This window comes from Bradyrhizobium sp. WYCCWR15520 (assembly GCF_056174665.1).
Window position 1 is genome coordinate 1 of the sequence record NZ_JBWBWM010000042.1, and the last position, 56893, is coordinate 56893.

Here is a 56893-nt window from a genome sequence, read left to right on the forward strand (position 1 = left end):
CGCCGTCGCCGCTCCGCCGCCGGTTGTCGCCCCGCCGCCGGTCGCCGTGGTCGCCGCCGCGCCGCCGGCGCTGCCGGTACCGGCTCAGCCGCAGGCAGAGGTAGTGCGCAGCCTCGATCCGAGGGAAGTCGCCGCATTGATCAGGCGTGGGCAGGATTTGCTCGCCAGCGGCGACGTGCAGTCGGCGCGGCTGTTCCTGATGCGCGGCGCGGAAGCACAGAATGCGCGCGCTGCGCTGCTCGTCGGCAACACCTACGATCCGGCGCCGCTCAGGCAACTCGGCGCCAGCGGCCTCGCCGACGTCGCGCAGGCCCGCATGTGGTATCAGCGGGCCAAGGAATGGGGCGAACCCGACGCGCAGCGACAGCTCGACGGACTCGCGTTCGCGCGCTGATTGGAGCGGGCGCGCCACGCGCGCCCGTCAATCGACCTTGCTGCTCACGCGACTGCGGCCGTTCTGATGGGCCGTTGTGCTCCGCCGCACGAGGCCGCGTTGTCACCGCCCACCGTCCATCTGCGAGACCATGAACTCGGTGAAGGCCTTCACGCGTGGCGTCCGGTGACGGCCGGACACCGTGACGACGTGAACCGGAAACGGCTCGCTCAGATGGGTATCCATCAATAGCGGCACCAGCGCGCCCTCCTGTAACGCGCGCGCGACCACGAAATCCGCCAGCCTTGCAACGCCGAGCCCCGCCACCGCCGCATCGAGCAGCAGATCGGCATTGTCGCTTGTAAGGGTGCCGGAGATGGCAAGCCGGTTGATACCTTCGCTGGTGTGGAACGGCCATTGGTTGAACTGCCCAAAGCCGGTCAGCGTCAGGCAATTGTGCTGCAACAGATCGGCGGGCACGCGCGGCGAGCCGTATTTCCTGAGATAATGCGGGCTGGCGCAGATCAGACGTCTGACGTCGTGAAGCTTGCGCGCCACGAGGGTCGAGTCGCCGAGCCATCCGGAGCGGATGGCGATATCCACCTGTTCGGCAACGAGATCGATTTGCCGGTCCGAAACCAGCAGCTCGACGGTGATATCAGGATAGCGGGCGAGGAAGAGCGGCAGCGCGGGACCGAGGATCTGCTTGGCGTAGGTCGTTCCGACGCTGATCCGCAAATGACCGCGCGGCGCCTGGCTTGCCGCCGTGACCTCGGCTTCTGCGGCTTCGATCGATGCGAGGATCTCGCGGCTGCGGGCGACGAACAGCTCCCCCTCGGCGGTCAAAACCAGACGGCGCGTGGTGCGCGTCAGCAGGCGGACCCCGAGCCGGCCCTCAATCCGGGTCACCATCTTGGACAGCGCAGAAGGCGTGATTCCGAGATCGCCGGCCGCCGCGGCGAAGCTGCCGCGTTCGATCACCCTCACAAAGGCATTCATTTCATCGGAGGTGCTATTCATGAATGAATTTCACGAATGAAGTGAAACTGTAAAATATTATCAACTTCATGGAAAGGAATAAATTTGAGCGATCGGATCATGGAGATCGGACAAATGTCAGCACAAGAGATTTGGAGCGGCGGCTCAAGGTGGCCCGGCAGCGGCGATGCCGTGCTGCGCCATCCCAACGGCAGCATCGATATCCGGGCCTATGCTGCGATCGCGCATCGCCAGCGCGCTGCGGCGCTGACGTCTTCGCTCTTGTCCGCCGTTCGGCCAATACGCGATGTCTGGGCTACCATCACGGTGCGCCGTGTGCATCGACGAGCCGCCACCGGGAAACTCCGTGGCTGATGTCGGGAGACGGGCGGCGCGGGCGCCGTTGCGTGAAGCTACCGAAAATTCCGAACGTTCAGACCGATATGCCGGCGTGCGATCTCACGCCGGCAGCTTGTCCGAGTCCTTCCCGGCACGGGAGGAAATTTGCTTCACGCCGCCGCGTTCGGGAAGCGGTAGCTCTTGAACTGCTCGCGCAGCGCCGTCTTCAAGATCTTGCCGGTCGCGGTGTGCGGAATGCCTTCGACGAAAGCGACGTCATCGGGCATCCACCATTTGGCGATCTTGCCATCCATGAATTTCAGGATGTCCTCGCGGCTCGCCTGCTGGCCTTGCTTGAGCTGGACGATCAGGAGCGGACGCTCGTCCCATTTGGGATGATAGACGCCGATCACGGCGGCTTCTGCGACCGCCGGATGGCCGACCGCCAGGTTTTCCAGGTCGATCGATGAGATCCATTCGCCGCCGGACTTGATGACGTCCTTGGAGCGGTCGGTGATCCGCATATAGCCGTGCTCGTCGATGGTCGCGACGTCGCCGGTGTCGAAGAAGCCTTCCTCGTCGAGGATGTCGGTGTCGATCTTGAAATAGGCCTTGGCGACCGCGGGGCCGGCGACCTTGAGGCGGCCGAAAGTCTTGCCGTCCCACGGCAGTTCCTTGCCGGCATCGTCGGTGATCTTCATCTCGACGCCGAACGGCGGATAGCCTTGCGTCTGCAGGATGTCGAGCCGCTCCTCGCCGCTGAGTTCGGCGAACGGCGGCTTGAGCGCGGCAACCGTGCCGATCGGGCTCATCTCGGTCATGCCCCAGGCGTGGCGAACGCGAACGCCCATGTCGACGAACGACTTGATCATCGAGCGCGGCATCGCCGAGCCGCCGCACACCACGCTCTTGAGGTGCGGCAGTTTCAGATTGCCGGCGGCCATATGATTGAGCAGCATCAGCCACACCGTCGGCACGCCGGCGGTGTGCGTGACCTTCTCGGTGTCGAGAAGCTCATAGACCGAAGCGCCGTCCAGCTTGGGGCCCGGCATCACGAGCTTGGTGCCCATCGACGGTGCGGAGAATGCGATGCCCCAGCTATTGGCATGGAACAACGGCACCACCGGCAGCATTGTCTCGGCGGCGCTTGTGCCGAGGGCATCGACATTGTTGGCCATCAGCCCGTGCAATACGTTCGACCGGTGCGAATACAACACGCCCTTCGGATCGCCCGTGGTGCCCGAGGTGTAGCACATCGCGGCCGCGGTATTTTCGTCAAAGTCCTTCCAGGCGAACTTGCCGTCGACCGCGCCGATCCAGTCCTCGTAGGCGACTGCGTTCTTCAGTGTGGTCTGCGGCATGTGCGCCTTGTCGGTCAGCACGACGTAGCGCTCGACGCTCGGCAGGTTGTCGGCGAGCTTTTCCAGGATCGGCACGAAGGTGATGTCGGTCATCACCACGCGGTCCTGCGCGTGGTTGATGATCCAGGCGATCTGGTCGGGAAACAGCCGCGGATTGACGGTGTGGCAGATCGCGCCGATTCCCATGATGCCGTACCAGCATTCGAGATGGCGCCAGGTATTCCAGGCGATGGTGGCGACGCGGTCACCGAGTTTGATGCCGTCGCGGTCGAGCCGTTGCGATACTTTCAGCGCGCGTGCATGAATTTCGGCGTAATTGGTGCGATGAATGGGACCTTCGACCGACCGCGTGACGACCTCTTGCGTACCGTGATACTTCGCCGCGTGTTCGATAATCCGGTGGCAAAGCAAAGGCCAGTCTTGCATCAATCCGAGCATACGCACGTCCCTCCGATGGTATTGTTTGTTGCCGCACGATCCGCCGATGATACGGCCAGATCGGTGGGTGGGTTCATGGAATTGACATGAACTTTACCGCGCGTAAAGCAAGCCGAAAATGGGCTATTGGCGCCTTTGGCCGCAGTGGAGCGGTAATGGTTACCGTTGCCGCGGCGGCGCTCCTGCTTGGCATGCCAAGCGAACCGGCGCAGGCCAGGAGAGCATCCCGTACGGTGTGGGACGACCTGTTCAGGGTGCCCCCGTCAAAACCGCGGGCGACGGCGCACCGCGGGGCAGCCGTGCCCTTGCCGAAGCCGCGTCCGGCCGATGCGCCGTCGGCCGAGCGCGACAAGCCGGACAAGGAGCAGCAGGCGTCTCCCCCGAACGGCAAGCCCGGCGAGCAGGCCGCGCCCGCGCCACAGCCGTCCGCGTGCCGGTTGGCGCTGACTGAGGCCGTCGCGATTGCTCCCAGCATCCCCGACATTCGGGGCGCCGGCGGCTGCGGGGGCGAGGATCTGGTGCGGCTGGAGGCGATCGTGCTGCCGGACAGCCGGCGGGTCTCGGTGAAGCCGGCGGCGATCCTGCGCTGTACCATGGCCTCCGCACTGGTCGACTGGATCCGCAAAGACATCGCGCCGCTGACGGAGCGTCTGGGTAGCGCGATCTCCGATATCGATAATTTCGATTCGTTCGAGTGCCGCGGCCGCAACCGCATTGTCGGCGCCAAACTCTCCGAACATGGCCGCGCCAACGCGCTCGACGTGCGTGGCTTCAAGCTCGCCGATGGCACCTTCATATCGCTGACCGACCGCACCGTGCCGCGGGGATTGCGCGAGACCGTGCTGCACTCCGCCTGCACGCGATTCTCGACCGTGCTCGGCCCGGGCTCGGACTGGTACCATGAGGACCATATCCATCTCGATCTGATGGAACGGCGCGGCAATTACCGGATCTGCCAATGGGACGTCTGGGAGCCGCTGCCGCAGAAAGCGCCGCTATTGCCGGCCGAGCGGCCCGAGGAAGCGCCGCCGCGCGAGGTCGCCGAAGACGCCAAACCGCATGCTGGCAAATCCGATGCCGGCAAATCCGATGCTGAAAAATCAGACGCTGAGAAGCCGGATGAGGCCGCGCCGCCACACAAGGAGAAGCCTGCAACGAAAAAGCGCCGGCAAAACCGGCGCTCTTGATCCGCGACTGCTGACGATGCCGGCTTATTGCGGCATCGGGCCGCTGGTGCCGCCACCCTGCAGCGCCATCTTGGAATTGTATGGCGAGTCACCCTGCTTGGGGTCGAGCACGACAACCACCGTACCGGTCTTCACACGGCTGTAGAGGTCGATGACGTCCTCGTTGGTCATGCGGATGCAGCCCGAGGAAATCGAGGCGCCGATATATTCCGGCTGGTTGGTGCCGTGGATGCGGAACAGCGTGTCGCGGTTGCCCTGGTAAAGGTAGAGCGCGCGGGCGCCGAGCGGATTGTCGACGCCGCCGGGCACCGAGGCAGGCAGGCCTTCGATGCGCTTGTGAATGTCGGCGGTCGGTGTCCATTTCGGCCATTCGGCCATGTTGCCGACCTTGGCGATGCCGGAGAACGCGAGCGCTTCCTCACCGACGGTGACGCCGTAGCGGATCGCCTTACCGCCGTCCTGGACCAGATAGAGGTAGTGGTTATCGGAATCCACGACGATGGTGCCGGGAAGTTCCTTGCGGTGATAATCCACAATGGCGCGGCGGAACGGCTCGGGCGGCGCCACGGCGGCATAGCGTGCCTTGGCAAGTTGCGCCTTGTCATTCGGCTTGAGGGTGGCTTCGGGGGCGGCTTGATAGGTGGTTGCCGGCATGCAACCAGACAACGCAAGGCCGGCGGCAAGCAGCCCCAGGATTACTTTCAGCGACGACATGGCACACTTCCAATCGAAAGTCTGGTGTTCGCGACGCCAATCCTGCGCCCCAAACGCGACGATTCCATTAATCCCATTATCCGCAATAAGCGGCAGATAAGCCAGCATTTGCACGCCCGTTCGGCGCTGCGGAAGGCCGGCTGTGGCTTTTGTGCCGCAAATTTTGCTAGTTCCGTCTGAATCCCGGGCAGGGGTGTTGCCGGCGGCGGATCACCGCCGCGTCAACGCCATCTGGACGCCATAAGCGCCACTCCGCTGCCATAAATATGGACCGGGCGGTCACTGCGCCGGTCATGAAGCGCTTGCCAGAATCGGGTTTAGTGGCGCTGGGTAGCCATGGCGGAGCGAAACGGGTACCCGGTTCGCGTCAGAAAGCGTCAAAACCACAGGCTGCCGCCCCCGTTCCGGAGTTGCTGATGTTTTCGGTGTTTGTTCCCTCGGGATCCAGCCTGAAGAAACACCCCGCGACCGACCCGGTGGCGTTACCGGACAATGCGGTCTGGATCGATCTGGTCAAGCCGACGATGGAGGAGGACCGCGCGGTCGAGCGGCTGGCCGGGATCGCGGTGCCGACCCGGGAGGACATGCAGGAGATCGAGATTTCCAGCCGGCTCTATATCGAGAACGGCGCCCGCTACATGACGGCGACGCTGATGTGCCAGTCCGACACCGATGCGCCGAAGACCACAGCGGTGACCTTCATCCTGGCCGGTCACCGCCTGGTCACCGTGCGCTACGATGAGCCGAAGCCGTTTGCCCTGGTCGAGCACAAGCTGGCGCGCTCATGCATGCCGGGGATATCGGGCGAGATGGTGCTGATGGAACTGCTCGACGCGGTGATCGACCGCTGCGCCGACATTCTGGAGCGCGCCGGCGCCGAGGTCGACCAGGTCTCGCACGACATCTTCGAGCCAGAAAGCGCGCGCCATGGCCAGGCAAAGCGGTACTCGCAGATCCTGATCGCGATCGGGCGCAAGGGGGACCTGGTCTCGAAGATCCGGGAGAGCCTGGTCTCGATCGGCCGCGTCGTCACCTTCCTGTCGGCGGTGGTCGAAGGCGTCAAATGGTCCAAGGACATGCGCGAGCAGCTCAAGACCATGCAGCGCGACGTCGTTTCCCTGACCGACCACGCCTCCTATCTCTCCAACAAGATCACCTTCACGCTCGATGCCATGCTCGGCGTCGTCAATCTCGAGCAGAACAACATCATCAAGCTGTTCTCGGTGATGGCGGTGGTGCTGATGCCGCCGACCTTGATCGCCTCGATCTACGGCATGAATTTCAAGGCGATGCCGGAACTCGAATGGCCGCACGGCTATCCGATGGCGGTGCTCATGATGCTCATGGCAGCAGTGCTGCCGTACTTGTTCTTCAGATGGAAGAAGTGGCTGTGACGCAGCGGTTCCCTGCGGTTCCACACGTGCGAAGATCGGCTCAATCTCACCGCTAAAATTTGAGCGGTGGACTGAACGAATGGTCGAAACTTGTCTGCGATAAAGCGTCTCTCAAGCCGCGAGGATCCCATGGTTGAGAAACTCATAATGTCGCCACGCAACGTCATCGATCTGGCGCGCTATCAGCAAGGCCGGAGCGTTGGCAAGGCGCAGACGTTCTCGACGCGGCTTTGCCGGCACTGCGGCGCGGCGCTGGCGGACGGCGAGAACGAAGACGAATGTTCGAGCACGTTCAATCTTGCAGCGGCTGCTCCACGCGCGGCGCAGCGCAAGTTTTACGCGGAGTGAGCGTTGCTTCAGCAATCACCGACCTCGTCCTGAGGCGTGCGACGTTGCGCGCGTTTCGAAGGATGAACGGCACGATCGTGTAGTAGAATCGTAGGGTGGGGGAGGGCGCACTTGCGCCGTGCCCACCATTTCAATCCGCTGACAGAAATGGTGGGCACGCTGCGCTTTGCCCACCCTACGAGATCTTGGATCACGTCACGGACTAAACGTGCTGGCCGCCGTTGATGTGAATCTCGGCGCCGTTCACATACGAACTGGTTTCCGTGCATAGCACATAGATGATCTTCGCCACTTCGTCCGGCGTGCCGAGCCGATGCATCGGAATCTGCTGCTCGACGATCTTCTCGGTGCCCGGTGACAGGATCGAGGTGTCGATCTCGCCCGGCGCGATCGAGTTGACGCGGACGCCGACGCGGCCAAAGTCGGAGGCCATTTCCCGTGTGAGTGAAGCAAGTGCCGCCTTCGAGGTCGCATATGCAACGCCTGCGAACGGGTGCACGCGCGAGCCCGCGATCGAGGTGACGTTCACCACCGCGCCTTTGGCATGCTTCAATTCCTCGATCAGGCCGCGCGCCATCATGATCGGCGCAAAGAAGTTGACGCGAAAAACATGGCTCCAGGTTTCGATATCGGTGTCCATGGTGCCGAGCCGCCCGCCGTCCGGCGCCTTGGGCGAGATCGCGGCGTTGTTGACCAGCGCATGCAGCTCGTCGTTCTCCAGCCGCCTTCGGATCTCGGAGATCGCGCGCGTGGTGTCGGCGTGGTCGGCAAGGTCGACCTCGATGTGATCTTCCGGGCCTGCGCCCCACGGGCAGACTTCCGGAAAGGCGTGCCGCGAGCAGGTGATGACGCGCCAGCCGGCCGAGGAGAAGCGGATCGCGGTGGCGTGGCCGATGCCGCGGCTGGCACCGGTCAGAAGCAGCGTGCGCCGTGGCGCATTGGATGAAGCAGGCATACAGGTCTTTCAACTTTGAACGTCGTCGCGTGCGTTGGCGTCAGGGATAGAGCCGCACCTTGCTCCAGGCTTGTGACGGCGCATCGCGGCGGAATTCGATGCGGTCGTGCAGGCGGAACGGGCGGTCGTGCCAGAATTCGAAGCGGGAAGGCGTAATGCGCCAGCCGCTCCAGCCCGGCGGGCGCGGCACGTCGCCGATCATGTATTTGGCGGCAACCAGCGCGATCGCCTGCTCGAAGGCAAAGCGGCTCTCCAGTGGCTGCGACTGCTTGCTGGCCCAAGCGCCGAGTTGCGCCTGTTTCGGCCGTGTGGCGAAATAGGCATCGGCCTCCTCATCCGTTACCGGCGACACGTTGCCGCGGATGCGCACCTGACGGCGCAGCGACTTCCAGTGAAATAGTAAAGCAGCCTTAGGATTTGCGGCGAGTTCGCGGCCTTTCTGACTGGCGATGTGGCTGTAGAACACGAAACCATCGGCATCATAGCCCTTCATCAGTACCATCCGGACATCGGGCAGCCCGTCCGCATCGACGGTCGCCAGCGCCATCGCGTTGGGATCGTTCGGCTCGGACTTCACGGCTTCCGCAAACCATTCGGCGAACAGCGCAAACGGTTCCTCGGCTGCGGTAAAATCACCCGATGTTAACGGTGTCGGGTGTTTGATGGAGGTCGTGTCCGTCATGTCAGGAGTCCCAGTTGCGTACCCTCGCGTCTCAGAGCGCGTTGCAGCCCCGATACGGGCTCGCCCTATATAGGGCATGGGGACGCGTTGGCCTATCGGCGATCGGGCCGCGAGGCGCTGTGATGACGTTGATTTTGATCGGCCTCGGCTCCGGCGGCTGCAGCCTGTCACGCCCCGATTCCTACGCCAAGATGAATGCCGCCGACGTCACGGGCTCGCTCGGCAAGCAAGCGGCCACGGCGCCGACCGAGAGCGATCTCGCCTTTGCCCGCACCGCCGCTTCCGACGTGCTGACCAAAGGCGACAAGGATTCCAGCCAGTCCTGGGAAAATCCGGAGACCGGTGCGCGCGGCTCGGTGACGCCGCTGTCGCAAGCCTATTCGGCGGAAGACGGGCGCACCTGCCGGGATTTCCTGGCAAGTTACGTCAACGGCCGCGCGGAGAGCTGGCTGCAGGGAGCCGCCTGCAAGGCTGGTCAGGGCCGGTGGGAAATCCATACGATCAAGCCCTGGACGAGGGGATAGCGCTTCAGGTGTTTTTGAGCGACGCTATTGAGTGATCTGATTGAGTGGCTTGGGGTAGTTGCAAAAATGCAACTGGCTCCCCAGATGAAGCCAAGGCGGGCGAATTGCCCTAAGCTTTGAAAATCGAATTCCCGAGAAGGAGACGTGACGGATGCGCGACCCCTATGAGGTCTTGGGGGTGCCGCGGGGCGCCAGCGCTGCGGCGATCAAGAGTGCCTATCGCAAGCTCGCCAAGAAGCATCACCCCGACAACAACAAGAACGATCCGAAGGCGGCTGCGCGCTTCTCCGAGATCAACTCCGCCAACGAGATCATCGGCGACGAGGACAAGCGCAAGCAGTTCGATCGCGGCGAAATCGACGCTGAGGGCAAGCCGCGCTTTCAGGGCTTTCCCGGCGGCGGAGCAGGCGGCCGCGCGAGGGGACCGGGCGGCTTCGAATCCTACAGCTTCCGCACCGGTGGAGGTCCCGGCGGCGGGGGTGGCGCGGGTTTCGAGGACATCCTCAACAGCATGTTCGGCGGCGCGGCCAGGGGCGGACGTCCGGGCGGTGGCCGCGCCTTTGAATTCGACACCGGCGGGATCGGCCTCGATCTCGATCTGAACGTCGCCATGACAGTGTCGCTGGAAGAGTCGGTCAAGGGCGGGGAAAAGCGCGTCCGCCTGCCGACCGGCAAGGAGCTCAACGTCAGGATTCCCGCAGGCGTCACCGCCGGCCAGCAGATCCGGCTCAAGGGGCAGGGCGAGACCGCGCCGGGCCATCCGCCGGGCGATCTCCTGATCACGGTCAGCATCGCGCCGCACGCCTATTTCAAGGTCGACGGCAGTGACCTGCGCCTCGATTTGCCCATCACGCTCTATGAGGCGGTGCTCGGTGGCAAGGTTCGCGTGCCCACGCTCGGCAGCGCGGTGGAACTGTCGATCCCGAAAAACACCTCCAGCGGTCGCATCTTCCGCCTCAAGGGCAAAGGCCTGCCCAAGCCGGGGGGACCTGGGGACCTGTTCGTCACCACCCGAATTATTCTGCCCGACGGGAACGATAGCGAGCTTGAGGCATTGATGGAGAAGTGGCGCGATGGCCACCCCTACAACCCGCGCAGCGATTTCGGCTGATTCGGCCGGGTTCGCGGCGTCGATGGTGTGTGGAACAAAGCAGCGGGGCCCGAGCAGGCTTCCTGAAAAAGCGCGCTTATTTCCTGAAAACAAAAGGTTTTCCGGAAAAAGGGGCGGCCTCGAAAGGGGGACCAGCGCGGTACCAAACCCCGATCGAGGCCGCTTGCGCCGATCGGCGGATCGAGCGCCACTCATTTTCGCGTGATCACCCGGTGCATTAATGAGACCGGCCGGTGTTTTGATTCCAGATTTTCGATGTCAGAATTGGGACAAGGGGCCCGGTGTTGCCTATCCGCCGCTTTTCTTACCGGTAGCCCGGATGAAGCGAAGCGCAATCCGGGAACACCACATCCGGTCGCACTGATCCCCGGTTTCGCTGCGCTTCACCCGGGCTACGGGTTAGCTCTTCTTTTCCATCTGATCGTAGACCGCTTGGGCCACCTGGCTCAGCCGTCCCCGGTCGGCGCCGGTAGACACCACCGCATAAACGACGCCGTCATCGGCCCAGAACAGCGTGCTTTCCTTGCCTTCCGCCGCGAATCGCATCTGCGTCGCCTCGGCGGCAGATTTGGCGGTGTAGATCGTAAAACGTTCGCCCGAGGCGCTCTCGTACATCATGAAGGACGCCGGGCCGCCGGAACCTGGCAATAGCCGTCCGCCGACGAGCTTCAATCCAGCCCCCGTCAGTTCGGGCGCGCGCACGACCCAGCCGCAGCGCTTGGTCAGCCACTGCTGCAGATGACTGCGCTCGCTGCCCGGCACCTCGACGGGATGCCGCACTTCCACGACGTAAAGCCGGTGCGCTTCGATCGCATGCACCGTAAAATTCTGCAGAGACGACGGTGCGGCCGTCGCGCCGCGCGCGAGCCAGCCAACGCCGCCGCCGACGATGAATGCCGCCAGCGTCGCCGCGACCGCGCCGTACACCCATTTGCGCGGCTGTCGCACCAGCCGCTCGATCTCGAGCCGCTTCGGCACCGCCTCGTCGATGACGGAATCGTATCTGGAATGCAGTGCTTCCGCCATCGCGCGCCACGACTGCACCCGCGCGGCATCGTCGGGATGCGAAGCGAGCCACGCCTCGACGTCGCCGCGGCGTTCCGCCGGCAGCTCGTTGTCGACGTAAGCATGCAGCTCGTCTTCGGTGACGGGAATGTTGCGATCGGTCATTGTCGTCGTCTCTGCCTGATCCTGCTCTGTCTATCCATCGTGCGTTTCATGCGTCTTCACTTCACCCGCCGCAGCGCCGTGCGCTCGCCCTCCAGCGAAGCTTTGACATGGGCGCGGGCGCGGGCAAGCCGGGACATTACGGTGCCGATCGGCACGCCCTGGATGTCGGCGACCTCGCGGTAGCTCAGTCCTTCCAGCATCACCAGCAGCAGGACCGAGCGCTGCTCTTCCACAAGCGTCGACAGTGCGCGCGCGATGTCGCGGCCTTCCGCCTCGGTGCCGCTGGCGTCGGGGTTGTTGTCCAGCAGCGGCATGAACTGCGGCCGCCGCGCCAGCGACCGTCGCCGGTTCTTGTTCAGGTTGGTCAGGATCGTATAGAGCCAGCTTCTGACGTCGCCGCCAAGAAACAGCCGTTCCGAACGCAACGCACGCACCAGCGTATCCTGCACCAGATCGTCGGCGATGTCGGCGTCGCGCGCCAGCGCTCGCGCATAACGGCGGAGCGCCGGAATCATGGCCTCGACACTTTGACGAAACGCGCTCATCGGCACCAGATTGCAAAAGTCATGAGGCGCGAACGCCTTACCCAACATAACACCCGATTGACGTATCTATTCCAGCCCTTGAGGCGCGTGGCAAACAGCCTTAACCCGGGAGGCGATTTGGGCTCGACCGCGCCGGAGTGCTGATGTACCCCCAAAGCTCGTCGCCGGCATGAAGCGCCCCGACGCGCCCGACCTCTCGCTCTCCAGTTCGCCAGCGAAGAATAGCCTGATAGTCCGATGCCTGCGCCCGTGATCTACTACATCCGCCATGGCGAGACGTCGTGGAACGCTGAAGGCAGGCTGCAGGGCACGCAGGACATTGCGCTGAACGAACTCGGCCGCAGGCAGGCGGAGCATGCCGGGAATGTGCTGGCCGATCTGTTCGCGCGCGAGGGCCGCGACAAGTCCGCGCTGCCGTTCGTTGCAAGCCCGCTTGGCCGGGCGCGGGCGACGATGGAATTGGTGCGCAGCGCGCTGAAGCTTCCCAGGGACGGATATGCGCTCGACGATCGCCTGCGCGAGATCGGCTACGGCGTCTGGGAGGGCTCGACGCTCGCCGAGATGCAGGCGTCCGATCCCGTGCTGTATGCCAAGCGGCTGACGGCGAAATGGACGATGGCGCTGGAAGGCGGCGAGACCTATGCCGACGTGCAGCTTCGGATGCGCGACTGGTACGATTCCTTGCGCGCCGACACCGTCGCCGTGGCCCATGGCGGCACCGCGCGGGCGCTGATGGTGGCGCTCGGCATCGAGACGCCACAGAGCGCAGCCGACCTCCTGATCGAGCAGGGCGCCGTGTACGTGTTCCGAGACGGGGGACTTAAGAAGTATAGTTAACTCCTTCTCCGTCATGCCCGGGCTTGTCCCGGGCATCCACGTCTTCCTTCGAATACGCGGCCAAGCAAGACGTGGATGGCCGGGACAAGCCCGGCCATGACGGGGTGAGAGGTGATTTGACCAGCCCTCTCCACCGCGTTACGAAACGTTGACAAACAACATTAGCGCTGAATGTCGGCAAGCGAATTCAAGGCACCATGTCCCACAACACCTTCGGCCACCTCTTCCGCGTCACGACCTTTGGCGAAAGCCACGGGATCGCGATCGGCTGCGTGGTCGACGGCTGCCCGCCACTGATCCCGCTGACCAATGAGGACATCCAGCAAGATCTCGACCGCCGCCGCCCGGGACAATCGCGCTTCACCACCCAGCGCCAGGAGCCGGACGCGGTCAAAATCCTGTCCGGGGTGATGGCGCATCCCGAAACCGGCGTGCAGGTGACGACGGGAACGCCGATCGCGCTTCTGATCGAGAACACCGATCAGCGCTCCAAGGACTATTCCGAGATCAAGGACAAGTTTCGCCCGGGCCATGCCGACTTCACCTATGAGGCCAAATACGGCCTGCGCGACTATCGCGGCGGCGGCCGTTCGTCGGCGCGCGAGACCGCAACGCGCGTCGCGGCTGGCGCCATCGCGCGAAAGATCCTGCGTGACGTGAAGGTACGCGGTGCGCTGGTGCAGATGGGCCCGCACAAGATCGATCGCGACAAGTGGGACTGGGACGAGATCGCGCGCAACCCGTTCTTCTGCCCGGACAAAGACAGCGCGGCGTTCTACGAGACATATCTCGACGGCATCCGCAAGAGCGGCTCCTCGATTGGCGCCGTCATCGAAGTGGTCGCCGAAGGCGTGCCGGCCGGATGGGGCGCGCCGATATATGCCAAGCTCGATGGTGAGCTGGCTGCCGCGATGATGAGCATCAATGCGGTGAAGGGCGTCGAGATCGGGGCGGGCTTTGGCGCCGCCGAATTGTCGGGCGAGGAAAACGCCGACGAGATGCGCACCGGCAATGACGGCACGCGCTTCCTGTCCAACAATGCCGGCGGTGTGCTCGGCGGCATCTCCACCGGCCAGCCGGTGGTGGTGCGCTTTGCGGTGAAGCCGACCTCGTCGATCCTGTCGCCGCGCAAGACGGTGGATCGCGCCGGCGCCGACACCGACATCATGACCAAGGGCCGCCACGACCCCTGCGTCGGCATCCGCGCCGTGCCGGTGGGCGAGGCGATGATGGCCTGCGTGCTGGCCGATCACTTCCTGCGCCATCGCGGGCAGGTTGGCGGGTAGGGCCCGGCTTCTCTCACTGCATGGCGTCTGCGATCTTTTCCGCCGACATCAGGACCGGAAAATTGGTGTTGGCGCACGGCACCACCGGGAAGATCGACGCGTCGATCACGCGCAAACCGTGCACGCCCTTGACGCGGCCTTGGGTGTCGACGACCGCCATCGGATCGTCCGCCGCGCCCATCCGGCATGAGCAGGAGGCATGCCAGACGCCGATCGCCGCCTTGCGCACGAAGGCTTCGAGTGCTTCGTCGTCGCTCATCACCTGCTCGAACGTAAAGCCTTCGACGATGAAGTTGTCGATCATGTAGTGGCGCAGCGCCGCCGGTCCGTCCATCAGGGCAGCGGCAATGGCGGTGAGGATCTTGTTCTTGGTGTTGACCACGCCGATCTTGCGCACGCGATCGGAATACGAAGCCGGGAACGGCTTGTCGGTGACTGCCTTGAGCGGCGCGCTCATCTGCAGCGCCGCCATCTTGCGGAAGCCGCTCATGAGACGATCGAGGTCGCGCCTGTCGGACAACAGGTTGAACTCGACAATGGGTTCTATTCGCGGGTCGCGCGAGGCGAGCTTTACCTGCCCGGTCTCCGAATAGGTCTTGTTGACGAAGGTGAGCAGCGAGGCGATCTGCTCGCCGACCGAATGCCAGGCCGACTTGGTGAGAACGGCGACGAACATGTCGCCGGCGGGTGTGCCCGGAAGCCCCGAGGAGTAGCGCAGCCCCATCTGGATGTGGCGTCTGGTGTGCTCGTTCATGCGCGCGCCACGGCGGACAAAGGACGACAGCGCGATCGAGGGATGATCCATCAGGCGCTGACCGACGCCGGCGAGGCCCATCACGACCGGAATGCCCATCTCCTTCAGATGCCCGACCGGTCCGATGCCGGCGCGCAGGAGATGCGCGGGAGAATGTATGGCACCGCAGGAGAGAATGACCTCGCGCCCGCGGAACTCCTGTTCCCGGCCATCGACCAGCGCCTTCACGCCGACACATTGCGTGCCCTCGAACAATAACTCCTTGACCTCTGTGTTGGTCGAGATGGTCAGGTTGGCGCGCTTGCGGGTCTCGCGATCGAGATAGCCCATCGCAGCCGAGACACGTTGCTCGTTCTGGTTGGAGTGTGTCACCGGGAAGTAGCCGTCTGTGAACTCGCCGTTCTGGTCGGGCAGGAAGGCAAAGCCGGCGAGCTTGCAGGCCTCGCCCATCGCTTGCGAATGCCCTGTCCAATGCTCTCGCGGAATGCGGCGGATGGGGATACGGCCGTCCTTGCCGTGGAACGGCCCGTCGAAATCGAGATCGCGCTCGACCTTCTTGAAATAGGGCAGCACGTCCTTCCAGTTCCAGCCCGTGGCGCCGCGGGCCTCCCACTCCGCGTAATCGGTCGGCGCGCCGCGATTGGCCATCTGGCCGTTGATGGAGGACCCGCCACCGAGCACGCGCGCCTGCTCGTACTTGCGGAGCGGCGGTCGGCTCTCATCGGGATTGTTGTGGCTCACGACCTGGGTCGTGACCTTGAGTTCGGTCCAGTGGAAGCGCGGATCGAAATAGGCCAGCCCCGAATAGCTGTCGCGGATCTCGGGCGGCTCGTTGCCGGGCGGCGTGTCCTGACCTGCTTCGCAGAGCAGGACCTTGTTGGCGCTTTTGGCGGAGAGCCGGTGCGCCATGACCGAGCCCGCTGATCCTCCGCCGACGATGATGAAGTCGTACACTTCTGCGCTTCCTCTTGTTTTGCGCCGTCAAGCTAGCGCAGCTCTGTCGTCGGGTCACGTCCGGCTGTCGCAGGAGCGCGCTTGACGCCCGCTGCAGTTGCGCGGCAAATACGCCGCCATGAATATCGCAGAACTGCAGAAGCTGACCGACTGGCTGATTGACGGCGGGAGGTCGGCGACCAGCCCGACCCGGTTTATGGCCGAGTGCTGCGAACGGATGGTCGCAGCAGGGCTGCCGCTGTGGCGTGTCGGCGTCTTCGTCCGCACGCTGCATCCTGAGATCTACGGGCGCAATTTCATCTGGAAGCCCGGCGCCGAGGTCGAACTGGGCACGGTCGATTACCATATCCTGGAGTCACCGGATTTTCACAACAGCCCGCTGAAGATCGTTTTCCAGCAGGGGCTGGAAGTCCGGGCCCGCGTTGACGATCCCGCAAGCAAGCGCTTTCCGATCATCGACGATCTTCGCGCCGAAGACGCCACCGACTATATCGCGCTGCCGCTACCCTTCATCGGCGGTCCGGTGAACGCGTCGAGCTGGACCACCAAGCAGCCGGGCGGGTTCACGGATGAACAATTAGCGGCGCTACGGAGCCTCGTGAAACCGCTGGCGCGGGTGGTCGAGATTCTCAGTTTGAACCGCATGGCTGCTAGCCTTCTGGACACCTATGTCGGCAACAGCGCCGGCGAGCGGATCATGGGCGGCCAGATCAGGCGTGGCCACACTGAGACGATGAATGCCGCGATCTGGCTGTCCGACCTGCGCGGCTTCACGGCGCTGTCGGACCGGCTGCCGGCCGAGACCGTCGTCGAAATTCTGAACCAGTATTTCGATTGCCAGGTTGCCGCGATCAAGAACCATGGCGGTGACGTGCTGAAATATATGGGCGACGGCCTGCTCGCGGTGTTTCCGATCGATGAATATGTCGGCGACGAGCAGCAGGTCTGCTCGCATGTGTTGGAGGCCGCCCACGAATCCCGCGTCAGCGTCGCCAACCTGAACTACCCGATCGGCGACGCGGTCGAACGGTTTCGCTTCGGTGTCGCCCTGCATGTCGGACGAATCCTCTACGGCAATATCGGCGGCGGCAACCGGCTCGACTTCACCTGCATTGGACCGGCGGTGAATATGGCGGCGCGGCTGGAAAAGATCGCCAGCAAGCTCGGCCGCACGGTCGTGGCCTCGGAAGGATTTGCCGGCATCTGCCGGGGAGGCTGGAGCGATCTCGGCGAGTTTCCTGTCGCCGGTTTCTCCAAGGCCGCACGCGTATACGGCCTGGTCGACGAAAAATCGGCGGCCTAATCGGCGCGCTGCGCGGTCGGCGCGGCCCTATCCCGGAAATGCCGCGCGGCCTGCAGCGATTTCGCCGGCAAACCATTGGTGGAATCCGCGCGATATCAGCCACTCCATCCGGTCTCCGCTCCAGAACAGCCGCTTGCGCTCATGGGTGAGATGCTTCAACTCCTTCAGAAACGCGGCGGTGCGCTGCGTGTCGGCGATGAAGACGGGATGGGTCCGCATCGCCCGAAACCAATTGCCGACGACGGGAAAGCGCTGGAGGTCGATGGCGAGGCCAAACGTGCGCAAGGCGGCGAGGTTGGCAAACCAGGCGCATTCGAGGACACCGGGCTCGCCGAACGGCCACGGCTTCGGACGCGACAGCAACATGCGCTCGAGCTGCTCGAACAGCTCGTCGATATCCTTTTGGGCCGCCGCCAGCAGGCCGGCGGGTGGCTCGTCCTCACGCTCGGCCCAGTGCCAGTACGAGCAGTCCACCACGATCGGGTCGAAGCGTTGATCGGCCAACCGCTCGAACGCGCGGGCGAGGACGCGTTCCTCGATCGCAGTGGGATAAAGAGGCTGTTCGGGATAGCGCCAATCCAAATATTGCAGGATGTCGCTTGAGTTCACGACGACGAGGTCTCCGTCGGTCAGCACGGGGACTTCCAGCCTCGGATTGAGTTTTCGCAATTGCTCGCGACGATCCGGCGTCAGCGCATCAACGAGATCGTAAGACAGCCCTTTCAGTTCAAGACCGATCGCGACCTTGCGGGCGAAGGTGCTGATCGGACTGCCGTAGAGACAGATGGTCATGGGGGTCTCCTCGGCGAGAGCTTGCCGAGGCGATCCGTCTATTGCAATTTGTTTTCGATAACTGAGATTATTCCATTACTTGGATTAATTGCGAGGCAGCCTGTCCCGTCATGTCTTCCCCGACCTGAGTTCGCGACAGCTCCAGGCCGTTCTCGCGCTCGCCAAGTATCGAAGTTTTGTCGCTGCGGCCAGCTCGTTGAAGATATCGCAGCCGGCACTAACGCGAACGATCAAGGTGATCGAGATCGAGTTGGGTGTGCCGCTGTTTTCCCGCAGCACCCGACAGGTCACGGTCACGGACGCCGGAAAAGAATTCGCTGCGCTAGCGGAACGGTTGCTCAATGATCTGAAGATCGGCGCCGAAAGCGTGAGGGAGTTGGCCGCTCATCCACGCGGACAGATCGTGGTCGCGAGCGTGGTTTCGCTTGCAGGCGCCGTGCTTCCAGGCCTGATTGCGGACTACAGCCGAAGGTTCCCCGGCATTGAACTTCACCTGCGCGAGGGACTGCACAACATGGTGATGGACGAGATACGCAACGGACTTGCCGACTTCGGCATCGGCTATGTCGACGATGTGCCGCGATCATTCGTGACCGAAGACCTTGGCGTCGAAACCTTCCATCTTGTCATGCGGCGGGATCATGGGTTGGCGCGCCGCACGAGGATCGCCTTGCCGGCGCTGGCGGACGTTCCGCTTGTCTCGTTTCCCGTGGAGTCCCGCACCCGGCACATCGTCGACCGCGCGGCGGCGACCGCGGGACTTTCATTCCACTATGTGACGACGACGAACCGTTTGCCGACACTCCATGGACTGGTCCGCAATCGGGTAGGGCTCGCCGTCGTCCCGAGGAGCGAGCGCCCGTTACCCGATGATCCGGACCTCACCTCATCGTCGTTGGCCGGGCACGGCCTGTCGTGCCGCGTCGGGATCATGCGGCTGCGGGATCGCGAATTGACGGCGGCCGCCGCCCAATTTCTGGACGTCGTTCGAAACTGGTGGCGGGCTTCCCGGCATGGCCCCGGCGGGAGAAATCGGCGTTACTCCTCCGGCTCGGTCGTGAACAGCAGCGGATAGCCCTTGGCGCGACCGGCGTCGGTGGCGCGGGTGGCCTTGGTCTCGGCGACGTCCCTGGTGAATACGGCGACCACGCAGACGCCGCGCCGGTGCGCGGTTATCATCACCTTGTGGGCCTGGTCCTCGCTCATGCGGAACTCGGCCTTGAGCACCGTGACGACGAATTCGCGCGGCGTGTAATCGTCGTTGATCAGGATGACCTTGTGCAGCCGCGGCCGTTCGACCTTGGTTTTGGCTTTGGTCTTTGGCCTGACAACGGTATCTGCCATTTCCAGCTAAGTCCCGAAGTGAGCGAACTCAGACGGGCCGGCAGCGCTCAGTTGGCGCGGCAATCCGCCAGGCGCTGCGCCATGGTCTGATCGCCGCGGCTGACGGCCGTCTCGATCAGTTTACAGGCTCCGGGCCGGTCCTGAAACTGGGCGTTTGCCGAGAGTTTCAGCTCGATCAGGGCGGCCAGCGCGCCGGGCTCGCCGAGTTCCGCGGCCTCCACCGCGTAATAGAGCGTTCCCTTGGGATGGCTCACATGCACATGCGGATATTCAGCAAGCAGCCGCACCACCTGCATCCTTGCGTCGAAATCCCATGTGCTGGCGCGGTCGATCAGATTGACCGCCTCCTGGACGTCGCGCGGCAGCAGCTTGCCCTCGAGGGTGAGTTGCCCGAGCATCCCTTTGGCCATCCAGCTATCCCGTGTGCCTTTCAGCAACGACAATGCGCGCTTCGGGTCGGCCGGGCCGCCTTCGCCCGCGATCAGCATTTCTGCGAGCGGGACGATGGCGCCGCCAGGATCTGGGTGGCGGGCTTCTTCGAGCAGCGTGCGGGCGCGCGCCGGATCTTCTCTACGGATCGCCAGCGCCAATTCCCTCTTCGCGCCGTATTGGTAGTGCCCGGGCGCGTTCAGCCTTTCCAGAATGTCGAGGCCGCGAGCCCGCTCGTCTGGCTTGTCCGACGTGGCCAGCAGGCTGCCGAGCATCACAAGCAAACCGCCCTTGTTGGCTTCCTTTGCCGGATTCTCGACCGCGCGCTCCGCCCAGTATCGCGCCGCGGCAGGATCGCGTTTCACGGTGGTGCCGCGATTGAGCAGCGCCGCCAGCGTGGAAGTGGCGGCGGGATGGCCGAACTCGGCCGCCCTTCGCAGCGCCTGATCCGCCTCGGCGCGGGTGACTAGCGGGATCTTGTCGAGGTCGCCGCGATCCCACGATCGATGGTGCTCGTAGAGCTGGAAGTAGGCCTCGGCACTGCCCTGCGATGCCGCCTCGCGCAGCATGGCAACTGCCTCTGTCTTCTTCTCGTAGGGCAGGTTGCGCGCATACGCGGCCTTGAGGTCTGCGTTCGCCGGGTTGGCCTCGAACGCCATCTTGCAGGCGTCGTGCCGCAGGTCCCAGCGCCGGCGCTTGGCATCGTAGTCCATATACTCCCTCGGCTCTTCAAAGAGCTGCTGGCATAGTTCAATGGCGTTCTGCGGCGTCAGCACCGGTTCCGGTTGCGCCACTTTGGGCTGATCGGGGCCCGAAAACACCAGCGGCAGCGACAACACCGCCAGGACGAGAGCTACAAAAATCCCGGCCCAGAGCACGATCGTGCGCGTTGCCGGGGGGCTGTCATTTGCTGAAATTTTCGGGGGCGTAACCATGTCCGTGCCGCTAGCGGCCGCTTGCTAGCCGCGCCCCTTCTGTCGCGCCGAGCGCGAGATTTGTTCAAATAGCGGTATCGAGAGCCTGATTCTCTGGCAACTGACACGAGGAACCGTAGCTGAATCCGGCAGCGTTGACCGGACCGCCTGAATGTTCGGCACTAACCCGAATGTGAAGGACAAATGATTTCAGCGCTTTGCGTCCGCCGTTTTGCATGTCACCATCACTGTCGTTCGACGGGAGGGCCGCAATGCGCTGGTATGTCTCGATCGGGGTCGTGCTTGTAGCCGGCGCACTCGCCGGCGGAGATGTGGCGAGTTTTGCCGCGCCGAATCCTGCGAGCCGGCCGGGCCAGCAACTGAACGCCGCCAACAAGGACGCCAATCCGACCGTCGATGTGGAACTCGTCCTTGCCGTCGACGTCTCCTATTCGATGGACCTGGATGAACTCGCGCTGCAGCGCGAAGGCTACGCGCAGGCGATCGTCTCCAAGGAGTTCCTGCAGGCGCTGAAGAGCGGGCCGAACGGCAGGATCGCGATCACCTATTTCGAATGGGCGGCCTCCACCGACCAGAAGATCATCATCCCCTGGCGAGTGATCGACGGGCCGGAGACGGCAGATGCCGTCGCCAACGAGATCGTCAAGACCCCGATCCGCCGCGCCTCGCGCACCTCGATCTCGGGCGCGATCAATTTCGCCATGCCGCTGTTCGAGGAGAACCCGCACCGCGGCCTGCGGCGGGTGATCGATATTTCCGGCGATGGCCCGAACAACAACGGCATGCCGGTGACAGTCGCCCGCGATGCCGCGATCGAGAAGGGCGTCATCATCAACGGCCTGCCGATCATGGTGAAGGAGCCGTCCTACTCCACCATGGATATCGACAATCTCGATTTCTATTACGAGGACTGCGTCATCGGCGGCCCCGGCTCCTTCGTGGTGACGATCAAGGAACGCGACAAGTTCAAGGAGGCTATCCGCACCAAGCTGCTGCTGGAAATCGCCGGCCGAACGCCCGAACGCCCGGTGGTGCCGGCCGCCGGCCGGGAGCCGCGCGTCAATTGCATGATCGGGGAAAAAATCTGGCAGGACCGGTGGGGACGGTAACCGGCATCACTTCTGGTGCGCATGTCCTATACCCTCGGCATGATGCAGTCAGGCGTCGTGCGCGTTACCCCTGGACTGAGAAACGATCGTCCGCGGGTATTCGAATATGTTCCGGCAGGCTCAATCGCCCTTGCTGCGGCGTTGGTGCCGATCCAGGCGCAGCCGCTGCGCTCTCATGCGCTTGATGCCCTCATCCCATGCTCCGGGGTGGCGGATAGACGGGTGATCCATCCCAAGATCTGCGATGCCGGACAGCGCATCTTGATCTAGGTCAATATCTCCGAACCGATGGTGCCGAACGATGCGTCGCTTGCCGCAGGTCTGGGCATTGACCCGCCTGGTGCGCATCACGTCTATCGACACCAGTGTAGGGCACATGAGATTTCCCGTCTGGATGCTGGCCGCAATGCTATCGCTGACGGGTGCAGGCCCAGGTCACGCAAAGGTCAGGATCGCGAATGATCGGGGCGGAATTATCGAGCGTTACATAGATCGATACAAGCAATTGAGGGCTTCGCGGCAATCGGTGATCATCGACGGCCTTTGTGCCTCGGCCTGCACGATCGTCCTTTCGGAGATTCCTCACGACAGGATCTGTGTGACTTCAAAAGCCAGGCTGGGCTTCCACGCGGCTTGGGATTTCGGTCTGCGCGGTCGCGCGGTCACGAATCGGGGCGCGACGCGATGGCTCTATTCGATGTATCCCTTGCCTGTCCGGCACTGGATCGCCGGTCGCGGTGGTCTGACACCGCGCACGATCTTTCTGCAAGGCCGGCAACTGGAAGAGATGTATCGCCCTTGCGACCTCAATGCGTCAGCCGCCCTCGAAACGCGCAGATAATCGTCCTGGAGAGGAGGCCGTCAGCGCCTGAACCTCGCCACCAATTCCACATGCGGCGTGTGGCGGAACTGGTCGACCGGCGTGACGCCTTCGATTCGGTAGCCGCCATGGATCAGAATCTTCGCATCGCGCGCGAAGGTCGTGACGTTGCAGGACACCGCAACCACCGTCGGCACCTTGCTCGCCGCCAGCTGCGTCGCCTGCGCCTGCGCGCCCTGCCGTGGCGGGTCGAACACGACCGCGTCGAAGTCACGCAGCTCCTGCGGCATCAGCGGACGGCGGAACAGATCACGCGCCTCGGCCTTCACCGGCTTCAATCCCGAGGTTGACGTAGCACCTTTCTGCAGCGCCGCGACTGCGCCGGTATCGCTGTCGAGCGCGGTGACGCGCGACTTTGCCGCCAGCCGCAGCGCGAAGGGGCCGACGCCGCAGAACAGGTCGGCGATATGCTTGGCGCGCCTGCCATGCTCCGATACCAGCTCGGCCAGTGCCGCTTCGCCCGCCACCGTTGCCTGCAGGAACGAGCCAGGCGGCAGAGCGACCTGCGCGCTGCCCATCGAGACAACCGGCGGCATTCGCATCAGGACCAGTTCGCCATGGCGCGTCAGCCGCGCCAGCCGGTGCTGTCCGGCGATGCGCGACAGCCGCGCGATCATGGCTGACGATACCGGGCCGGAGCCGCGGACATCGATATCGAGCCCGCTATTGGTCGCCGTGATCTGGATGTCGAGCGGCTTGCCCATCGCGATCAGCGGCTCGGCGATGGCCCAGGCCGCCTCGATCGCACCGCCGAGCTGCGGGTCGAGGATCGGGCAGCGGTCGATCGGAATGATGTCGTGCGAACCCGCCGCGGCATAGCCGACCTTGAGCACGTCATGGGTGCCCATGCGCGCATGCAGGGTGATGCGCCTGCGGCCCGCGCCATGGGCGTCGATCAGCGGCGCGACGTCGCAATCGATGCCCGCCTGCGCCAGCGTCGTCACCACCAGCTCGCGCTTCCAGGCGCGATAGGCTTCGGCGTCCCAGTGCTGGATCGCGCAGCCGCCGCAGACGCCGAAATGCGGACAGAAAGGCGCGACGCGCTCCGGGCTTGCGGTTTCGACGTTGAGCAATCGGCGACGGTCGGGATGGTGGCCGGGCACCGGACCGACCTCCACCGTCTCGCCGCCCAGCGTGTAGGGAACGTAGATATTTCCGCCGCCCGACATGGCGACGCCGTCGCCCTGGTGGCCGACATGGTCAATGACAAGGCACTCGCTCTCAGCCACGGCGCGCGCCCATGAAGAATTCGATATTGCCGTCGCCGCCTTTGATCGACGACGGAAACACCTCGATGCCTGTGCAGCCGAGGGAAGCCGCAAATGCCGAGATATCGTCGCAGATTTCCTGATGCACCATCGCGTTGCGGATGATGCCGTGCTTGGAGTGCTTTCGCTCCGCCTCGAATTGCGGCTTGATCAGCGCGAGCAGTTGCGTGGGGGCCGCGGCGAGCTCCAGCGCCACCGGCAGCACGGCCTTCAGCGAAATGAAGCTGACGTCGATGACGACGACATCGGGCCGGGCGGGCAGGCGCTTGCCTTCGAATTGGCGGATATCGGTTTCTTCCATCGACACGACGTGCGGATGGATCCGCAGCGAGGGATGCAACTGACTGTGTCCGACATCGATGGCGAACACGAGGCTCGCGCCGTTCGCCAGCAGCACCTCGGTAAACCCGCCGGTGGAGGCGCCGACGTCGAGGCAGACATGGCCCTCGATATCGATCGGATATTGCTCCAGCGCGCCGGCGAGCTTGACGCCGCCGCGCGAGACCCAGGGGTGCGCGGGCTGCGCGCTCAATTCGGCATTGGCGGCGATGATTTCCGATGCCTTCAACACCGGCCGGCCATCGGCGGTTACGCCGCCGGCGTCGATCGCGGCGCGGGCGCGGGCGCGGCTTTCGAACAGGCCGCGCTCGACCAAAAGTACGTCCGCGCGCTTGCGGGCAGAAGTCTCGCTGTCGTTCTTGTCAGCCAATATCAGTCCGATTTTCCGGTGGCACGATCCGCCGCGAGCGCGACGCAGGCCTCGAACGAGGTGAGATCGTGCCAGATATCTTGAGGCGGCTCTCGCGGCGTCACCAGTCTAGCACCATGCAGGTCCAGGGTGTGGATCATCATGAGATTGTCGGGCAGGCCGAAATCCTCCACCGTGAGCCCGTCGGCGTCGACCATGTGACCGGCGTCCGACGTCGTGATGCGGAATGACCGCGCAACGCGGTCGGCGTAGATGGCCGGATCGTTGCTGTAGGCGAAGCAGAGCTTGCCGCGGCCGGCCATGTAGCCGAGTTCATAGACCGTGCCGGCGTCGGCACTGGGGCCGCGAAATGGCGTCAGATTGGCAATGATCGCGTTCGCCGCATCCATCATGGCTTGATTGCCCTTGAAGATCGCGAGCGAAGCATCGAGGGCAGCGAGGTCGATTGTGTTGTCGAGCGGGTAGAGGCCGGTCATCCCATAACGGGCGCAGATCGCGGCCTTGCGGCGCCCAATCTCGACGGCGTCCGGCAGGAACACATCGGGACCTGCCAGATAGATCTTCATGGAATTACCGGCGGAAGAGCCGACCTTCGGTTCTGATGGTCAGAACCGAAGGGGGCTGTGCCTCAGGCGAGCTTGACGGTCTCGGTCTTGTAGTCCTTGCCGAGCGCATCGAACACCTTGGCGACGATGCCCTTGGCGTCGAGGCCGGCATGGGCATACATCGCGTTCGGCGTGTCGTGGTCGATGAACTCGTCGGGCAGGATCATCGCACGCATTCGCAGGCCGCCGTCGAGCATGCCGTGGTCGGACAGCGTCTGCATGACGTGCGAGCCGAAGCCGCCGATCGAGCCTTCCTCAATGGTGAGCAACACCTCGTGGTCGCGCGCCAGCTTCAGCACCAGATCGACGTCGAGCGGCTTCATAAAGCGCGCGTCGGCGATGGTGGTGGAGAGGCCGTGGGCGGCGAGTTCGTCGGCAGCCTTTTCGCATTCGGCCATGCGCGTGCCGAACGAGAGCAGGGCGACCTTGCTGCCCTGGCGGACGATGCGGCCCTTGCCGATTTCGAGGGGAATGCCGACCTCGGGCATTTCGACGCCGCGGCCTTCGCCGCGCGGATAACGCACCGCGCTCGGCCGGTCGTTGATTGCAACCTGCGTCGCAACCATGTGCACCAGTTCAGCCTCGTCGGACGCCGCCATGATGACGAAGTTCGGCAGGCAGCCGAGATAGGCGTTGTCGAACGAGCCGGCATGGGTCGCGCCGTCGGCGCCGACCAGGCCGGCGCGGTCGATCGCAAAACGCACCGGCAGGCTCTGGATCGCGACGTCGTGGACCACCTGGTCATAGCCGCGCTGCAGGAAGGTCGAGTAGATCGCGCAGAACGGCTTGTAGCCTTCGGTGGCGAGACCGGCCGCAAAAGTCACCGCATGCTGCTCGGCAATGCCGACGTCGAAGGTGCGGTTCGGGAACGATTTGTTGAAGATGTCGACGCCGGTACCGGACGGCATCGCCGCGGTAATGGCGACGATCTTGTCGTCCTTCTCGGCTTCCTTGACGAGGCTCTGGCCGAACACGTTCTGGTAGGCCGGTGCGTTCGGTTTTGCCTTGGCCTGAGCGCCGGTCGCGACGTCGAACTTGACGACCGCGTGGTACTTGTCGGCAGAGGCTTCCGCCGGGCCGTAGCCCTTGCCCTTCTGCGTTACGACGTGGACCAGGATCGGGCCGGTTTCCATGTCGCGGACGTTTTTCAGAACCGGCAGCAGATGGTCGAGGTTGTGACCGTCGATCGGGCCGACGTAATAGAAGCCGAGTTCCTCGAACAGCGTGCCGCCGTCCATCATGAAGCCGCGGGAATATTCCTCGACGCGGTTGGCGCGGTTGGCGAGGATCTTGGGCAGACGCTTGTTGATCTGCTTGGCCGCCTCGCGCAGCGTGCGGTAGGTCTTGCCGGAGTAGAGGCGGGACAGGTACGCGCTCATCGCGCCGACCGGCGGCGCGATCGACATGTCGTTGTCGTTGAGGATGACGATCAGCCGCGAGTTCATCGCGCCGGCATTGTTCATGGCCTCATAGGCCATGCCGGCTGACATCGCGCCGTCACCGATCACGGCAATGACGTTGTTCTTGCCGCCGGAGAGATCGCGCGCCACCGCCATGCCGAGGCCGGCGGAGATCGAGGTCGAGGAGTGTGCGGCGCCAAACGGATCGTAGTCGCTCTCGCTGCGCTTGGTGAAGCCGGAGAGGCCGCCGCCGGTACGCAGCGTGCGGATGCGGTCGCGGCGGCCGGTCAGGATTTTGTGCGGGTAGGCCTGGTGGCCGACGTCCCAGATCAGGCGGTCGCGCGGGGTATCGAAGGTGTAGTGGATGGCGGTGGTCAGTTCCACGACGCCGAGGCCGGCGCCGAAGTGACCGCCGGTCACCGACACGGCGTCGATGGTTTCCTGGCGGAGTTCGTCCGCGACCTGCCGCACCTGCTCGATCTTGAGCTTGCGGAGGTCGTCAGGTGTGCGAATGGTGTCCAGAAGCGGCGTTTTACTAAATGTGGTCACAGCGATATTCCAATTTTGCAAGTCAGGGCGAACGGCCTGACGCGAGACGGGAAGCGCGTTAACCGCGCCGTGAAAATCCAGACCCGCCTGCCAGTTCGGCAGGCCGGTACCTGATTTGAAACCCTAGATGCACTCCGGTTTAAACCATGTGATATGCATCACTTAGTCGCTCGGAACCCTTCCCGGTTCAGTTTCTTTAGCTATTTGAGGTGCTTGCCGCCGCCCGAAGCCAGCCGCAGGCTGCTCTCCACAGCCCATAGAACCGCCAGCTTTACACCAAAGCCGCCGCTAAAGCCAACCCGGAGAGCCGATTCGGTTCCACCGTTCTGGGGCAAAAAGCCTCGATTTTTCAACCACTGCGGCGGGCAGATGGTTCCAGTTTGCTCAAATCGGCACTTGGGGCCGCCCTTGGGGCCGCCATCGCGGCCGCTTCGATTCGCTTCCAGGCCCGATCGCGCGCCCCGGAATCGCCGGTCGCGATATCAAGCGCGGCGTCGGGGTGGGTCATGCGGGCGCTGAGCGGGACCGGTCCGCAGACGATCATGAAGAAGTCGTAGGCATTGGGCAGTTCGTTGGCCATCACGAACTGGAAATGCACGCGGAAGAACTGCCAGCGAAACTTCTTGTAATGCTCGGGCAGGATGATGTCGCGGAAGCGGACCGGCACGATATTCGGATTGCGTCTGGCCGCGCCGACGTCGATGCCGTGGCTCGTGATCGGATCGAACTGGTAGAAATTCATCACGTCCTTGCGGGCCTGACAGTCGATCCAGTCGATCGACGGCTCGACCGCCAGCATCCGCAGATGGTCGCGAAACTCGACCGATACGGCGTGATAGCCCACAATCGGGAAATTGCCGCCGATCGTCAGCAGCACGATCCGCGGACCGTGACGGCCGAGCGCCGGATCGAGCTTGAGCGCGTGCGCCAGCATTTCGGTCGACAGGAACGATCCGGAACTATGGCCGACGATGACGATCTCGTCGGCGTCGGTACTCTTCGCCGTCTTGATGAGATGCTGCGCGAAGCGGTCGATGCGCTGATCCCATTCCGGGCGCTCGCGGCGCGAGAACTCCCAGGTCCAGATCGTGTCGCACAGCAGGTAGAGCACGTAAGTGGCGTTCTCGGTGTATTTCAGCACGGCCCCGAGCAGCGCCACGAAAATGGCAATGGCGATCGCGATGCTGAACATGTCGGGAATGCCGATGGCATTCAGGCCTTTCTCGAACACGAAGGCGATGGCGCCGGCGCACGCGGCCTCGAGCAACAGCATCAAATGCGGGTAGGTGATGAAGGTGGCGAACCGCCAGTTCGCCTTGCCGAAGCGGCCGATGGTGCCGGCGAACACGAGGCGCCAGTAGATCCACACTGCGTTGAACACCGTGCGCCAGATCGGCGACGCCAGGTCCTGCTGGATGAAATCCTCGAACCGGAGGAAATCGTAGGAGGTCCGGGTCTGCCAATCCTCAGCTTTGGTGTCGATGGTCCAGGACGCGATCTCGTCGTCGGAGGCGACCTTGGGCCGGCTGATGGTGGCCTGGAGTTGGTAAAGCCGGCCGAACTTGCGCAGTTCGGTCCGGAACATGCGGTAATATTGCGCCAGCCCGCGCGGATCGTAGCCCTGAATATAGATAATATGGCGGTGCTCGACGCGCACGTACTGTCCCCAAGTGTGGGCGGACTATATCAGGCTGTGCAGCGCCGGAAGAACTAATTCGGCTGTTCCGTCTCCCACACGGCAAGGTAGAAACTTCGCCCAGTAAGCCCGTTTCGTGCGCCGAACGCTAAGACCGCTGGCGGGCTTACTGGACGTCGAGTGGCTCGGTCCCGGTGGCCTGGCCGTTCGCGTCCGTCGTGATCTTGTCGACGCGGGCCTCCGCCTGCCGCAGCAGTTCTTCGCAGCGGCGCTTCAACGCTTCGCCCCGTTCATAGATTGCGACCGATTCCTCGAGCGGCACCTTGCCGTCCTCCAGCCGTTTCACGATCGATTCGAGTTCCTCGATCGCGCGCTCGAAGGAGAGTTTTTTGACGTCCGCTTGCGTGTTTTCGGCCATATCGAGTTCCCGGATGCGCCCCCAGTCAGAAGCGCAGAATCAAGCAAATTATTTCGGACCTATTGTGGCGTGATCTACGCGCCCATCAACGCGGTGACATGCGCGGCAACCGACTCTTTCAGCCCCTGCAGGTCGTAGCCGCCTTCCAGCACCGAGACAACCCGCCCCTCGGCGCTCGAATCAGCCACATCCATCAGCTTGCGGGTGACCCAGCCGAAATCGTCCGCCTTCAGGTTGAGCGAGGCGAGGGGATCGCGGTAGTGCGCGTCGAAGCCGGCGGAGATGATCACGAGCTCCGGCGAGAATTTTTGTAGCTGCGGCAGGATCAGGTTCTCGAATGCTGAGCGGAACTTGGCGCTGCCGTCTTCGGACGCCAGCGGCGCATTGACGATGGTGTCGTGCTCGCCGCGCTCGCCGCTGGCGCCGGTGCCGGGAAACAGCGGCATCTGGTGCGTCGAGCAGTACATCACGGTCGGATCGTGCCAGAAAATGTCCTGCGTGCCGTTGCCGTGATGGACGTCGAAATCGACGATCGCGGCGCGGCCGATGCCGTATTTGCGCTGGGCGTGGCGTGCGGCAATGGCGACATTGTCAAAGAAGCAGAAGCCCATCGGCTTCGAGACCTCGGCATGATGGCCGGGCGGCCGCACCGCGACGAAGGCATTCTGATGGGTTCCGGACATCACCGCGTCAGTCGCAGCCACTGCGCCGCCGACGCCGCGCATCACCGCTTCCCAGGTGCCCGGCGACATCGAGGTGTCGCCGTCGATATAGATCATGCCGCTTTGCGGCGCGATGTGGCGGAGTTCGCCGACATAGTGCTCGCCGTGGCACAGCGTGACGGAATCGAGACTGCCCTCGGGCGCCTCGCTGCGCGTGAGCGGCTTGAAGCGATCGTCCGCCAGCACCTCGGCGACCGCGCGCAGCCGGTCAGGACGCTCCGGGTGCCCCGGGGGCGTGACATGGTCGAGGCAGGCGGTATGGGTCAGAAGCAGTGTCATGCGAAATCCTGGCGTAGAGGAGCGCGCCGGCAAGGAGCGGCTAATCTAGGCCGTTAGAGGCCGCTCGGAAAGGCCCACGGCGCGCGGCTCAGTTGACCCGGACGATGCGATCGGCGGAGGTCGGGCCGACCGGACTGTTCGCCGCAAAATAGGTATGCAGAGCGTCGACGTCATAGACGCCAATCAGCGGTGCGGTTCCTTCCGTCAGCACGGTAAAACCGTCGCCGCCAACGAACAGGAAATTGTTGACGGTGACGCGATAGTGCGCAGCAGGATCGATCGGCTGTCCGTTCAGCGACATCCGTTCGGCGATGATGCGCTCGCCATCGCCCTTCGATCCGTCCCATGCGTAGCTGAAGCCTTTCGACACCTGCAGGATCCGCGGCCGCTTGGGGTCGCGCCATTGCTGCTCCAGCATGTCCTTGATCTGCTTTCCGCTCAGCGTCAGCGTCACCAGTTGATTGCGGAACGGCTGGCTGGCGAACAGGTCGGCATAGGTCACCGCGCCATCTTCCTTCCGCGTGACATCGGCGCGGACGCCGCCGGGATTGGTGAAGGCGATGACCGCACCGCCTCTTGCTTCCGCGCTGGTCGCGGCGAGTTGCGCGTCGGCGATGATGTCGCCGAGCGGACTTTCGCCGGCGGCATTCGGCACGCGCGACAGCGTCGCCGTCACCGCGCCCGCCGGGCGGTTGGCGATCGGCGCGGCCAGCCTGTCATAGGCGTCAAGCAGCGCGGTCTGTTGCGCATCCTTCGCAAGCGCTGCGGTGCGGACGATATTGTTGCCGGCCCTGGCGCTGACGACGTCGCGCGTCACGGGATCGAGTTTCAGATCGATCGCGGTGACCAGCGTGCCGTATTTGTCGCCGGAAGTGACGAGCCGCCCGTCGATCTCGCAGACATAGGCGCGGTGGGTATGGCCGGAGACCACGACGTCCACTGCCTTGTCGAGCCTTTTGACGATATCGACGATCGGCCCGGAAATGCCGGGACATTCGTTGTAGTCCCCGGTCGGCAATCCGCCCTCGTGGATCAGCACGACGATGGCCTCGACGCCGCGCGCCTTCAGCTCCGGGATCAGCGCGTTCACCGTCTCGGCCTCGTCGCGGAATTCGAGGCCGGCAATGCCGACAGGCGAGACGAGGCCAGGCGTGCCTTTCAAAGTCAGGCCGATGAAGGCGACCGGAATGCCTTCGAATGTGCGAATTTCATAGGCGGGAAACACCGTCTTGCCGCTGCTCTTCTCGAACGTGCTGGCGGCGAGATAGCGAAATTTCGCGCCGGTAAACGGATGCGGCCCCTGGCATTTGTCGACCGGATGGCAGCCGCCGTTCTGCATGCGCAACAGCTCGTCTTTGCCCTCGTCGAATTCGTGATTGCCGACAGCGGAAATATTCAAGCCCATCATCGACAGCGCTTCGATCGTCGGCTCGTCATGGAACATCGCCGACAGAAACGGGCTGGCGCCGATCAAATCGCCGGCCGCGACGAAGATGGAATTCTTGTGCCCCCCGCGAAGCTGGCCGACCAGCGTCGCCATGTGCTCGGCGCCGCCGGCTTCGACGGTGATCTTCTTCGTCCCGTCCTCGGGATCGGCGATCGTGATCCCGCCCGAGGGCGGGCGAAGATAGCCGTGAAAATCATTGATCGCGAGAATGCGCAGGTCGACCGGAGCGGTGGTTTGCGCGCTTAAGGAAGCGATGGGCGCCAGCATGATCGCGAGCGCAAGGAAAGGACGGAAGAGAACTTTCATGGCCTTGATGTTTCCGCATCATTGCCTGCGACAAACGCGAAGCGTTTGTGCAAGGGAGCGCAGCGACGCAATCCATTATTTCTTGATGCGGCGCAATGGATTGCTTCGCTGCGCTCGCAATGACGGTGGGGCGAGAGCGTGCCTTCAACTACCCCTTCTTCCGCTCGAAGAACGCCTTGAACGCCGTCACGGCTTCCTTCGAACGCAATCGTTCGCCGAACAGATGGCCTTCCTGGTCGATCCGGCGCGTCATGTCCTCTGGCGGCAGTTTTAGCAGTTTGCGCGTGATTGCGACCGCTTCTGCCGGCAGTGCGCAGATCTCGCGCGCGACCTTGCGCGCCTCGGCTTCGGTGTGTCCGGGCGCCACAACGACATTGACGAAGCCAGCCTCGCGCGCCTCGTCGGCGGAAAACTTGCGGCCCATCACCAGCATGGCGAAGGCGCGCTGGTGGCCCATGGTGCGCGGCATCAACAGGCTGGAGGCGGCTTCGGGGACCAGTCCGAGATTGATGAACGGCGTGGAGAACGTCGCGGTCGTGCTGGCCAGCACATAGTCGCAATGGAACAGCATGGTGGTGCCGATGCCGATCGCGACGCCGTCGACGGCGGCGATGATCGGCTTGACGTTGTGGGCCAGCGAATAAAGCAGTTTTACGGCGTTGGAGGCGCCGCGTGGTGTATCGGTATTCGACGTGCTCTCTTTCAGAAAATCCTCAAGATCGTTGCCCGCGGTGAACACGCCCGAACCGCCGGTGATGATGATGCAGCGGATATCGGGATTGTACTGCGCCTTGTCGATTGCATCGCTCATTCCGCGATACATGTCCTGGGTGAACGCGTTCTTCTTCTCGGGCCGCCGCAGCTTGATCACGCGCGTCGCGTCTTCGTCCGACACAATGAGGTGTCCGGTCATGAACTTGCCCCTAAAAGCAGCCGGCCGCGGTGCCGCTGGCCAATCATCCGGTCCTATCCTACATGATCCGGCAAGGGCCCCAACCACTCCGTGCAATTTTCCCGGGGGAGCATGATCCGGACCCGAAGGGCCGCGTTAGCGCAAAGTGGCCCCCGGTTTTCCGAAAAGATCATGCTCAAATAACAACATAACGCGGGGATGGCTTTCCGGCGGAAAGCCATCCCGACTACGAGGTTAATGCAATGCAGCTAGGCGGAATCCATCATCTGACCGCGATCTCGGCGAAGCCGCGGGAGAATTTAGCCTTTTACACCGGCCTGCTTGGCATGCGGTTGGTCAAGAAGACAGTCAACCAGGACGACGTCAGCGCCTACCACCTGTTCTACGCCGACGGCAAAGCCAATCCCGGCACCGATCTCACCTTCTTCGATTTTCCCGCGGCGCTTGAACTGCGCGGAACCAATTCGATCTCGCGCACCGGCCTGCGCGTTGCCGGCGAGAAGGCTCTCGGCTACTGGCGGGATCGACTCAAGAAGGCTGGCGTGGAGACCCGCGACATCATCGAGGTCGACGGCCGTCTGACGCTGCCGTTCGAGGACGGTGAGGGGCAGCGGCTGGTTCTGATCGACGATGGCGGTGCGGGGCCGGCCTCGCCTTGGGAGAAGAGTCCGGTGCCGGCGGAGCATCAGATCCGCGGGCTCGGTCCGATCGTGCTGACCGTGCATGATCTATCGCGCACCACCTTCGTGCTGGCCGAGGTCATGAACATGCGCCGCGTGCGGGAGTATGCCGCTCACGGTGCGCAGATTCACGTGTTCGAGATGGGCGAGGCAAGGGGAGAGAGCAACCCCGCCGCTGAGCTGCATGTGCTCGAGGATAAGACCTCGCCGATCGCCCGCCAGGGCGCCGGCGGCGTGCACCATGTCGCGTTCCGCACCCCCGACGAGGCGCAGTATCACGCCTGGACGAAACGTCTGACGGACTTGCGCATCCCCAACAGCGGCGAGATCGATCGCTTCTATTTCCGCAGTCTCTATTTCCGCGAGCCCAACGGCATCCTGTTCGAGATCGCCACCGACGGCCCGGGCTTTGCGACCGACGAGCCGATGGAAAGCCTCGGCGAGCGGTTGGCGCTGCCGCCGTTCCTGGAGCCGCGAAGGGCGCAGATCGAAGCGGGGCTGAAGCCGATCGAATGAATTCCGTAGCTTCGTAGAATGGGTGGAGCGAAGCGATACCCATCAGCTCACCGCACACCGTGCTCGATGGGTATCGCTTCGCTCCACCCATCCTACGCGCTAAAAGCTGTTCGAGCGTTTGGAGGGCATCATGAAGGTTTACCGATATCTCACGGGCAAGGATGATGCCGCATTCTGCCACCGAGTGACCGACGCTTTGAACCGCGGGTGGCAGCTTTATGGACAGCCGACTCTGACATTCGACCAGAAGCGCGGCGAAGTGATCTGCGGGCAGGCCATCACCAAGGATGTCGAAGGCAAGTCTTACGATTCCGAAATGGATTTGTCGAAGTTGTAGCGCAGCGAAACCCATCGCAGTCCCAGGCGGCAATTGATGGGTATCGCTTCCGCCTTCGCTCGTTGAGCTACGGCGGATAAAGTCCCGCCACCCATCCTACGGGCTGTGCGTCTCGCGCATGTGGGCGCGGGCCTTCGGCTTGGAACAGGGGATACGGAACTTGACGACGAATGCAGAGCGCCCGCGAAGGGTCAGAGTTCCTTCCGTAGTTCTCCGGTCGTGAACATAGTTCCGCCTTCTCAGCTGCGTTAAACGCCAGTGTTAGCTCGTCGTAGCGCAGATGCGCGGATCGCTCCCAGGCGGGAGCCATTGCATTTGATACGGAGCATCAAATGAATTCCAGTCTTGAAGACCGGCTCGCGGAAGGGCAGATCGCAAGTTTGGATCAGCAGCTTTCGAACCTGGCGCGCGAAGTGGGAATCGGTCCTTCGGTCCCGCCGACCAGCATGAACACGTCTCGCCCCCCGCCGGCAACGAGTCATCGATTGGCGGATTGGCGCTATCTGGCTTTCGTTGGCTCTCTCTCGGCAGCATTCATTGGTGTCGCTGCCTGGTGGTGGTCATCCTCCGCCGATACGGTGATGATGGCCCCCTCAGATCCGGCACCTCTGACACAGGCGGCGCCGGAAGCCGCTGCGCCGAAAGATGTCGCGTCGGCTGCTGTTGTTCTGTCTTCCGAGTTGGCGCAGCAGCTAGAACCGATGGCGGGCGATCTCGCTGCCTTGAGGCAAACGGTCGAACAGCTCAAGGTGAGGCAAGAACAATTGGTCCGCGACAATGAAAATCTCACGAGCCAACTCGACGCGAGCCGGGAAGCAATGGCACGCAACAACAGTATCATCGAGCAGATCAAGGCGACCCAGATCCAGATGACGCGCGAAAGCCAGACGCTTATCGAGCGGGTCAACACAAGCCAGGAACAACTCGCCCGCAATGTCGCCAGCGCTTCAGAGCCAAAGGCGGTGCCCGAAGCGCCAAAGATGATGTCTGAAGAGCCAAAGGTGATGCCCGAAATACCACTGCCGCGTCCGCGGCAGGCGACCACTGTCGGTCAGACGCAAAAGCCGACGCCAGCCCCGGCGCGGCCGCAAGCCAAAAAAACGCAACCGTTATTGGCATGGCCATGGTCAGTGCGCTAATGCACCCGGCCGCCTGACGTCGACGCAAACAAATTCGTTATGCCCGGCAAAGAACCGCGCCAGCGTGAGATAGCCTGTGGCTCCTCAGGCTTCGTTCTTCGGCGTGTATTTACCGAGCACGCATTTGTAGCCTTGCAATCGCCACGCGTGATAGGGCCCCTTGGCGAGCCAGTCGGCGATGCCGATTTGCGCGTTGACTGCGCAGGCGCCCATGGTGATGCCGGACTGCTCGCTGGTGGTAACGACCTTTTCGAGGCAGAGCTGGCTGTTGCAGAGAACGGCGATGAGAGTAACGAGCATGGTGACCTTCGTCGTTGAATATCCGGCTCGCTCACGCCATGCAGGGTTCGTGCCAGCAGGGTGCGCGCCCGGCCTTCAGGAAATCGGCCCGCAAAACTACGCACTTCAAAGCCGCGCCATTCGGCGCGGGACGGTCTAGTCAAACGCTCAAGGGAAACAATTGCAGTGAAAGTAGAATCCGGGCGTGGACGATTCGCAAAGCGTAGAACTACGGTCTCTGCGGCGGATTAGCCTGACTGTCATTATGCAGCAACAGTTCTGGATGGCGTTGTTCGGCACGCGATGCCCGCAGCGCTTCTCAGATTCAGATCGTCCGAATGATTTCGTCCGCGACCCGCTTTTCGGACTCAATTCGAACATCGCGCGATGCTCGCCTCGCGCTCCACGTTGGAGCGGTTGCGGCCGGAGAGCAGGATGCGGCATTCGTGCAACAACCAGCGTCGTAAATTCCGGAAGGCGAATCGTTGAGCAGCGATGGCCTGCGTGTGCGGGTATAATCGCGTCAACGAATCCGAGAAGGGGTTTTCGATGTCGAAGTTTGCGATTGGCGAGCAAGTCGAAAACGTGGCCAACGATCACGAGTCGGGCCCGGTTGTGGCCGTGTTTCCGACCGTTGACGGGAGCTTTAGATATGCCGTCGACACGGACGGCTACGGCGCACGTCAGTTCTTTGTCGAGCAAAAGCGGACTTTCGTCGTTTCGAGGCAGGGCGCCACATGACAGGCCGTGCAACCACGCGAGCGATCTCCGCGACCGAACCGGCGGAGGGCGACAGCGACGCCATGCGCATCAGGCATCAGCTTGATGCCTGGGCCAATGCCTCAAATCGTGCCCCTAGACTGGTGACAACACCGGAAGCCCTCAGCATGGAGCCATCCGGCGAGGCGCCCCAGGCAGCAAAGAAACGCAGCCGCTCCTCTTCGGCGGCCGGTCGTAGCAAAGCCACCAGGGCGACCAAGGCCAAGGCATCGGCAACGGCAACGGAAGCGACCGAGGCCAACGTCGAGCCGGAGATGCCGAACGCGCCGCTTGAGCCGCCGACGGTTTCCGCCGAGGCGGCCGTGCCGGAGGCCGTTTCTGTCGTTCCCGCCCCACCAACGCGCGAACGCACCAGCCGCGCCTTTGCCATTGCTGCCGCTCTCGCGCTGGCGACGGTCGCTGCCTATTTTTCGGTCGCCGGCATGGCCGAAATATTTCCCGGCGATCCCGTTGCGGTCATGGTGCTCGCCGCCACGATGGAGGCCGGCAAGCTCGTGATCGCCGGATGGCTGGCCGCGCATTGGCGCCAGACCAGCTGGAAAATGCGCTCCGTCATGGTCGCGCTCGTCGCCGGCCTCGCGCTGATCAACGCCGCCGGCGTGTTCGGCAAGCTGGTCGAGGCGCATGTCAGCGTCGCGGCCACGGCGCGGTCAGGCGTCACCGAGCGCATTGAATCGCTCGACGCCCGCGTGGTGGCGCAAACGGCCGCCGTCGCCGATCTCACCGGCCGCATCGCGCAAATCGACCGGGCGGTCGATGAATCGACACGGCGCGGGCGGGTGACGCGGGCTCTCAACATCGTCAGCCAAGAGCGCGCGACGCGGGACGGGCTGGATACGCAGCGGCAGGCCGCGACCGCAACGCTCGTCGACCTGCAGGCACAACGCGCGGCGCTGGCCGGCGAACGCTCTCGCATCGAAGCGTCCACCGGTCCGATCCAGTATCTCGCCATGATGGTCGGCGCCGCGCCCGAAGCCGCGGTGCGATGGCTGATATTGCTGATGGTGCTCTGCTGCGATCCGGCAGCAATCGCTTTGACGGTCGCTGCGGCCAGTTCGCGCCGCGAATGAGTCGTGGGGCGATTTCGGGCTTCAATTTCATTCGCTCCGCATGTCGCGGAGCCTGTCATCGGGCATCGGTCGCGCATTCGCGCGACCGTTGGCTCATGCGGGCTACGCGCCGTTCGCTTGACTGATCAAGCCTCGCCGTCTTCCCGCGTGGGCAGGAAGGGCATGCGGCGGACCGGCTACATGGTCCGGCCTTTGGACAATTTTGCCGTTTTGGCATTGGCTGTTTTCGTGCGCTTTGCCGTGCGGTGATTGTCTCGCGCGGTTAAGCGCTCGCGCTTCTTGATGCTCGCTTGCGCTTCCTGCGTCTTCGATCCGCCACGGCGGGAGGCATACTCCTTGCCGTCGATCGGTCCCACATGCGGCGGATCCCGGTCGAGATACGGCCGCCCGATGCCGAACGTCTTGCCGTTTTCGTCGATCCACTTCCAGAGCTTGTCGGTGGAGACCCAACGTTGCGCCCGCGTCGCGCCCTTGACGCTGACGATGTCGGCCGCGAGCCCGTGGCCATAACCGCCACGCAAACTCCCGCCATGGTAGGATCGATCGGTTGCCGCTTTCAGGCCGCTTGCGATTCCCTGGCGGTAGTCGTCGCGAAACGCGCTGGTGATGCCGGGCGATAGTCCGGCCTGCTCGGCGGCGTGCAGGGTATGAAAGAGTTTCAGCTTGAAGCTCTTGTCCATGCCGCCGATCACGTAGTCGATCATCGTCATGCCGGCTCTGTCGGCCGCCTTCGGGTCCTTCCAGGTAAAATCCTCGTCGACGCGCTTGGTGAAGGTCCTGGTGACGGTTATCGTCTTGCCCTTCCTCTTGATCGTCACTTTCCGCCGCTCATGCACCTTGATGGCGTCGATCTTGGGCGCCCGCTCATAGAGCGCCCACAGATAGCGATCGATGCAGATTTCCGCGACCAGACATTCCTCGTTGATTTCGATGGTGCTCACCGCCGGCAGGCCAGTGTCGCGCATCGAAGCAGGCGAACTCGCCGCGGCCACGTCGGCGGCAGGCGTCTCTGGCGGCAGCACCTCCGCCGGATCGGTCAGCGAGGCCACGACGAAAGATTTCGGCTCTTCCGGGGCGGCCGTCGCGTCAGGCGCTTTCGTGATGTCCGGCGCTTTCTCGATCACGGTCGCCGCAGGGAGCGGCACCTCGATGGCATCGATGGCGGCGCTTGCCAGCGCGATCACCGGCGGCGTGACCACGGGCGGCGTGACCACCGGCTCGGCGCTCGCGATGCGAGAAGGTTCCTTGCGTTCCGCGGTTGAAGCCGCCTCGGCGCTCTCGATCGAAGCGCCGGCATTCTTGACAGAAGCGCTGACTCGTTCGATGGGCGCCGCACCAGGGCTGGCGAGCCAGACGAGAACCCAGCTCAAGAGAGCCACGCCCGAGAGAAGGTTGATTCGACGCTGCGCCTTCGTCGCCAATCGCCATGGGTCCATTGTCCGGCCTCCAAGGCTCCGCAAGAGCCTGATTGCACAAGCACGCGATTGGCTCATTCTTCGGATTGCGAGATGAATGCGCAACGGCCGGAGACTACGGGATCATTCGTTTTTTCAGGGGTGTTGCTGCGGTACAACGCGCTGCGGCATGGAACTTGTTGTGTATTTTTGAGACTTGTGTGCGCTACCCGACAGAGGAACAAGAGATCGCACGACCGTACGGCGGATTAGCGAAGCGTAATCCGCCATTGGTCCGTCGAGTCGCGCTTGTGAAGGCCGGTTACGTTTCACTAACCCATCTTGCGAATTGTTAGCCCAGCAACACCGCGTCGGCGCCGTTCACCGCATCGGCTGAGTCCGTCACCGTCTTCTCCAGCGAGCTCGCCTGCACGGTGATGTTCTCGGCAAAGAATCGCGCCACCGTCACGTAGCGTTGCGGATCGCCGGCCTCGCCATTGCTCTTGGCGGCGAGCGCTTCGCCGGCCAGCATGCAGCCGCCGAGCGTCGACCCGAACAGGCGCAGGTAGGGCGTCGCGCCGGCGAGCGCGTCGTTCGGCGCGGAATTAACGCGCTCCAGCAGCCATTTGCTGGCGCGCTCGAGCGAGCCGAGCGCATCGCGCAGTTTGCCGCCCGTGCTGCCGAAGGCCGGATCGTTCGAGGTTTCGACCTGCTTGACGATGCCGCCCAGTTCGTCGAGCAGCGCCCACACCGCTGCGCCGCCATTGGCGGCGAGCTTGCGCGTGACGAGGTCGATCGACTGGATGCCGTTGGTGCCCTCGTAGATCGAGGTGATGCGCGCGTCGCGGTAGTGCTGTGCGGCGCCGGTCTCCTCGATAAAACCCATGCCGCCGTGGATCTGCACGCCGAGATACGTCACCTCGTTGCCGATGTCGGTGGAGAACGCTTTTGCAATCGGCGTCAGCAGCGCGCCGCGGGCGGCAGCATCGGCGCGCACCTTTGCGTCCTTGGCGCGGGTGGCAACGTCGAGCGCGACGGCAGTAGCGTAGCAGATCGAACGCGCCGCAGCGGTCATGCTGCGCATCTGCAGCAGCATGCGCTTGACGTCGGGATGCACGATGATCGGATCGAGTCCGTCGCCCTTCTTGCCGACGGCGCGACCCTGCTTGCGCTCCTGCGCGAAGGCAAGGGCCTGCTGATAGGCCCGGTCGGCGATGCCGACGCCTTCGAGGCCGACGCCGAGGCGGGCCTGGTTCATCATCGTGAACATGCAGAGCATGCCCTTATTTTCCTCGCCGATCAGGTAACCGATCGCGCCGCCCTGATCGCCCATCGTCATGGTGCAGGTGGGGGAGGCGTGCATGCCGAGCTTGTGCTCGACGCCGCTAGGATAGATGTCGTTGCGCGCGCCGAGCGAGCCATCGGCATTGACGAGGAATTTCGGAATCAGGAATAGCGAAATCCCCTTGGTGCCCGCAGGTGCATCGGGCAGGCGGGCCAGCACGAAATGCACGATGTTATCGGTCATGTCGTGGTCGCCATAGGTGATGAAGATTTTTGTTCCTTTGATGCGGTAGGTGCCGTCACCGACAGGCTCGGCGCGCGTCCGCAGTGCGCCGACGTCGGAGCCGGCCTGCGGCTCGGTGAGCTGCATGGTGCCGGTCCATTCGCCGGAGACGAGCTTCTCCAGATAGATCCGCTTCAGCTCCTCGCTGCCATGGGCGTCGAGCGCCTCGATCGCCGAGAGCGTCAAGAGCGGGCAGAGGCCGAAGGCGATGTTCGAGGCGCTCCAGATTTCGGTGCAGGCGGCGTTGATCGCCAGCGGCAGACCCTGGCCGCCGAAGGCTTCCGGCCCCGACACCGCGTTCCACCCGGCCGCGGCCCAGCGCTGATAGGCATCCGGCCAGCCGGGGGCGGTGGTCACCTTGTTGTCCGCCAGCTTGATGCCGTGTTCGTCGCCGACGCGGTTCAGCGGCGCCAGCACGTCGCCGGCGAATTTGCCGGCTTCCTCCAGCACAGCTGCGGCAATATCACCGTCGAAATCGCCGTAATGGCCGGCCTTCACGGCCGCCTGCAGCCCGGCGCCGTGGTTGAGCGAGATCAGGATGTCGGAGATCGGCGCGCGGTAGGTCATGACTAAAATCTCGCTTTTCTGGCCAATGTGCTGCCGCCGTCTTCCCACGAAACCGGGGTTCTCTCAACTCTCCGCCGGACGGTATTCGGCCGTGCAGGCGGCACCAGACCGGCCCAGGAGACCCGGAGCGGTGACCCATTATAAAGGGTCGGGGTCAATGCAGCCGATTTTGACGTGAAATTCGCCCCCACGGCCTGTTGAAATGGCGTGGCTCCCTCTATAGACCGGCGGTGCCGGACAAGGGATCGCGTTGGTCGATCCGACCGTTCCGGCCCGGCCTGTTGGGGCGTAGCCAAGCGGTAAGGCAGCGGATTTTGATTCCGCCATTCGGAGGTTCGATCCCTCCCGCCCCAGCCAATTGATATTGCTCGTCTAATCGCCTTTTTTGGTTGCTTCATTTGGAATGGCGCGATTCCGCTGCCCGTTGAAGAGAGATCGCTATTTCGTTCGCCACCTATTCGTTGCCAGTGCAAGTGACGCAGTCATCGGTGCATCGATGGGAGAAGCGGGTCTCCAATCTCAGGCGCTCATAAACTACGTCATGCGAAAGACTGGTTGAGATATCGTAGGTTCGGTTGGTGTGGGACCGGGACATCCCCGCGTGACGGTCACGCGGCGGCTCGGACCGATGCGCGATAACGGATGCTGTCGACCGGAGACGGTTACAGCATCCTCGCCGATGACATAAGAGCGGCCCTTTGCTTCCTGTCTACCAGCCGCGAATGATGAACCTTGGTCCGCCGTAGCGGCGATCGTAGTAGCCGGGGCCAGCGTAGTAGTTGTAGCCCCGGCCGGGGAAGTAGCTGGGGTCGTAGTAATAGCGCAGGACATAGCGTGGTCCCCGGGTCCGCCAGCAGCGCCCATAATACTCGTTGCAGATCAGACCGACCTGATCGACGTTGGAGATTTCGACGGAGCTGATCGTCGTCGCATTGATGGGCGCGGCGAAAGCGGCGGACGCGAGCAGCACGGAACCGAATACGCCCAGTGCGATGGCCTTCATGGATTTCTCCCTTCGGTTGGCCTTGCCGCAGCGTGCGTCCGGGGAAAGCATCAATTGGCGTTGGAACGCTACCGCTGACGACCGGGTTCTGGTGCTCCGAAACGCTCTCAGTCTGATATCCGGGCGATGAGATTGGCGTTGCCCGCGCGCAGGCCCTCCAAACGCGACCAGCCGCGTTGCTACTAACGCGGCTTGCTCGTCCCCGGGGGATATTCTCAATCGCTTCCAGGATTTCGGCACGCACGTCCTTATTGTGCTGGGCGAAGACGGATCAAAAATTGAGCTGGATCAATCCGAACAAGCCATGCGCGACCCTTCCCGTACCGCCGCTGCTCACCGGGTAGTCCCAATTGGCTGAATATTCCACGGCCACCTTCAGCCCATCCATTACCCACTCGCCTCCGGTAAGGAAAAGCCGGTGTTGCGGGACGAATCCGATCCGGGTTGGCACGCCGTTTTGCAGGATCGAAACACCCGCCATGTCTTTGCTGCCGGAATATCCCACCGAGATGAAATTGCCCTGCGCGCCTATCTCCGTTATCCATGGGTTCCAGTCAAACTGGTAGGCAATCGAGGCCTGCCAAGTCATCGGCATCATGCTCCGCGCAATGCCGAGCCCATCGACAAACCTGGCGTCCTGAATTGCTGCATTTACCTCGCCTACGAACGCGAACGGGCCGAAACTGGTTTTGAGGCTCGCGGCCATTCCGGGAATCTGCCCGATCTGGCTCAGGAACGGGAGGTAAGACGAACGCAGAAATCTGCTTTCGAAAACGGAGCTGCTATAGTCGACATGGAAGTCAAGGGTCCACGGACAAATCCACGAATCCGTCAGTTGGTCATACGGCACGCCGCAATGGCCCCTTGTCCGGAAACCGAGACTGACGTTGTAATCGTCGATTTTCGTTCGGCCGGGTATGATGCTGTCGCTACCTTTGTAGGTCATGACTGAGCCATAGAAGGGCGCCGGGTCGAAGGGGAATGTGACTGGCGTAGGCCGGAACGGACGCTCAGGCAGCGGGGTGTAGCCGAGCCAACCCATGAATTGTCTCACCGCCGGTGCGACGACCAACGGACTTACGCGTGGAACAACGACGGGCGCCGGCGGCGGCTGCCGCGGTGGGGTTGGCCAGGCGAATTCCAGGCCTCCCGCCGTCTGACGGTTTTCAAACACCTCGGTTGTCAGCGGAGTGCCGATCGATAGCGTATCCAGGCGCGCCACGCCCGTGGACGTACCGAAATGCAAAACCTCCACGCCGAAGCGGGCCGCGATCGGGAATTGCATCAGATCGCCTACCAAAATGTGAGTCCGATCAAGCGTGAAGCGATCCACGCCTATGCCAGCGACGTTGGTCGGTACCACTGGTTGATTCCCGGTCGGGAATATCGCGCCAGTGCCGCTCTCGAAGTGGAGAACCAGAGCACCGGTCAACCAGTCGCTCAGCTTGATATCGAAATCGAGTTCAGCTGTACCCAGCGACAGGTTTTCCTGGGTAGGGCCGGTGAATGAGCCGGTCCGCGAGGCCAGGCCTTCAACCACGCCGCTCAGCGAGAGGAAGCTATTAATTTTGGGTCCGGTCTTCGAGAGCGAGTCCCGGATGATCTGGCGCGTCGCGTTCTCGTTCGCCGCCCAGCCGATTTCCAGCCATCTTATACGCTCGTTAAGCGGCCTCTTCGCTGCGGCTTCGGACAAATCCGGAGCGGGCAGAGCGGGCGGAGCGACGGGCGGCGCCACAACAACCGTGGGCGCGGCTGCCGCCGCAGTCGCGGCAGGTGTCGGACGTTGCTGCGCCGGAGCGGGCTTGACACGCCGCGTCGGCGACGCGCCCTCTAGGGCACTGAGACGTTCGGAAAGTTTGCGGTTCTCCGCCTTTAGCTCCCCGAGCGTGCGCCGGAGAGCTGCCACGTCCTCGCTCTCCGCGGCGGCGGTATAAGAAGGGACAAACAACATGAGGCTGAACAATGCCGGTACAGCGCCAAAGGCCAGCGGGTACCGGGAATAGTCGCGGTGCCAACCGCGCGCAGTTGATCTTACGGTGCCAGTTTCTGCATCGTGCCACCGTCGCCCAGATCGGGCGACGCGCTCATTCCGCTTACCCCAGATCATGCGCGGCCCCATCACTACCGCAGTTCGACGTCACTCGGTCGAACCAACTCGTTCATAACAATTGCGCTCTGGTAATCAGACTGTCTCGGCCAGCGTTTCATCCGTCAGGCCGATTGCAGACAAGAGCCCGCTCAACAACGCGGAGCAAATAATTGCCGGAGCCCCCCAGCAATGTTGGGACAAGAGTGACGCGTATGACGAATTACGCAAGCGCCACGAAGTGATCTATCCAAAGTGATGTATCTAGATTACACGCAGGAGCTGCGAACAGCCTCGCCGGCTGTCAGGCAACTTCAAGTGGCGATAGAGTTTTTGCCATCTAAAGCCCACTAAAGTGCGCAAGTGCGTGAAGACGCGTGACCCAATTGGAGCCGGCATGTAGTCCAAATAGGTGGATTGTGCCGACAAGAAGATCAACTTAAAATTTTCACTCGCCTTAATCTAGTCCTCGGTCGGGGAAAGGCAGCATTGCGGAATTTTGATTACGGCGAAGCCTCACTATGGCGTTAGCGCGACCGAAAATAAAGCCGGCGCAAGGCCGACGAAAAATTCGGACTCGTGGGAATAATATAGTTGGTCAACAATTGTGTTGCCTCTACGAGTGACACAGCGATCAGAAAATCCCGCGTTCAACGGGCCCTCGCAAACGGAGTTCGACTACAGCCACAGATCGAAGACAACCAGAGGTCAAAAGAGGGGGCGTCGAAATGTTGGCGTGGCTCATATCCTCTAGCGTGCGTTTGCGCACCCTCGTTGTAGTTGTCGCTGCTGGCCTGCTGATCCTGGGCGCCGTCGATGTCAGGAACAAGCCGCTCGATGTCATCCCCGAATTGGCGTTGCCCTCGCTCACTGTGAAAACGGAATCGCTTGGCCTCTCCAGCGCCGAGGTTGAATCGCTGATCACTGTGCCGCTGGAGGCGGACCTGCTCAACGGTGTGCCGTGGCTGCAGGTTATCCAGTCGGAATCGATGGCGGGGCTTTCGACGATCGAGATGATTTTCGCGCCCGGCACCGATCTGATGAAAGCGCGCCAGATGGTGCAGGAACGGCTGACGCAGGCGCACGCGCTGCCGAACGTCTCCAGCCCACCGACGATGCTTCAGCCGGTGTCCTCGGCCAGCCGAGTGATGAACGTCGGCCTGAGTTCGAAATCCGTCTCACTGATCGACATGTCCGTTCAGGCGCGCTGGAACATCGCACCGCGTCTCGCCGGAGTTCCGGGTGTGGCGAATGTTTCGATATGGGGTCAGCGCGAGCGGCAGGTGCAGGTGCTTGTCGATGCCCGGAACCTGAACAAGAAGGGCGTCAAGCTCGATCAGGTGATCAAGACGACAGGTGAGGCGGTGTGGTCCTCGCCGCTCACCTATCTGAACTCATCCACGCCTGGCACCGGCGGCTTCATCGAAACGCCGAACCAGCGGCTCAGCATCCGTCACCAGTTGCCGATCTCGACCGTAGGTACTTTCGCCAAGGTGCCGCTCAGCGGCACGACTACGAGCGTCGGCGACGTCGCCTATCTCGTGGAGGGGCATCAGGCGCTGATCGGAGACGCCATCGTCGGCGAAAACCCCGGCCTGATGGTGGCGATCGAGAAGTTCCCCGGCTTCAACACGTTGGACGTGACGCGCGGCGTGGAACGCGCGCTCAACGAGCTGAAACCCGGGCTGCCCGGTATCGAGATCAATACGACCATCTACCATCCCGCGAGCTTCCTCGAACGCGCGACCAGCAATCTGGGCAAGGCCATGCTCATTTCGATCATCCTGGCTGCCATCGTGCTTGGCCTTCTGATGGGCAGCTGGAGGAGCGCGGTTATCGCCCTGGTCGCGATCTCATTGTCGTTCGTCTGCGCTGAACTGCTGTTGAAGGCCGCCGGAATCCCGCTCAGCATGATAGTCGTCGGCGGCCTGCTGATGGCATCCAGCGTCATCGTTCATGACAGCATTATCGACTTCGAAAATGTGCTGCGCCGCTTGCGGGCACCGCAACGCGACGGACGGTCCAGCTTCATGGTCGTCGTCCGTGCGATGCTGGAAACGCGTCGGCCGATGCTGTACGCGTCGCTGATCGTCGTACTCGCAGTGTTACCCGTTCTGTTCATGTACAGCCGGTCCGCCGCGTTCTTTGCGCCGATGGCCTGGGCCTATATCGCAGCCGTGTCTATCTCGATGCTGGTGGCGCTGATCGTGACCCCCGCGCTGGCCGCCGTGCTGCTCGCCAATGCGCCACTGACGCCGGCGGACGGTCGGGTGATCAATAGGCTGGCCGTGCCTTTCGATCGGATCGTCGGCCGCGTCATCCACGCCCCGCTCGCCTGCATCGCCGCCTGCGTCGTGGCGGCGATCGCCTGTTTCGCGCTGTGGAGCCCGCTCGAACGCAATATGGTGCCCAGCTTCAGAGAGACCGATCTCTTGATCGAATGGCAGGGTCCGCCCGGCACCTCGCTGCAGGCAATGACCCGATCGACCGAGAATCTGATCCGCGATCTGCGGCAGATCCCGGGAGTTCAGAATGCTTTCGCCAATCTCGGGCGGGCCGTGCTTTGTAACTGCGAACGCGCGACGGACGTGAATGCAGGCCAGGTGTGGGTCAACATCGATCCGAAGGCCGATCGCGAAGCAACGGTGGATGCCGTCGAAGCTGCCATCACCACCTATCCCGGGATGCGCGGCAAGTTAGGGACATACCTGTCCACGAAGCTGCGCGAGGCGCTCACCGGTGACCCGGATTCCATCACCGTGCGTGTCTATGGCAACAGCCTCGATGTCATTCGCGCCAAGGCAGAGGAGATCCGCGCATTGATGGCGAAGATCCCCGGCATTGAAAATCCCCGGGTCGAACTACAGGTCGAAGAACCCTCGATCGAAGTCAAGGTGGATGTCGATCGCGCGGCTGGCTACGGCCTGAAGCCGGGCGATGTCCGCAGGGCGACCTCCGCGATGGTCGGCGGCATCACCGTCGGTGCGCTTTTCGAGGAGCAGAAAGTTTTCGACGTGGTTGTCTGGGGGCGACCGGAGTTGCGCGACAACATCGATGACGTGCGCAATCTGATGATCAACAGCGAGGGCGGGTCCCAGGTTCGTCTGGCTCAGGTTGCAGACGTCCGCATCGCGCCGGCCACCAGCATCATCCAGCGACAGGGGTCTTCGCGTCGCATCGATGTTTCCGCGAAAGTGGACGAGCGGGCGCTCGGTGATGTGGCGGATGATGTCGCCAGGAATGTAAAACAGATCGCATTCCCGTTCGAGCACCGTGCCGAGGTGCTCGGCGAATACAAGGAACAGCGAGCCGCCCTGCGGTCGATATACAGCTACATGGCGGCGGCGGCAGTATTGATGTTCCTGCTGACGCAGGCGGTGCTCCGCAGCTGGACACTCAGCGCCCTGTCGCTGCTCGGTGTACCGGTCGCTGCACTCGGCGGTCTCGCTACCACCGCAATCAATGACGGTGACTTCTCGCTTGGGTCTCTGCTGGGTCTGGCAGCGGTGCTCGCACTGATGGTGCGGCAGGGTATCGGTCTGGTCGCCCATTTCCAGCATCTGCAATTGAACGAGGGTGAGCCGTTCGGCGAACAGCTGGTACGTCGCGGCATGCAGGAACAGTTCCCGAGCATCATCGCGTCGTCGATGACGACGCTCGCGCTGGTGCTTCCGTTCGCGATCATGGGCGATGTCGCCGGACTCGAAATCGCGCACCCGCTCGCGCTCGCGGTCTTGGGCGGCGTCGTTACCATGACGCTCGGAACATTGTTCGTGCTGCCCGCGCTTTACCTGCGGTTCGGCGCCGGCTGGACCGCCGACCGGCTCGATCTTGAAATGGAGACCGCGTCATGACCGCCGCGCGCCTCACTTCGAACGTTGTGAAAGGGAGAAACATCTCATGGCGCGCTTCAGCGCATTGATGGTCGCGGCGTCCACCGCCTGCCTCGCCGCGTCGTGTGTCTCAGCCTCGGCCGCGGAGTCGGACGTCAAGAAGAGCGCGCCCGCGCGGGTCGAGGCCACGAATGACGCAAAGATCAAAAAGATCACGCTCACGCCAAAAGCGGCGGAACGGCTCGGCATCCTCATTGACGAGGTGCGCGCCGATCCGTCGGGCCGACGGATCGTGCCATATTCATCTGTCCTCTACGATCTGACCGGAAAGACGTGGGTCTATATCAGCGCCGATCCGTTGACCTTCGTTCGCGGCGCGGTGGTGATCGATACCATCAAGGGCGACAACGTGTACCTGACTGACGGGCCACCCACCGGCACGAAGGTGCTTGCGGCGGGAGTGCCGGAGGTCTTCGGAACAGAGGTGAAGGTAGGTCACTAGCTGCGCGTCGAAATTGTTTTTCCACAGCGGCTTCGGCCCGAGTGGTGGGATGTTTTCCGATGATGAGGCTGATTATTGGCTCTAGTCTACGCTTTCGTTATCTCGTCCTCGCCCTTGGCGTGGTGCTGATCTGGTTTGGCCTGGCGCGCCTGCGCGACGTGCCAGTGGATGTATTCCCGGAATTCGCGCCGCCGCGGGTCGAGATCCAGACCATCTGTCTTGGGCTTTCATCCGCCGAAGTTGAACAACTTGTCTCGGTGCCGCTGGAAAACGCGCTCAACGGCGTCCCTGGCGTCGACGTGATGCGGTCGAAGTCGGTGCCGCAACTGTCGTCGATCTTGCTGATCTTCAAGCCGGGTGCCGACGAAATCCGCGCGCGGCAACTGGTCAGCGAGCGGATGGCGCTCGCGAGCAAGACCCTGCCGACATGGGCCTCGCCGCCCTTCATGATGCCGCCATTGTCCTCGACCAGCCGGATCATGAAGGTCGGCATTACCTCAAAGGACAAGTCCGTGATGGACTTGTCGATGCTCGCCTATTGGACCATCCGGCAGCGGTTGCTCGGCGTTCCCGGCGTTGCGAACGTCGCGATCTGGGGAGAGCAGCTCAAGATGCTTCAGGTCATGGTTGATCCGAAGCGCTTGGCCGAGGTGGACGTTACGCTCGACCAGGTGCAGGAGGCGGTTTCCGATGCCCTCGACGTTGGCCTGCTGCGCTATGCCCGCGGCGCGCATATCGGCACCGGTGGCTTCGTCGAAACACCCAATCAGCGCTTTCAACTCCGCTTCGTCGGCGTCGGCGTTACGCCGGAGACGCTGGCCAAGGTGCCGGTGACCAAACCGGCCGGGAAGCCGCCGCTATTGCTGAGCGACGTGGCCAATCTTGTCTACGCACCGCAGGGCATGATTGGCGATGCCGTTATCAACGACGGCCCGGGCCTCATGCTCATCGTCGAAAAATTCCCCTGGGGCAACACGCTCGCCGTCACCCGCGGGGTGGAGGAGGCGCTGGAGAGGATGAAGCCCGGCCTTCCAGGGGTTGAGATCGATACGACAATCTTCCGGCCAGCGACTTTCGTCGAGGACTCGATCGCCAATCTGTCGTGGGCGTTATTGCTGGGCTGCGTGCTGGTCGTGGGAATCATATTCATCTTCCTTTACGAATTGCGCACCGCGATCGTCTGCATCGTCGCCATTCCGCTGTCGCTGCTCGCGGCGGGCCTCGTCCTGTTCCAGGCCGGCGCCACCGTCAACACGATGATGCTGGCGGGCTTCGTGATCGCGTTGGGGATCGTCGTCGACGACGCGATCATCGACGTCGAGAACATCATGCGGCGCCTGCGTCTCGCGCGGCGGGCGGGCGATGCGCGGAGCACCGCGCGCATCATTCTGGACGCTTCGCTCGAGGTGCGGGCGCCGATCGTCTACGCTACGCTCATCGTGGTCGTCGCGGTCGTGCCCGTGCTGTTCATGGAAGGCCTGACAGGATCCTTCTTCAAGCCGCTGATTACGGCCTATGTGCTCGCGATTGCAGCCTCGCTCGTCGTGGCGATGACGGTGACGCCGGCGCTCTGTCTCCTCCTGCTGCGTAACGCGCGGCTCGAAGGGCGCGAATCGCCGGTAATCGTTTGGCTGCAGCGCCGCTACGCGCCCTTGCTCGAACGTGCCACTCGAACGCCGCGCGCGGCCTATGTCGCCGTCGGTGTCGTGACGCTCGTGGGGATCTGCGTTTGGCCACTGCTCGGGCACTCGCTGCTGCCTTCGTTCAAGGAGCGCGACTTCCTGATGCACTGGGTCACCACCCCCGACACGTCGCTGCCCGAGATGCTGCGCATCACGACCCGCGCGAGCAGGGAATTGCGCGCCATTCCAGGTGTACGCAATTTCGGCGCCCATATTGGCCAGGCCTTCGCCGCCGATGAGGTCTACGGCGTCCATTTCGGGGAGAACTGGATCAGCATCAGCAAAGACGCCGACTACGACAAGACCTATGCCAAGGTCGAGGAAATGGTGGACGGCTATCCCGGCCTCTACCGCGATGTGCAGACCTATCTGAAGGAACGCATTCGCGAGGTCCTGACCGGGGCTGGCGAGGCGATCGTCGTCCGCATCTTCGGCCCGGATCTGGAGGTACTGAGGGACAAGGCGGAGGAGGTTCGCGCTGCACTCGCGGACACTCCGGGCCTCGTCAACCTGCACAAGGAGTTGATGGTCGAAGTGCCGCACATTCAGGTGACGGTGAAGCTGGACGAGGCACAACGCCACGGTCTGAAGCCGGGTGATGTCCGGCGTGCCTCCGCGTCACTGATGGCCGGAACCGAGGTCGGCGACATTTTCATCGAGGGACGCACCTACGACGTGCAGGTGTGGACCGCGCCGGAAGCCCGCCACAGCATGGAATCGGTCCGCGACATGTTGATTGACACGCCGACCGGGCAGCGCGTCCGTCTGTCCGAGGTGGCCGATGTCAGCATTCAGCCGACACCAAATGCCATCAAGCGCGAGGCAAGCTCCCGTCGGATCGACGTGCAGGCGAATGTCCGGGGCCACGATCTCGCCGCCGTCGCCGTGGAGGTGCAGTCGCGCCTGCAGAAGATGGCGTTTCCACTTGGCTATTACGCGGTGCTGCAAGGCGAGTACGCGGAACTGCGCGCCAGCCGCGAGCGGCTGCAGCTGTTCGCCGTGCTGGCGCTCGCCGGCATACTCATACTTCTGCGACAGTCTTTCGACAGCTGGCGTCTGGCAGCGCTCAGTTTCCTCACCCTTCCTTCGGCGCTGGTGGGCGGCGTCCTCGCGGCGTGGCTCGCGGGCGGCGTAATTTCTCTTGGCTCGTTGATCGGTTTCCTGACCGTGCTTGGCATCGCCGCCCGCAACGGGATCATCATGATCAACCACTTCCAGTATCTGGAACGCCATGAGGGAGAGGCGTTCGGCATGAACCTCGTGCTTCGCGGCGCGAGCGAGCGGTTGCGGCCGATCCTGATGACGACCGGTGCCGCCGGGCTGGCGATTCTGCCGCTGGTGATTTTCGGCGACCTGCCGGGCCACGAGATCGAATATCCAATGGCGGTCGTCATCCTGGGCGGCCTCGTGACATCGACGCTCCTAAACCTGTTTATTTTACCTGCATTTTATCTCCGTTTCGGCCGCGGCACGGGCCTGTCGACGGATCGTCTGGCGGTTCCGGCACCGGCACCAGTATCCGGGGGCGCGTGATATGAAAGCCGTACGTCGCCACAATGGTTGGATTGTCGCCGCCGCTGCGACGTTATCTGCTCTTGCGTATCCGGTGACAGGAGCCGCGGCCGAGGATGGCCGCTTTGAAAAGCTCTCCGTCTATCTCGAACGCAATATACAGGATCACGATGCCGAAATCCGGTTCGAGGCTACCGGCGGGGACGATGGCCTGGCAGCGTTGAAGGTGATGGCGCCGGAGGAGCGCACGGTGATCGATCTCAGATCGCCGGACTCGAAGCTGGGAATTCGCAGTCTCACGCTTGAATCGCCCGAGCCGGATGATGACAAGATCGTGCGGGCGGATTTCCCGGCGGGCGCATATCGTTTTGAGGGAACGACGACCAAGGGGGCGAGCCTGCGCAGTGAGGCGCGGTTGAGTCACGTGTTTCCGAAACCCGCCGCGTTCGAATATCCGCGGCCTGATCAGAAAGACGTGCCCGCCACCGCGCTGACCCTGCGCTGGTCTGTGCCGGAGGGGATCGAGGGCTGCGCCGTCGTAATCGAGCAAACCGGCTCGGCCTACGAAATCCGGGCACTGCTGCCCGGCTCGGCCAAATCCTTCACAATACCTGAAGGGTTCTTGCGCGCTGGCAAGGCCTACAAATTTGCGATCGGGACCATCGCCAAGGACGGCAATCGGTCCTTCATCGAGGCCGGCTTCACCACTGTGAGGGCGCGATGAACCAGCCTGCTCGCGAAATGTCAAATCAGCCCAACGGCCACACCGGGCTGAAAACTTCCGCAACCTTGGGCGACAGTTGGCCGGCGCCGCCCGCAACTGGAGGGCATTGAGATGTTCGACAAGCAGGGTTTGGAGCGACTGGCGAGCGGCCGATCTAGTTGGCTGGCCAGGTGGCGTGGCGCGCTGATGGCGGTCACCGTTCTGACGGCGGCAGCGTTTGCGTTGCTTAGCGGCGCCGTCGCAGGCGAGATCAAGGACCCGCCGCGCTGGAAGAGTGACAAGGATTACTCATCGCTGAAGGATTGGCACCTGAAAGGCGAGAATATCGTCCCGCACGGAGTCAACCCACTCTATTACCCGATCGTGCCCGGCCACAAACACGTGCATGAGCGGCCCGATCACCCGGACGGCAAGTATCGCAAGGAGACCGTAGTCCTGGATAGCACCGAGGATTTCGACGTTCCTGGTATTGGTAAATTCAAGACCGCGGTTGTGCAGGAAGAGGAGTATCTCGATGGCGTCCTGACACAGCGCGCGCTCAACTGGTTCGCCCTCGATAAGACCACCAACAGCGTCTACTCCTTCGGCGAGGTGAGTTGGGAGATCAACGAGGAAGGCAAACCGATTTTCGAAGGCACATGGCGGGTGGGCGAACTCGACGGCGACGGCGTCGCCGAACCGGGGCTGTTGATGCCCGGCACGTTCACGGTTGGCGGCCGCTATATATTCGACGGCAGCCAGAGCACGGCCTATGGCGGCTCCGAGAACATGGAAGCCGGCGTTGAAATAACGGTTCCGGCGGGGACGTTCAAGGGCTGCGTCCGGGTTCGCGAGCAGGGTCTGGTCAAACTCGACGACATCACCGACAAGATCTGGTGTCCGGTCGTTGGTGTTGTGCTCGACACTTCCGACGGCAAGCTTGTCGCTTCCGCCGCGCTGCCGAAGGACAATCCGGCCTCGGACGTTTCAGGCATCGGGAAGCTCCGCGACAAGCCGCTGAAGTATACGCCGCCGGTGGCGAAGGTCTCGGGAGACCAGGCGACGAAGATCGCGCTTGCGCAGATTCCCGGCAAGGCCACGTCTGTGAAGATCGAGCGGAAGAAAGGCAAGAATGTCTACGTAGTCGAGATCCAGACGAAGGATGGCGAGAAGGATGTCTTTGTCGACATCGAGTCTGGAAAGATCGTCGGAACGGACTGATGTGGAACGACGCGATGGTAGCGAAATCGTTGATCACGGGCTCACCCTCGGCGTCATTCCGGCGCCGAGGCCATACGATCGATGCGATACCATCACGGACCGCCGACTGAGCGAACTCTGTGTGGCTCTTTGTTGGAGAGGGTGCCGCCATGAACATGAAGGAGACGATCCGCGCAGGTCTACTCGCCATTCTCCTCCTTGCGCCAGCCGTGGCCGTCGCGCAGGCGCAGCAGCCGGGCCCTTCGAAAGAGCGTGCGAAGCCTGCGGCAAAGATCACGGAAGAACAGGCGAAGAAGATTGCGCTTGAACGCATCCCTGGCGAAGTCACCGACGTGGCGATCGAGAAAAAGCGCGGCAAGAATGTCTACGTGATCGAGATTCAATCACCGGAGCAGGGCGAGAAGGACGTCTTCGTCGACGTCGAAACCGGAAAGATTGTCGGGACGGACTGACATGTACCGGCATGTACCGACTGGATACGAGGTTCGTTACTGGAAAGGATAGCGCCATGAAGAGGGCAATTTACTTGGGCCTGTTCGCCGTCCTGTTCACTCCAGCGATCGCCGCAGCGCAGGCGCAGGCGCCCAAGGGCCTCGGCACCGAAGAGTTCGGCATGTCGCCACGCGAGTTGGTTCAGGCGATCGAGAAGACCGAGGAACTGATCGCGCGCTGCATGCGCGAACAAGGCTTCCAGTACATCGCCGCTGACCACAAAACGGTGCGGGCGGGCATGTCGGCGGACAAACAGCTTCCAGGCCTCAGTGAGGAGGAGTTCGTTAGTCGTTATGGCTTTGGCGTCTCCACCTTCTACACGGGTCTGCCGCCTCAACTATCGACCGGCTACAGCCCCGCCCGCGTCGGTCTCGGCGAGCGCAATGTACAGATTTTCCGCAAGCTCTCCCCCGCGGACCAGGTCGCTTACAATCGCGCGTTGCTCGGGGATGACCTGTCCAGCACCCTCGCGGTCGCTTTGGAGATCGAGGATCTGTCGCGGACCGGCGGTTGCACGCGCAAGGCGCTCACTGAAACGTTCAAGCCCGATCAGTTGAAGGCCAGCCACTACAATCCCCAGGATGCGCTGATCAACAAGGACCCTCGCATGAAGGCCGCGCTCGGGTACTGGCAGCGCGAGATGAAGAAGGCCGGGTTCGAATACGGCCACCCGGACGAAATCGAGCCCGACCTGCGGAACCGGCTCAGCGCGCTGACGGAGGGCGGCAAGCTGTTGGTTTCTAAGATGTCGCAGGATCAGAAAGCCGCGCTGCGGAAACTGCAGGATTACGAGCGCCTGGTCTCAGTCAAGAGCTTCAAAATGCAGGAGGAGGTACTGACACCAGTCGAGGAGAAGATCCAGGAGGAGCTGTTCTCCCGGAAAGTGCAATAGACCAATTATGATGTACACGCCCGTACTTCCCCGGATCGGCGGCAATGAGTAATCTCCTTTGCTGGCAGCGCATCGCATGATGAAGGCCGACGCAACGCTTCCTCCGAAGATGGCCCGCACCCTGTCGATGGCGGGAGGGACTACGGCATGGCCGCAAAGCGCGTAAACATTCTCTGGGCGATCTTGGGCGCGGTTGGAGGCATGGCGCTTGGCGCCTGGTACATGGGCTCCAGGATCCAGTCGCCGGCGGAAATGGCGGCGCGCACTGCGGCGCCCGAGCCATCCGCGATCCTTGTACCTGTGGAGTCGCGTGTACTGAGTTCCGATATCGTCACCCGCGGTACGGTCCGGTTCGGGCTGCCTCAGCCGATTTCAATTGCACCTTCAACGGTCAAGGGCGGCGCCGGGCTGATCTCGTCGCTGCCGCGACCTAATGCGAACTTTGGGGAAGGCGAGGTGATTCTATCCGCATCCGGCCGTCCGGTCTTTGTCCTCAGCGGCGCCGCACCGGCTTTTCGCGACATGGCGCCCGGAACCAGCGGCGGCGACGTCCGCCAGCTCGAAGAAGCCCTGGCTCGTCTCGGCTTCGATCCGGGCACAGTCGATGGCAATTACGATCAGAAGACATCCGGCGCCGTCGAGCGCATGTATAAAAAGGCCGGCTGGGATCCGTTTGCACCGACGCGCGAACAACGCGCGGCCGTTGCCGCGCTCGAGAGAGAGTGGTCGGATGCCGCGCGCGCCCAGCTTGCGGCCGAGGCCACGCGCGAAACGGCGGTGAAAGCCGCCGCCGCCGCGCGGGCCACGGCGGAGCAGAACACGCGACAAGCTGCCCTCGACAGCGCGGCGCGTGTTGGTGATAGCCGCCAGCTGGCCGACGCGCGCGCCGGCAAATCGCTCGCGCTTGAAGCCGAACGCGCTCGGGCCGCGCATTCCGCGACCGCGGCTAGTGCCGATGTCGCCACGCAAGTCGCCGATCGTGCCCTGATCGTTCTCGATCCGCGCCAGACCGAAACGGCGCGTGCCGCGGCCGAGGCCAAGCTCAAAGTGGCTCGTGCTGCGCAGCGCAAGGCGAAGCTGGAAGCCGATCTGGCGATTCAGACCGCGGCGCGCGAGGCCGGCCTGGCCGACGAACGGATCCGGGTTGCCGAGGGAGCCGTGAAGGCGGCCCGCCTGGAAGGAGAGCGCAACGTGCGCGCCGCGCAGGAACAGCAGACGCTCGCCGAATTCGACGTCCAGGTCGCAAGCGAGCGAGCAGGGCGGCTCGAACGCGAACTTGCGACGGCGCGTGCGAAACTCGGAGTGCAGGTGCCTGCGGACGAGGTCGTATTCATCCCGTCGCTTCCGATCCGCGTCCACGAGGTGACCGCTGCGGTCGCAGCCAATGCTTCCGGGCCGGTCCTGAGTGTTACCGACAACCAGCTCAGCATCGACTCGCAGCTGCCACTTGAAGCTGCGCCGTTAGTAAAGCCCGGGATGAAAGTTGCGATTGACGAGCAGGCGCTTGGGATCAAGGCGACCGGCGTCGTCGAGACGGTGGCGAACACACCCGGCACGCGCGGCGTGGACGGCTATCACTTCTATCTCGGGGTCAGGGTGGAGACCACGCCTGTGCTCCTGGCAGGGTTTTCCGTCCGTCTGACT

General features: G+C 63.1%; 51 protein-coding genes, 1 tRNA gene and 1 pseudogene (1 of these 53 cut by a window edge). 28 read left to right on the plus strand and 25 right to left on the minus strand.

Annotated elements, in window-relative coordinates:
• A pseudogene (locus tag AC0QUY_RS34440) lies at positions 1 to 394 on the plus strand (hypothetical protein); the annotation flags it as partial.
• A 102-nt stretch (positions 395 to 496) separates the two neighbouring features.
• Here the strand turns inward: AC0QUY_RS34440 and AC0QUY_RS34445 are convergent.
• Positions 497 to 1393: a LysR family transcriptional regulator gene (locus tag AC0QUY_RS34445; protein ID WP_475390422.1), complete on the minus strand. Its 897-nt coding sequence runs from the start codon at positions 1391 to 1393 to the stop codon at positions 497 to 499.
• A gap of 93 nt (positions 1394 to 1486) precedes the next feature.
• On the opposite strand from AC0QUY_RS34445, the gene AC0QUY_RS34450 reads away from it, so the two are divergent.
• Positions 1487 to 1726 carry a hypothetical protein gene (locus AC0QUY_RS34450; RefSeq protein ID WP_475390423.1) on the plus strand — a complete coding sequence of 80 codons (240 nt, stop codon included), beginning with the start codon at positions 1487 to 1489 and terminating at the stop codon, positions 1724 to 1726.
• Between the two features lie 134 nt (positions 1727 to 1860).
• Here the strand turns inward: AC0QUY_RS34450 and AC0QUY_RS34455 are convergent, their stop codons facing one another.
• Positions 1861 to 3489: a fatty-acid--CoA ligase gene (locus AC0QUY_RS34455; RefSeq protein WP_161852601.1), complete on the minus strand. Its 1629-nt coding sequence runs from the start codon at positions 3487 to 3489 to the stop codon at positions 1861 to 1863.
• Between the two features lie 86 nt (positions 3490 to 3575).
• Here AC0QUY_RS34455 and AC0QUY_RS34460 point away from each other — a divergent pair, with 86 nt between their 5' ends.
• Positions 3576 to 4676, plus strand: a complete 1101-nt coding sequence (locus AC0QUY_RS34460) for an extensin family protein (RefSeq protein ID WP_475390424.1) — start codon at positions 3576 to 3578, stop codon at positions 4674 to 4676.
• A 24-nt stretch (positions 4677 to 4700) separates the two neighbouring features.
• Here AC0QUY_RS34460 and AC0QUY_RS34465 read toward each other — a convergent pair whose 3' ends face one another.
• Positions 4701 to 5390: a L,D-transpeptidase gene (locus AC0QUY_RS34465; RefSeq protein ID WP_475390425.1), complete on the minus strand. Its 690-nt coding sequence runs from the start codon at positions 5388 to 5390 to the stop codon at positions 4701 to 4703.
• Between the two features lie 416 nt (positions 5391 to 5806).
• Between AC0QUY_RS34465 and AC0QUY_RS34470 the strand changes: the two genes are divergently transcribed.
• Together AC0QUY_RS34470 and AC0QUY_RS34475 are read left to right on the plus strand one after the other, a co-directional pair.
• Positions 5807 to 6784: a magnesium transporter CorA family protein gene (locus AC0QUY_RS34470; RefSeq protein WP_475390426.1), complete on the plus strand. Its 978-nt coding sequence runs from the start codon at positions 5807 to 5809 to the stop codon at positions 6782 to 6784.
• Between the two features lie 129 nt (positions 6785 to 6913).
• Positions 6914 to 7132: a hypothetical protein gene (locus AC0QUY_RS34475; protein WP_161852605.1), complete on the plus strand. Its 219-nt coding sequence runs from the start codon at positions 6914 to 6916 to the stop codon at positions 7130 to 7132.
• A gap of 202 nt (positions 7133 to 7334) precedes the next feature.
• On the opposite strand, the gene AC0QUY_RS34480 is transcribed toward AC0QUY_RS34475, so the two are convergent.
• Both AC0QUY_RS34480 and pdxH read right to left on the minus strand, forming a co-directional pair.
• Positions 7335 to 8087 (minus strand): SDR family NAD(P)-dependent oxidoreductase, encoded by a 753-nt coding sequence (locus AC0QUY_RS34480; protein WP_475390427.1) that lies wholly within the window; start codon positions 8085 to 8087, stop codon positions 7335 to 7337.
• 40 nt (positions 8088 to 8127) lie between these two features.
• Positions 8128 to 8769, minus strand: coding sequence for a pyridoxamine 5'-phosphate oxidase (pdxH, locus tag AC0QUY_RS34485; RefSeq protein WP_161852607.1), 642 nt, complete (start codon positions 8767 to 8769; stop codon positions 8128 to 8130).
• 122 nt (positions 8770 to 8891) lie between these two features.
• Between pdxH and AC0QUY_RS34490 the strand changes: the two genes are divergently transcribed.
• Both AC0QUY_RS34490 and AC0QUY_RS34495 read left to right on the plus strand, forming a co-directional pair.
• Complete coding sequence (locus tag AC0QUY_RS34490) at positions 8892 to 9293, plus strand: RT0821/Lpp0805 family surface protein (RefSeq protein ID WP_161852608.1); 402 nt, start codon at positions 8892 to 8894, stop codon at positions 9291 to 9293.
• 151 nt (positions 9294 to 9444) lie between these two features.
• Positions 9445 to 10404, plus strand: coding sequence for a DnaJ C-terminal domain-containing protein (locus tag AC0QUY_RS34495; RefSeq protein WP_161852609.1), 960 nt, complete (start codon positions 9445 to 9447; stop codon positions 10402 to 10404).
• A 399-nt stretch (positions 10405 to 10803) separates the two neighbouring features.
• On the opposite strand, the gene AC0QUY_RS34500 is transcribed toward AC0QUY_RS34495, so the two are convergent.
• Together AC0QUY_RS34500 and AC0QUY_RS34505 are read right to left on the minus strand one after the other, a co-directional pair.
• Entirely contained in the window at positions 10804 to 11574 is a 771-nt protein-coding gene (locus tag AC0QUY_RS34500; protein ID WP_475390428.1) for an anti-sigma factor family protein, read from the minus strand.
• 56 nt (positions 11575 to 11630) lie between these two features.
• Positions 11631 to 12119 (minus strand): RNA polymerase sigma factor, encoded by a 489-nt coding sequence (locus AC0QUY_RS34505; protein ID WP_057840161.1) that lies wholly within the window; start codon positions 12117 to 12119, stop codon positions 11631 to 11633.
• A gap of 237 nt (positions 12120 to 12356) precedes the next feature.
• On the opposite strand from AC0QUY_RS34505, the gene AC0QUY_RS34510 reads away from it, so the two are divergent.
• Entirely contained in the window at positions 12357 to 12956 is a 600-nt protein-coding gene (locus tag AC0QUY_RS34510) for a histidine phosphatase family protein (protein ID WP_475390430.1), read from the plus strand.
• A 197-nt stretch (positions 12957 to 13153) separates the two neighbouring features.
• The gene (gene aroC, locus AC0QUY_RS34515; RefSeq protein WP_475390432.1) at positions 13154 to 14242 is read left to right on the plus strand and encodes a chorismate synthase; all 1089 of its coding nucleotides are present in this window, start codon (positions 13154 to 13156) and stop codon (positions 14240 to 14242) included.
• A gap of 13 nt (positions 14243 to 14255) precedes the next feature.
• Here aroC and AC0QUY_RS34520 read toward each other — a convergent pair whose 3' ends face one another.
• Positions 14256 to 15950, minus strand: coding sequence for a GMC family oxidoreductase (locus AC0QUY_RS34520; RefSeq protein ID WP_475390434.1), 1695 nt, complete (start codon positions 15948 to 15950; stop codon positions 14256 to 14258).
• Positions 15951 to 16068: 118 nt separating this feature from the next.
• On the opposite strand from AC0QUY_RS34520, the gene AC0QUY_RS34525 reads away from it, so the two are divergent.
• Positions 16069 to 17253 carry an adenylate/guanylate cyclase domain-containing protein gene (locus tag AC0QUY_RS34525; RefSeq protein WP_475390436.1) on the plus strand — a complete coding sequence of 395 codons (1185 nt, stop codon included), beginning with the start codon at positions 16069 to 16071 and terminating at the stop codon, positions 17251 to 17253.
• Between the two features lie 27 nt (positions 17254 to 17280).
• On the opposite strand, the gene AC0QUY_RS34530 is transcribed toward AC0QUY_RS34525, so the two are convergent.
• Positions 17281 to 18045: a glutathione S-transferase family protein gene (locus AC0QUY_RS34530; RefSeq protein ID WP_475390438.1), complete on the minus strand. Its 765-nt coding sequence runs from the start codon at positions 18043 to 18045 to the stop codon at positions 17281 to 17283.
• Positions 18046 to 18133: 88 nt separating this feature from the next.
• Between AC0QUY_RS34530 and AC0QUY_RS34535 the strand changes: the two genes are divergently transcribed.
• Positions 18134 to 19120, plus strand: a complete 987-nt coding sequence (locus AC0QUY_RS34535; RefSeq protein WP_475390440.1) for a LysR family transcriptional regulator — start codon at positions 18134 to 18136, stop codon at positions 19118 to 19120.
• On the opposite strand, the gene clpS is transcribed toward AC0QUY_RS34535, so the two are convergent.
• Entirely contained in the window at positions 19084 to 19389 is a 306-nt protein-coding gene (gene clpS / locus AC0QUY_RS34540; protein WP_475390442.1) for an ATP-dependent Clp protease adapter ClpS, read from the minus strand. The two genes, AC0QUY_RS34535 and clpS, sit on opposite strands and share 37 nt — an antisense overlap.
• A gap of 47 nt (positions 19390 to 19436) precedes the next feature.
• A complete protein-coding gene (locus tag AC0QUY_RS34545; protein WP_475390445.1) occupies positions 19437 to 20753 on the minus strand; it encodes a tetratricopeptide repeat protein in 1317 nt (438 codons plus the stop codon).
• 251 nt (positions 20754 to 21004) lie between these two features.
• On the opposite strand from AC0QUY_RS34545, the gene AC0QUY_RS34550 reads away from it, so the two are divergent.
• The 3 genes from AC0QUY_RS34550 to AC0QUY_RS34560 all read left to right on the plus strand — a co-directional run bounded on the left by AC0QUY_RS34550 (position 21005) and on the right by AC0QUY_RS34560 (position 22703).
• Positions 21005 to 21862 carry a DUF1194 domain-containing protein gene (locus AC0QUY_RS34550; protein WP_161852619.1) on the plus strand — a complete coding sequence of 286 codons (858 nt, stop codon included), beginning with the start codon at positions 21005 to 21007 and terminating at the stop codon, positions 21860 to 21862.
• A 21-nt stretch (positions 21863 to 21883) separates the two neighbouring features.
• Positions 21884 to 22132: a hypothetical protein gene (locus AC0QUY_RS34555; RefSeq protein WP_475390447.1), complete on the plus strand. Its 249-nt coding sequence runs from the start codon at positions 21884 to 21886 to the stop codon at positions 22130 to 22132.
• Positions 22133 to 22238: 106 nt separating this feature from the next.
• On the plus strand, positions 22239 to 22703 hold the full coding sequence (locus AC0QUY_RS34560; protein WP_475390481.1) for a hypothetical protein: 465 nt from the start codon (positions 22239 to 22241) through the stop codon (positions 22701 to 22703).
• A 20-nt stretch (positions 22704 to 22723) separates the two neighbouring features.
• Here the strand turns inward: AC0QUY_RS34560 and AC0QUY_RS34565 are convergent, their stop codons facing one another.
• The 9 genes from AC0QUY_RS34565 to AC0QUY_RS34605 form a co-directional block, all read right to left on the minus strand.
• Positions 22724 to 23911, minus strand: a complete 1188-nt coding sequence (locus AC0QUY_RS34565) for a class I SAM-dependent RNA methyltransferase (RefSeq protein WP_475390483.1) — start codon at positions 23909 to 23911, stop codon at positions 22724 to 22726.
• Between the two features lie 52 nt (positions 23912 to 23963).
• Positions 23964 to 24719, minus strand: coding sequence for a TlyA family RNA methyltransferase (locus tag AC0QUY_RS34570; RefSeq protein ID WP_475390449.1), 756 nt, complete (start codon positions 24717 to 24719; stop codon positions 23964 to 23966).
• Between the two features lie 2 nt (positions 24720 to 24721).
• The gene (locus tag AC0QUY_RS34575; RefSeq protein WP_475390451.1) at positions 24722 to 25285 is read right to left on the minus strand and encodes a nucleoside 2-deoxyribosyltransferase; all 564 of its coding nucleotides are present in this window, start codon (positions 25283 to 25285) and stop codon (positions 24722 to 24724) included.
• A 62-nt stretch (positions 25286 to 25347) separates the two neighbouring features.
• Entirely contained in the window at positions 25348 to 27273 is a 1926-nt protein-coding gene (dxs, locus tag AC0QUY_RS34580) for a 1-deoxy-D-xylulose-5-phosphate synthase (protein ID WP_475390453.1), read from the minus strand.
• Between the two features lie 349 nt (positions 27274 to 27622).
• On the minus strand, positions 27623 to 28930 hold the full coding sequence (locus AC0QUY_RS34585) for a hypothetical protein (protein WP_475390455.1): 1308 nt from the start codon (positions 28928 to 28930) through the stop codon (positions 27623 to 27625).
• 145 nt (positions 28931 to 29075) lie between these two features.
• On the minus strand, positions 29076 to 29327 hold the full coding sequence (locus AC0QUY_RS34590; protein ID WP_057840143.1) for an exodeoxyribonuclease VII small subunit: 252 nt from the start codon (positions 29325 to 29327) through the stop codon (positions 29076 to 29078).
• Positions 29328 to 29401: 74 nt separating this feature from the next.
• Complete coding sequence (locus AC0QUY_RS34595; protein ID WP_475390457.1) at positions 29402 to 30328, minus strand: histone deacetylase family protein; 927 nt, start codon at positions 30326 to 30328, stop codon at positions 29402 to 29404.
• Between the two features lie 88 nt (positions 30329 to 30416).
• Positions 30417 to 32081: a bifunctional metallophosphatase/5'-nucleotidase gene (locus AC0QUY_RS34600; protein ID WP_475390459.1), complete on the minus strand. Its 1665-nt coding sequence runs from the start codon at positions 32079 to 32081 to the stop codon at positions 30417 to 30419.
• Positions 32082 to 32229: 148 nt separating this feature from the next.
• Entirely contained in the window at positions 32230 to 32994 is a 765-nt protein-coding gene (locus tag AC0QUY_RS34605; RefSeq protein ID WP_475390461.1) for a crotonase/enoyl-CoA hydratase family protein, read from the minus strand.
• Positions 32995 to 33236: 242 nt separating this feature from the next.
• On the opposite strand from AC0QUY_RS34605, the gene AC0QUY_RS34610 reads away from it, so the two are divergent.
• The 3 genes from AC0QUY_RS34610 to AC0QUY_RS34620 all read left to right on the plus strand — a co-directional run bounded on the left by AC0QUY_RS34610 (position 33237) and on the right by AC0QUY_RS34620 (position 35666).
• Positions 33237 to 34190, plus strand: a complete 954-nt coding sequence (locus AC0QUY_RS34610; protein ID WP_475390463.1) for a ring-cleaving dioxygenase — start codon at positions 33237 to 33239, stop codon at positions 34188 to 34190.
• 130 nt (positions 34191 to 34320) lie between these two features.
• The gene (locus AC0QUY_RS34615) at positions 34321 to 34527 is read left to right on the plus strand and encodes a DUF1737 domain-containing protein (RefSeq protein WP_475390465.1); all 207 of its coding nucleotides are present in this window, start codon (positions 34321 to 34323) and stop codon (positions 34525 to 34527) included.
• A 332-nt stretch (positions 34528 to 34859) separates the two neighbouring features.
• A complete protein-coding gene (locus AC0QUY_RS34620) occupies positions 34860 to 35666 on the plus strand; it encodes a coiled-coil domain-containing protein (protein ID WP_161852630.1) in 807 nt (268 codons plus the stop codon).
• A gap of 84 nt (positions 35667 to 35750) precedes the next feature.
• Here the strand turns inward: AC0QUY_RS34620 and AC0QUY_RS34625 are convergent, their stop codons facing one another.
• Positions 35751 to 35966 carry a hypothetical protein gene (locus tag AC0QUY_RS34625; RefSeq protein ID WP_028346790.1) on the minus strand — a complete coding sequence of 72 codons (216 nt, stop codon included), beginning with the start codon at positions 35964 to 35966 and terminating at the stop codon, positions 35751 to 35753.
• A 528-nt stretch (positions 35967 to 36494) separates the two neighbouring features.
• Between AC0QUY_RS34625 and AC0QUY_RS34630 the strand changes: the two genes are divergently transcribed.
• Together AC0QUY_RS34630 and AC0QUY_RS34635 are read left to right on the plus strand one after the other, a co-directional pair.
• Entirely contained in the window at positions 36495 to 36686 is a 192-nt protein-coding gene (locus AC0QUY_RS34630; protein WP_161852631.1) for a hypothetical protein, read from the plus strand.
• Positions 36683 to 37795: a hypothetical protein gene (locus tag AC0QUY_RS34635; protein WP_475390466.1), complete on the plus strand. Its 1113-nt coding sequence runs from the start codon at positions 36683 to 36685 to the stop codon at positions 37793 to 37795. Before AC0QUY_RS34630 ends, AC0QUY_RS34635 begins: the two co-directional genes overlap by 4 nt.
• Positions 37796 to 37971: 176 nt before the next feature.
• Here the strand turns inward: AC0QUY_RS34635 and AC0QUY_RS34640 are convergent, their stop codons facing one another.
• Both AC0QUY_RS34640 and AC0QUY_RS34645 read right to left on the minus strand, forming a co-directional pair.
• A complete protein-coding gene (locus AC0QUY_RS34640) occupies positions 37972 to 39231 on the minus strand; it encodes a hypothetical protein (protein ID WP_475390468.1) in 1260 nt (419 codons plus the stop codon).
• A gap of 310 nt (positions 39232 to 39541) precedes the next feature.
• Complete coding sequence (locus AC0QUY_RS34645; RefSeq protein ID WP_475390470.1) at positions 39542 to 41323, minus strand: acyl-CoA dehydrogenase; 1782 nt, start codon at positions 41321 to 41323, stop codon at positions 39542 to 39544.
• Positions 41324 to 41605: 282 nt separating this feature from the next.
• On the opposite strand from AC0QUY_RS34645, the gene AC0QUY_RS34650 reads away from it, so the two are divergent.
• Positions 41606 to 41680 (plus strand) — tRNA-Gln (locus AC0QUY_RS34650).
• A 352-nt stretch (positions 41681 to 42032) separates the two neighbouring features.
• Here the strand turns inward: AC0QUY_RS34650 and AC0QUY_RS34655 are convergent.
• Positions 42033 to 42326: a hypothetical protein gene (locus tag AC0QUY_RS34655; RefSeq protein WP_161852634.1), complete on the minus strand. Its 294-nt coding sequence runs from the start codon at positions 42324 to 42326 to the stop codon at positions 42033 to 42035.
• A 271-nt stretch (positions 42327 to 42597) separates the two neighbouring features.
• The gene (locus AC0QUY_RS34660) at positions 42598 to 44433 is read right to left on the minus strand and encodes a hypothetical protein (protein ID WP_202639278.1); all 1836 of its coding nucleotides are present in this window, start codon (positions 44431 to 44433) and stop codon (positions 42598 to 42600) included.
• A gap of 707 nt (positions 44434 to 45140) precedes the next feature.
• Here AC0QUY_RS34660 and AC0QUY_RS34665 point away from each other — a divergent pair.
• The 8 genes from AC0QUY_RS34665 to AC0QUY_RS34700 all read left to right on the plus strand — a co-directional run.
• Positions 45141 to 48266 carry an efflux RND transporter permease subunit gene (locus AC0QUY_RS34665; protein ID WP_475390472.1) on the plus strand — a complete coding sequence of 1042 codons (3126 nt, stop codon included), beginning with the start codon at positions 45141 to 45143 and terminating at the stop codon, positions 48264 to 48266.
• Between the two features lie 46 nt (positions 48267 to 48312).
• Positions 48313 to 48747 (plus strand): hypothetical protein, encoded by a 435-nt coding sequence (locus AC0QUY_RS34670; protein WP_161852636.1) that lies wholly within the window; start codon positions 48313 to 48315, stop codon positions 48745 to 48747.
• 62 nt (positions 48748 to 48809) lie between these two features.
• Positions 48810 to 51962, plus strand: coding sequence for an efflux RND transporter permease subunit (locus AC0QUY_RS34675; protein ID WP_475390485.1), 3153 nt, complete (start codon positions 48810 to 48812; stop codon positions 51960 to 51962).
• A gap of 1 nt (position 51963) precedes the next feature.
• Entirely contained in the window at positions 51964 to 52665 is a 702-nt protein-coding gene (locus AC0QUY_RS34680) for a hypothetical protein (RefSeq protein WP_475390473.1), read from the plus strand.
• Positions 52666 to 52776: 111 nt separating this feature from the next.
• Positions 52777 to 53865 carry a PepSY domain-containing protein gene (locus AC0QUY_RS34685; RefSeq protein WP_475390475.1) on the plus strand — a complete coding sequence of 363 codons (1089 nt, stop codon included), beginning with the start codon at positions 52777 to 52779 and terminating at the stop codon, positions 53863 to 53865.
• Positions 53866 to 54014: 149 nt separating this feature from the next.
• On the plus strand, positions 54015 to 54317 hold the full coding sequence (locus AC0QUY_RS34690) for a PepSY domain-containing protein (RefSeq protein WP_475390477.1): 303 nt from the start codon (positions 54015 to 54017) through the stop codon (positions 54315 to 54317).
• A gap of 74 nt (positions 54318 to 54391) precedes the next feature.
• On the plus strand, positions 54392 to 55249 hold the full coding sequence (locus tag AC0QUY_RS34695) for a hypothetical protein (RefSeq protein WP_246738618.1): 858 nt from the start codon (positions 54392 to 54394) through the stop codon (positions 55247 to 55249).
• Between the two features lie 147 nt (positions 55250 to 55396).
• A protein-coding gene (locus tag AC0QUY_RS34700) for a peptidoglycan-binding protein (protein WP_161852640.1) crosses the window boundary here: on the plus strand, positions 55397 to 56893 show its 5' portion. 240 nt of this gene lie beyond the right edge of the window; the window shows 1497 of its 1737 coding nt (coding positions 1-1497); the start codon lies at positions 55397 to 55399; its stop codon lies off the right edge, out of view.

Coding starts and splice junctions, on each gene's coding strand:
- AC0QUY_RS34490 (WP_161852608.1), top strand. CDS start 8,892: ATGACGTTGATTTTGATCGGCCTCGGCTCCGGCGGCTGCAGCCTGTCA.
- AC0QUY_RS34545 (WP_475390445.1), bottom strand. CDS start 20,753: ATGGTTACGCCCCCGAAAATTTCAGCAAATGACAGCCCCCCGGCAACG.
- AC0QUY_RS34610 (WP_475390463.1), top strand. CDS start 33,237: ATGCAGCTAGGCGGAATCCATCATCTGACCGCGATCTCGGCGAAGCCG.
- AC0QUY_RS34470 (WP_475390426.1), top strand. CDS start 5,807: ATGTTTTCGGTGTTTGTTCCCTCGGGATCCAGCCTGAAGAAACACCCC.
- AC0QUY_RS34480 (WP_475390427.1), bottom strand. CDS start 8,087: ATGCCTGCTTCATCCAATGCGCCACGGCGCACGCTGCTTCTGACCGGT.
- AC0QUY_RS34600 (WP_475390459.1), bottom strand. CDS start 32,081: ATGAAAGTTCTCTTCCGTCCTTTCCTTGCGCTCGCGATCATGCTGGCG.
- aroC (WP_475390432.1), top strand. CDS start 13,154: ATGTCCCACAACACCTTCGGCCACCTCTTCCGCGTCACGACCTTTGGC.
- AC0QUY_RS34465 (WP_475390425.1), bottom strand. CDS start 5,390: ATGTCGTCGCTGAAAGTAATCCTGGGGCTGCTTGCCGCCGGCCTTGCG.
- AC0QUY_RS34640 (WP_475390468.1), bottom strand. CDS start 39,231: ATGGACCCATGGCGATTGGCGACGAAGGCGCAGCGTCGAATCAACCTT.
- AC0QUY_RS34675 (WP_475390485.1), top strand. CDS start 48,810: ATGAGGCTGATTATTGGCTCTAGTCTACGCTTTCGTTATCTCGTCCTC.
- AC0QUY_RS34670 (WP_161852636.1), top strand. CDS start 48,313: ATGGCGCGCTTCAGCGCATTGATGGTCGCGGCGTCCACCGCCTGCCTC.
- AC0QUY_RS34575 (WP_475390451.1), bottom strand. CDS start 25,285: ATGAAGATCTATCTGGCAGGTCCCGATGTGTTCCTGCCGGACGCCGTC.
- AC0QUY_RS34445 (WP_475390422.1), bottom strand. CDS start 1,393: ATGAATAGCACCTCCGATGAAATGAATGCCTTTGTGAGGGTGATCGAA.
- AC0QUY_RS34450 (WP_475390423.1), top strand. CDS start 1,487: ATGTCAGCACAAGAGATTTGGAGCGGCGGCTCAAGGTGGCCCGGCAGC.
- AC0QUY_RS34530 (WP_475390438.1), bottom strand. CDS start 18,045: ATGACCATCTGTCTCTACGGCAGTCCGATCAGCACCTTCGCCCGCAAG.
- AC0QUY_RS34500 (WP_475390428.1), bottom strand. CDS start 11,574: ATGACCGATCGCAACATTCCCGTCACCGAAGACGAGCTGCATGCTTAC.
- AC0QUY_RS34635 (WP_475390466.1), top strand. CDS start 36,683: ATGACAGGCCGTGCAACCACGCGAGCGATCTCCGCGACCGAACCGGCG.
- AC0QUY_RS34525 (WP_475390436.1), top strand. CDS start 16,069: ATGAATATCGCAGAACTGCAGAAGCTGACCGACTGGCTGATTGACGGC.
- AC0QUY_RS34595 (WP_475390457.1), bottom strand. CDS start 30,328: ATGACACTGCTTCTGACCCATACCGCCTGCCTCGACCATGTCACGCCC.
- AC0QUY_RS34655 (WP_161852634.1), bottom strand. CDS start 42,326: ATGAAGGCCATCGCACTGGGCGTATTCGGTTCCGTGCTGCTCGCGTCC.
- AC0QUY_RS34550 (WP_161852619.1), top strand. CDS start 21,005: ATGCGCTGGTATGTCTCGATCGGGGTCGTGCTTGTAGCCGGCGCACTC.
- AC0QUY_RS34560 (WP_475390481.1), top strand. CDS start 22,239: ATGAGATTTCCCGTCTGGATGCTGGCCGCAATGCTATCGCTGACGGGT.
- AC0QUY_RS34510 (WP_475390430.1), top strand. CDS start 12,357: ATGCCTGCGCCCGTGATCTACTACATCCGCCATGGCGAGACGTCGTGG.
- pdxH (WP_161852607.1), bottom strand. CDS start 8,769: ATGACGGACACGACCTCCATCAAACACCCGACACCGTTAACATCGGGT.
- AC0QUY_RS34685 (WP_475390475.1), top strand. CDS start 52,777: ATGTTCGACAAGCAGGGTTTGGAGCGACTGGCGAGCGGCCGATCTAGT.
- AC0QUY_RS34615 (WP_475390465.1), top strand. CDS start 34,321: ATGAAGGTTTACCGATATCTCACGGGCAAGGATGATGCCGCATTCTGC.
- AC0QUY_RS34680 (WP_475390473.1), top strand. CDS start 51,964: ATGAAAGCCGTACGTCGCCACAATGGTTGGATTGTCGCCGCCGCTGCG.
- AC0QUY_RS34620 (WP_161852630.1), top strand. CDS start 34,860: ATGAATTCCAGTCTTGAAGACCGGCTCGCGGAAGGGCAGATCGCAAGT.
- AC0QUY_RS34625 (WP_028346790.1), bottom strand. CDS start 35,966: ATGCTCGTTACTCTCATCGCCGTTCTCTGCAACAGCCAGCTCTGCCTC.
- AC0QUY_RS34645 (WP_475390470.1), bottom strand. CDS start 41,323: ATGACCTACCGCGCGCCGATCTCCGACATCCTGATCTCGCTCAACCAC.
- AC0QUY_RS34495 (WP_161852609.1), top strand. CDS start 9,445: ATGCGCGACCCCTATGAGGTCTTGGGGGTGCCGCGGGGCGCCAGCGCT.
- clpS (WP_475390442.1), bottom strand. CDS start 19,389: ATGGCAGATACCGTTGTCAGGCCAAAGACCAAAGCCAAAACCAAGGTC.
- AC0QUY_RS34475 (WP_161852605.1), top strand. CDS start 6,914: ATGGTTGAGAAACTCATAATGTCGCCACGCAACGTCATCGATCTGGCG.
- AC0QUY_RS34605 (WP_475390461.1), bottom strand. CDS start 32,994: ATGACCGGACACCTCATTGTGTCGGACGAAGACGCGACGCGCGTGATC.
- AC0QUY_RS34565 (WP_475390483.1), bottom strand. CDS start 23,911: ATGTCGGGCGGCGGAAATATCTACGTTCCCTACACGCTGGGCGGCGAG.
- AC0QUY_RS34555 (WP_475390447.1), top strand. CDS start 21,884: ATGTCCTATACCCTCGGCATGATGCAGTCAGGCGTCGTGCGCGTTACC.
- AC0QUY_RS34690 (WP_475390477.1), top strand. CDS start 54,015: ATGAACATGAAGGAGACGATCCGCGCAGGTCTACTCGCCATTCTCCTC.
- AC0QUY_RS34660 (WP_202639278.1), bottom strand. CDS start 44,433: ATGATCTGGGGTAAGCGGAATGAGCGCGTCGCCCGATCTGGGCGACGG.
- AC0QUY_RS34505 (WP_057840161.1), bottom strand. CDS start 12,119: ATGAGCGCGTTTCGTCAAAGTGTCGAGGCCATGATTCCGGCGCTCCGC.
- AC0QUY_RS34630 (WP_161852631.1), top strand. CDS start 36,495: ATGTCGAAGTTTGCGATTGGCGAGCAAGTCGAAAACGTGGCCAACGAT.
- AC0QUY_RS34590 (WP_057840143.1), bottom strand. CDS start 29,327: ATGGCCGAAAACACGCAAGCGGACGTCAAAAAACTCTCCTTCGAGCGC.
- AC0QUY_RS34455 (WP_161852601.1), bottom strand. CDS start 3,489: ATGCTCGGATTGATGCAAGACTGGCCTTTGCTTTGCCACCGGATTATC.
- AC0QUY_RS34460 (WP_475390424.1), top strand. CDS start 3,576: ATGAACTTTACCGCGCGTAAAGCAAGCCGAAAATGGGCTATTGGCGCC.
- AC0QUY_RS34665 (WP_475390472.1), top strand. CDS start 45,141: ATGTTGGCGTGGCTCATATCCTCTAGCGTGCGTTTGCGCACCCTCGTT.